This is a genomic window from Oceanospirillum sanctuarii, from assembly GCF_002150805.1.
In the GTDB taxonomy this organism is placed as follows: domain Bacteria; phylum Pseudomonadota; class Gammaproteobacteria; order Pseudomonadales; family Halomonadaceae; genus Oceanospirillum; species Oceanospirillum sanctuarii.
Genome location: NZ_MTBA01000009.1, coordinates 57,672 through 115,342 on the forward strand (window position 1 = coordinate 57,672; position 57,671 = coordinate 115,342).

Below are 57,671 nucleotides of genomic sequence, written 5' to 3' on the forward strand. Positions count from 1 at the left end.
TAAAGAGAGCTGTCTGCAGCTGGCGTTGGCGATCCGTCAGGAGGTTCAGGATCTGGAAGCCGCAGGCGTAAACGTAATTCAGATCGACGAAGCCGCCCTGCGTGAAGGCCTGCCGCTGCGTCGCAGCGAATGGCAGCACTATCTGGATTGGGCCGTGAACTGCTTCCGCATCAGTGCCAATGGTGTGTCCGATGAAACTCAGATCCATACCCACATGTGTTATTCCGAGTTTAACGACATTATCGAATCCATCGCCCGTATGGATGCGGACGTGATCACCATCGAAACCTCCCGTTCCGATATGGAGCTACTGGATGTGTTTGAAGCTTTCGAATACCCGAATGAGATCGGCCCCGGTGTGTACGATATTCACTCGCCGAATATCCCGGCCGAAGCCCAAATGGTGAAGCTGATGAGTAAAGCCGCTGAGCGTATTCCGGCAGAACGCCTGTGGGTGAATCCGGATTGCGGTTTGAAAACCCGCCAATGGCCGGAGGTGATTCCGGCGCTGGAGAATATGGTCGCCGCCGCCCGAACCCTGCGTAAACAGGCGGCTTCCGGCCAGCCAGCCCGATCGGTACAGCGGGAAGCGGAACCGGCATAACCTTTAGAGGCTTTGCCGAATCAATACCTGAAAATGCACAAAACCCCCGTTATCTGAGATAGCGGGGGTTTTGTTGTGATGCGTCTAATTTTCTGTCAGGGCGATCTGTCTGGTATCAGCGGTTTATCCAATACCAAGGGCGTCTTTTGTCGTGCGCCAGTGCCAGTATCTGGATTTGCTCATGCTTTATCCGGTAGATAACTGAAAGCGGAAATCGCTTCATTGGAATTCGTCGGATATCCGGCGGTAGTTCGGTTTGCCATGCTTCAGGAGATTGCAGCACCAGTTGCAGCAGATGCTCAAACTCATCAATGAGAGTTTTGCCTAATCCGGGGACTTTTGATTCGTAGTAAGAGATACATTCCAGAAACTCAGCCTCCGCTGCCGAGTGGAATGTATAGCTCATTTGACCAGTGCCCGAGCCTTTTTCAGAACATCACTGGCGGGGACGGGTTCAGATACACCCTCATCCAGCTCGTCAGCACGCCGCTTGGCCTCTGTCAGCCACTCGCTTTTCAATTCGCTATCCGATGGCGTATCAAGGCTTGCGATCAGGGCCTGAATCAGTTTTGCGCGCTTTTCTTCCGGCAAATGCAGTGCTTCAGACTCAATCTGTTGCAGGTTCATAGCACTTCTCTCGTATTAAGTGATGCTTAATTTTGGCAGGTAATGAATTGAATTGCCAAGCTCATAATTTATGGTGCTGTTTTTTTATACAGTGTCGTATTTTTGCTCATACAATCTGCTAAAATCCGTGAAATTTTTAACCAGCGGGATAAACAAGTTATGGCGATTGATCTGCCGGATGATTGGTTGGCGGTGTTGGGCGGTGAGTTCGAACAACCCTATATGCAGAATCTGAAAGCCTTTCTGGCACAGGAAAAGGCTCAGGGTAAGGTGATCTACCCGCATTCATCGGATTGGTTTAACGCCTTCAAATACACGCCGCTGGATCAGGTAAAAGTGGTGATTCTGGGGCAGGACCCGTACCACGGCCCGGATCAGGCTCATGGTTTGTGCTTCTCGGTGCGTCCCGGAGTTAAAACACCGCCATCGCTGGTGAATATTTATAAAGAGCTGCAAAGTGACCTTGGCGTACAGCCGGTGAACCACGGCTATCTCACCAGCTGGGCAAAACAAGGTGTGCTGATGCTTAATGCAGTGCTGACGGTGGAGCAAGCCAATGCCGCTTCCCACCAGAAAAAAGGCTGGGAGCAGTTTACCGATAAGGTGATTCATATTATCAACGAGCAGCTTGATGGTGTGGTGTTTCTGCTCTGGGGTAGCTACGCCCAGAAGAAGGCGGCGTTTGTTGATCAGAACAAACATCTGGTGCTGAAGTCGGTGCACCCGTCACCGCTTTCAGCGCATCGGGGCTTCTTTGGTAATCACCAGTTCAGTCAGGCTAATGATTTTCTGGCTTCCCGGGGTAAAAATCCGGTGAACTGGCAGCTGCCGGAACAACCGGAAGCCTGATCTTTTCAGAACAATCAGACCGGTTCTGAATAGCGAGTTTTTAGAAATACAAAAGGCGCGGATCTTTCGATTCGCGCCTTTTGTTTGTGGGCGGCTTTCTTAGGGCAAACCAGAGACAAGCCGATCAGATCTCCTGCTTCTCCAGTCCGTAAGGCAGGTCGATCAGCGTCAGTGGCTGATCATCTGCCGTTAGCAGAGGCTCTTCCAGCGTGTTGTCTTTCAGTACCGCCAGCAGTTCGGTTTTGCCTTCAGCGTTGATAGCGGTGAGCAGGATCTCACCGGCTTCCGTTTTATCGCCTTCCATCAGGCAGATCACCTGATCACCTACTTTGGCTTCACCATCACCGACTAAGCGCTGCAGGCGCTTTTTCACTCCGCCACGGTATTGGGCCCGGGCGATAATCTCCTGACCGGTGTAACAGCCTTTCTTAAAGCTGATGGCACCTGTGGCCTGATAGTTCAGCATCTGAGGGATAAACTGATCGCTGTGCCTTTGCTCCAGCAGAATCTGGGCGTTCTCGATCTGAGTCAGGTTCCAGGCGGCTTCTGCTACCGGTGTCAGCTCAGAATCAAAAAGTGTGCTCAGGGTTTCAAAGCTGCAGAGGCCAATACTGCGCTCAGTGATGCCCGGCAGATTGAAGGTCTCTACATCGGTCAGCTCAACGTCTTTGCGGTTAAAGCCGATGACAGCGATCTCATCAGACTTGTCCTCAAAGGTGCAGCGGTACAGAGGCGCAAACTTTGCCAGATTCTGCTGTGTGGTTTCCAGTGTGGAACGCGGCAGTAAAAGCAGCATGCCTTCGGCGTGGCGCACCGCATAGAAGGTCGCGTAGGGACGGCCCTTTGGCGAGGTCAGCAGGGAAAGGCGCAGTTCACCTTCCGGCAGATCCTCAATTTTCTGACTGGCCTGACCGTGCAGCAGTTTGGCTGCCATATCGCCTTTGATCAGAAGTGCGCCCATGCTGGCTAATGGGCTGAATACTGCAGAGGTGTTCAGTTGCGTTGCCTGTTCCTGCAGGGATGCATCGATGGCAGGAAGTTCGGTATAGCGATTGGTGCTCATGGTGGATTCCATAGCTGATTCCGTTGTATTTGGTGGCGACTGATCACGCTGGCGTTTAAGCAGCTTTTATCGGTGAACGGATAAAAGCAGGTAACTCGTGTCAGCCATCCGGCAGTAAATTGTCGTTATCAGGTGTGCCATATCTGGCTTAGGCTCAATCTTCAGGTTGATGCCGAAACTTGGGGTGTCGCTCGCTATTGGCGAGACTGAATCATGGTGCAGCTTTTTGCGAAGCTTTTTCTTTGTCACCTGTTATATCATAGCGCCGGACAATTAACTTATGGCCTTTGGCTATGAGGGAACTTTTTCTCTATGTTGGTTTTCAAAGGCCTGATTTCAAGGTCTTTTCGGTGTAATCTTCCTGGAATTACACACTTTTAATTAGCCTTTATTATCTTCCTGAGACGCTGGATGATCCAAATGAAGCCCCTGTTGAAACAATCCTTCAAACCTCTGCTGGTTCTACTGGCGGCAGCGGCCTTGTTGGTGCAGTGTTTTGGTGGCTTATCAGCGTCAACGGTCTCAGTGACTGACAAACAGGGACTGCACTTTAACGATGCGTTTCATGGCGAATTAGCGGTTGTTCATAGCCAAGCCTCTCTAGATCATTCTGCCTCTCTAGAAAGCTCAGCCGCTGCAGATAGCAACCTGTCTGTCAGAGGTATGCCTGCTCATGAAATGCCGGCAATGAGCTGCTGTGAAGATGAAAGCCAGCCGATCACTCTGGCTGAGCTGCAGCTCCTGCCTCTGATTTTTCTTCTGGGGCTGATAGCTGTTGTTATCAGCATCACCCGAACTCTTAAACCTCAAGCTCCTTTCTTATCTCCAAGGCGACTGCATAAACTGCACTGCTGCTGGCTGAATTAGCCTTTGATCTGCTGGTTATCTAATAACAACCCGTCTGTCGTAATATGTGCCTGCCATAATGGCTGGTGCATCTGATCAAAGACAATTTAAACCCGATTAACAGCTTAAGCTGTGTTTAATAGCCGCGAATAACAGCAGGAATGTCTTGTGTTGCATCTTATTAAGAAAATCACTCGTGTAAGTTTTATCCGTCTTTTCCTGATCCTGAGTTTAGGTCTTCTGGCCGCCTGTAGTGACAATGACGAAAGTAATGACAGCAAAATGGCCGATCACAGCGCTATGGGGTCTGACTCCATGGTAAAAGTAGAGCGCTGGTACACTCAGGAGATGGTGAATCAGGGCAAACCCCTGTATCAGGAAAACTGTGCTCAGTGTCATGGTGGTTTTGGTCAGGGAAATCCTGACTGGCGAAAACCTACTGAAGATGGTCGTTACCTGCCACCGCCGCTGAATGGCACAGGTCACGCCTGGCACCACCCGCTGGATCAGCTGCGCGGCGTGATCAAACATGGCCGTGGGCCGGATGTACCATCGGATATGCCTGCCTGGGGGCAGAAGTTGTCCGACGAAGAGATCGACAGCGTGATCGCCTGGTTTCAGTCCCGCTGGCCGGATGAGATCTATCAGGCCTGGAGTCGTCCGAAGCACTAAATTTGCCTCAGACAATAGTTAAGGAAAATATTTTTGGCAGTGCTTGACCCTGTAGCTTACTACAGGGTTTAGAATGCAGTTATTGAGATCAGGTCATCAACGGAACCTGTTAAGCTGAATTTTAAATCTAAACCCTTTTCGTTAAACCGATAAAGCGAACTCTTTTAAGAACTAAGGTAGCGAACATGAGCAAAGAAGTGGTTATTACTCTGGAAGGTCTTTCCTGCAATGGTTGTGTGAACTCTGTGACCACCGCCCTGATGATGGTAGATGGTGTTGAACAAGCGGATGTGACCCTGTACGAAGCCCATGTCACCGGCACCATGAAGGTTGAAGACCTGATTGATGCAGTGGAAGAAGCCGGTTTTGATGCGGAAGAAAAGAAAGCCTGATTCTGACAGGTTTTTCGCACGATTTTTGATGGTACAGATTCCGGGAGGCTTCAGCCCCCCGGGGAACTTCTGTGCATCGTATCTGATCCGGCTTAGGCCGGATCAGTCATTTTTACCGGCTGATATTGGCGCCGAGCGCGGATAACAGCCAAAGGGAGGTTTTATGTCTGAACAGGATAAAAACCAGCAGTCGCATGAATACCGTTTTGCCCTAAGGGGCATGCACTGCGCCAGTTGTGTGCAGCAGGTACAGAGTGCGCTGGATCAGCTGGAAGGTATTGAGAAGGCCGACGTTAATCTGCCGGATCGTTCCGCCAGTGTGGCGACTTCGGTAGCGCCCGACAAAGTGATTGCGGCGGTAGAAGGTGCTGGTTTTGGCGCAACTCTGCTGGATGACAATTACGGTGAAGATGAGCGTCAGGCGGAAGAGCGTGCCCATTACCAGCAGCAGCTGAAGAAAACCTGGGCTGCGCTGGCGCTGGGTATTCCCTTGATGGCTATGATGTTCTGGGACGGCATGCCGATGCTGAACAACGCCTCCGGGCAGATCTTCTGGCAGATTACCGGCCTTCTGACACTGGCGGTCATGGTTTATTCCGGCGGTCACTTCTATCAGGGCGCGTGGTCGGCGTTTAAAAATCACTACGCCAATATGGATACCCTGATCGCTTTGGGTACGGGGACTGCCTGGTTGTTCTCCATGCTGATCTCTTTCTGGCCGGATCTGGTGCCGGAGCAGGCGCGCCACGTCTACTTTGAGGCCGCCGTCTTTATTATCGGTCTGGTGAATCTGGGGCAGGCGTTGGAAAGCCGTGCCCGTGGACAGGCCTCTCAGGCGATCCGTAAGCTACTCAATCTGCAGCCGGAAACCGCCCGTCTGATCCGTAAGGAAGATGGCGAAGAGGTAGATATGCGCATCGAGTCGATTCAGAAGGGCGATATGATCCGAGTGCGACCCGGTGAAAAAATCCCGGTGGACGGCAAGGTGATGGAAGGTGAAACCCGGGTGGATGAGTCCATGCTCACCGGTGAGCCGATGCCTGTGAGTAAAAAGAAAAAAGATGAAGTTACTGCCGGTACTCTGAATCAGAGCGGCACCATACGTATCCGCACCTTACGTGTCGGCAGCGATACCGCGCTGGCAAAAATTATCGATCAGGTGCGTCAGGCACAGAATGCCAAACCGGCGCTGGGTCGTCTGGCGGATAAGATTGCTGCGGTGTTCGTGCCTTCTGTACTGATTATCGCGGTGCTGACTGCACTCGCCTGGTTTAACTTCGGCCCTGAACCGGTATCGGCTTACATGCTGGTGACCACCATGACAGTACTGGTGATCGCCTGTCCTTGTGCGCTGGGTCTGGCAACGCCGATGTCCATTATGGTGGGCGTAGGTAAAGCTGCGGAACACGGTATTCTGATTCGCCGCGGTGATGCCCTGCAGCAAGCGGCGGAAGTGGATGTGGTGGTGCTGGATAAAACCGGTACCGTGACTCAGGGTCATCCTGAAGTAACGGATCTGGTGCTGCTGGATGCAGGTAAAGAACAGGGTTTAACCGAGCAGGATCTGCTCCGATATGCCGTCAGTCTTGAGGTTGCTTCTGAACACCCGCTGGCGCAGGCGATTGTTAATCGGGCTAAAACCGAAGGTATTGCTGTTCAGGAAGCAAAAGAGATTCAGCCGGTGGCAGGGCAAGGCATTCAGGGACAGTTTACTGGCGAAGGTTCTGATGTAAGCCAGCGCCTGCTGTTGGGTAACAGCGCTCTGATGCAGAGCTTTAAGCTGGAATTGAATTCAGCTGAGGCACAGATGCAGGCTTTGGCGGAACAGGGTAAAACCCCTGTGCTGCTAGCTGTGGATGAAGCCGTGGTCGGTGTGTTGGCCATTGCCGATCCGGTGAAATCCGACTCTAAAGCCGCCATCGCGCGCCTGAAAAAGCAGGGCGTAAAAGTGATGATGCTCACCGGTGATAACCGTATTACCGCTCAGGCGGTGGCGAACGAAGTGGGCGTTGATCAGGTGATCGCCGAGGTGATGCCGGATCATAAGGCCGATGAGATCCGCAAGCTGCAGCAGCAGGGGCTCAAAGTCGCCATGGTGGGTGATGGCATCAACGATGCACCGGCGCTGGCTCAGGCTGATGTCGGTATGGCGATAGGTACAGGAACCGATATCGCCATTGAAAGTGCCGATCTGACTCTGATGCGCGGATCTCTGCAGGGTATCGCCGATGCCATGGAGATCTCCAAGCTGACGGTCAGCAATATCAAACAGAACCTGTTTGGTGCCTTTGTTTATAACAGCATTGGTATTCCGCTGGCGGCGGGTGTCTTGTTCCCGATCTTTGGCTGGTTGCTGAACCCGGCCTTTGCAGGAGCCGCTATGGCAATGTCCTCGGTAACGGTGGTGAGTAACGCTAACCGTCTTCGTCTGAAGAAGCTGTCGGCAGATGCATAAGCCTATTATCAGCTGGCTTCTCGCCAGCTGATAAACCTTGGAGGAGCAGATAATGAGTGTATTGGTAAATCTAGCGGGTGTAGTGCTGATCGGATTGGTGATCTGGTGGTTCTGGCTGAAGCGGCCCAATTTAGGTCAATAGCTTAAGCAACGATAAAAAAAACGGGAGCCGCTTGGCTCCCGTGTCCTATCTGTTATATCAGGCTACCTCAGTTAAAGGTTACCTGAATAAACGGACCAGCAGAGTTCTATGCTGTTCGTTAGCGCTATTTCAGGCGCTCGACACCGATCATTTTGAGGATCTGTTTCTCGTAGAACGGCTCGGGATTACCGGTCTTCATCTTACGGATGAAGTACTTCTCAAAGGCGACCTTCGCCAGATGCACCCATTTACCCTTCTTAAACCAGTTGACGTTGCGCGGTGGAATCTGTGGCAGTGCGACAAAGGCGGCACCGGTATCACCCATATCCGCCAGACAGATGGCGTTCCAGGTGGCGTGAGCTTCTGGTTCTTCGCCTTTCAGTACCGCATCCAGGTTTTCAACAATAGCGGTTACCATGGACTCAATCATATAGCCGGTTTTAGGCACACCTGTAGGCACTGGAGTAGCTTCGGTTGGTGCGATGGCGATACAGACACCTGCTGACCAGATGTTGTCGTATTTCGGGCTGCGCTGATGATCATCAACGATGACAAAGCCACGCGGATTGCAGAGATCCGGTACGTTAGCCACACAATCCACACCTTTAAACGCTGGTAGCATCATGGAGTGCTTGAACGGCAGCTCGTGCTGTTTGATCACCTCACCACTGTCGTTGTGCTCGTCCACATACATCATGCCCTCTTCCACTTTGGACACCTTGGCGTTGCAGATCCACTTGATGTGATGCATGCGCAGGTCGGATTCGAGCATGGATTTGGAGTCACCAACACCGCCTAAGCCCAGATGGCCGATATAGGGTTCGCTGGTGACAAAGGTCATGGGGACTTTGTCGCGGATTTTCCGGTTCTGCAGCTCTTTGTTCAGAATAAAGGCGTATTCGTAGGCGGGACCAAAGCAGCTGGCGCCTGCCATAGCACCAACGACAACAGGCCCCGGTTCTTCACAAAGTGCTTTAAAGTTTTCGAAGGAATCCAGTGCATGAGGCAGGGAGCAGACGGACTGGGTATGGCCGCCATGGGGACCCGCGCCTTCCACTTCATCAAAGGCCAGTTTAGGCCCGGTCATAATCAGAAGATGGTCGTAGCTAATGGTCTCACCATCAGCCAGCGTCAGGCTGTTGCTCTCAGGACTGATAGCATCCACCGCCTGCGGGATAAAGTTAATGTTGTGCTTTTGCAGATGGGGGGCGATTTTGAAGCTGATCTCTTCCGAGTCCCGCCAGCCGACAGCAACCCAGGGGTTGGAGGGGACAAACTGAAAGTAGTCCCGTTCGTTGATGACGGTGATTTCGTGGGATTTATCGAGCTTGTGACGTAACTCGTACGCCGCTGCCATGCCGCCGGTGCCGGCACCGAGCACTACTACATGAGCCATCGCAGGCCTCCTTGGGGGGAGTGGATTGTTATTGTGTTATAAGCCTGCGATCTATCTTAGTTACTTTTTGCTATATTAGCAAAGATAAAATTAGATAGCTTTGAATTTGTGTTTCAGAGCTTAGTCCTTCTGATATCGGTCGCCCCAAACCTCTTTCAGACGCTGATCCCGGCCACAGCTGTTGCGGTAGAAGGTGTAGCGGATCGGATTTTTCATGTAGTAATCCTGATGATAATCCTCGGCTGGATAAAAGGTGGTAGCGGGCTTAATCTCGGTCTGGATATGCTTCTTAAAGCCCTGCTGCACTTGCTCTTTGCTGGCTTTCGCTAAACGGGATTGCTCTTCGTTCATAGGGTAGATACCGGAGCGATACTGGGAGCCGGTATCACAGAACTGACGATTGATGGCAAAGGGGTCGATATTGAGCCAGAACACATCCAGCAGGGTCTGGTAGCTGACAATATCCGGGTCGTAGGTCACTTCTACAGCTTCAGTGTGACCGGTAACGCCTGCTGATACTTCACGGTATGTTGGATTTTTTTTGTGGCCATCGGTATAGCCGGATGTGGTGCTGATCACGCCATCCAGTTCGTCGAAAGGCGGTTCCATACACCAGAAACAGCCACCGGCAAAAATGGCTCTGGCTTCTTTAGCTTCACTCAGGGGGCTGAACAGAATGGACACCAGAAGAAGTACACTGGTTAGCAGCGATAAAAGAGAAATCTTTAGCGTTTGAGATAAGGGATGAAGGTTGTTCATTGAGATACTCCTTTCGTTTCCAAGAAATACGCAGGAGCTTCGCTGCCGGATTCATTTTGACCGGAAACCGGTCGGAATAGGTGAACAGACAGCTTGGTGGAGGTGCTGCTTCAGATCCGGAACTGATACCAGCGTTCAAGAGCCTGTTTCAGCAGTCGGGTGTCCAGAGGTTTGGCCAGAAAGTCCTGCATACCGGCCTGCAGGCAGCTTTGACGATCCACCTCCATAACATTGGCGGTCAGGGCAACCATCGGTGTTGTTTTGTTTGGAGTCTCTTCCTGGCGTAGCTTCTTGCAGCAGGTGATGCCATCCATCACCGGCATCTGGCAATCCATGATGATCAGACCGTACTGACGGCTACGGCACATATCCAGAGCGATCTGACCATTTTCAGCATGCTCTGTTTGGTAGCCGAGTTTTTTCAGAATGGCGATAACCAGTTTTGCATTCACCTGATTGTCTTCAACCACCAGAATCAGCTGCTTGCCATCCGGGGTTTCAGGTTGGGTCTGAACGCTTGGTTTTTGTGTTTTTTTCAGTTGCTCGGGATCGACTTTAACCGGAATCCGGAACCAGAAAACGGACCCTTTGCCCGGCTGGCTGCGAACACCAATTTCGCCATCCATCGCTTCAATAATTTCACGACAGAGAGACAGACCAAGGCCGCTGCCACCGTAATTGCGGGTGGTGGAACTGTCAGCCTGAGTAAAGGGATCGAACAGGTGTTTTTGTACATCTAATGGGATGCCGATACCGCTGTCTTCAATCTCAATCAGAATATTCTGACGGATAAAACCCGTGGCATCGGGTTCAGAAAATTGCTCATCCGCTTCATTACGGATTCTGAGTGCAAGGCCGCCTTTTTCGGTGAACTTAACTGCGTTGCCCAGTAGATTGATCATCACCTGTTGCAGACGGAGGGGGTCTGAGAGCACTTCTTTTGGCAGATCCGGCTCTACATCCAGATGAAAGCGCAGCTGTTTACGTGTCAGTGATGCATTGATCACCGAGCGGGCACTCTGAGCGCAGGCAACCAGATCCAGTGACTTCTGTTCAATCGGCATCTTTTTCTGCTGCAGTCGGGACAGATCAAGAATGTTGTTGATCAGATTCAGCAGAGCGTTACCGGATGCGGTGATATCGTCCAGAAGTGAGGCGGTAGAAGGTGCCCGTTGCAGATCTTCCTCAAGGCGAAGTAATTCAACTGAACCGAGAATACCGTTAAGGGGCGTTCGGATCTCATGGCTCATATTGGACAGGAAGTCGCTCTTACTACGGTTAGCGGCCTCGGCTTTTAATGCCAGTTGCTGATTGCGGCGCAGTTCAAGATAGTTGATCAGGGTAAAGATGACGGCGACAACGAGGATACTGATCAGCAGGAAAACCACCCAACGGTAATTTTCCTGAACCTTCAGTGCAAAGCGGCTTTCGGTTTCAGAAATGGCGGAGGCGATGGTTCGCGACGAATGCATAAAGCGGGGAATAAAGCCCTGCATACGCTCGATATAGCCATTGGCTTGCTCCGGTGTCAGAGTGTCTAACTGATCTTCAAGTTCAATCAGGATTGCCTGAAGACGATCCACTTCTGCCAGGATATCTCTGTCGAGTTGTTCGATCAGCTGACGGGTTGCGCCCTTGCTGACGACGTTGATCCTGCTCCAGAGGATCTCCATTCGGAAATTAACTTCATCCAGCTGTGCGGCATCATTCCGGGCAACGTAGCTGTTTAGTTCGTTGACCAGACGCAGCAGTTCCACCTCGATGCGGGTACTGTTCCAGTAGCGCTCATCTTTGGTGAGCATAGAGAACTCATCGATCTCCTGCTCCAGCCTTAAAAGAGAACTGGCAATAAAGAAGACCAATACGATCAGACTTAGTGCCAGTACTACCGGCTTGATCAGACCCGAACGCTTCGAAGACACCGCTTTGGATTCTCCCTGAAATGGATTCCGCAATTAATGCAATACGATGGTTTTAAGCTGCCAGATCGAATGAGCCTGAAACGGAGGAATATTGATTTCAGGTTGGTCGGAGAAAGGATAAAGCACCCAAAGAGGGCCTTTGTCTCTGATACGCATTTTCTTTCCATCCATGGCATATGCGATAAAGGCGTTATGTTTGATCAGGGTATCAACATCCACCTCAATAGAGTAATCGTTCAGGGCAATCATAGTCACTTTCTTGCCCGCTGTCTCTACGTTCAGTTTTGCCATCAGGTCCTTGAAAAGCACGGAAGAAAAGGTATGGCGTTTATCTGTCCAGATGGTTTCAGTGCTCACTTCATTGGCCGGCATAGCCTCAAGATCAGCCAGCGTCAGAGATACCGTCTGATCAGGTCCTTCAACGGTAAGAACAGGACGTTGCGCCCATGCTGAAAAAGTTGTCAGCAGTAGGGTAAGCATCAATAGTGCTTTCAGCAGGAAAGCATTATCTGATCTTAGGGCCGATACCTGTGCCTGAGTCGTAAACATAGTGAGCTCCCGTCTAAGAGTTTACATACCATAAAGTGCTTATAAAATATTTGTTTATAATAGCGACTTATGGGTCATCCCGTCATCTTTAATTAAAGCAGAAATTTGCCTGATGTCAGTGAATCCTGACTAAAAGCTGTTATCAGTTTGCTGGCAGAATGCAGAGACAAAAAAACCGGCCACTGCTGATGCAGAGGCCGGTTTGAGTATTCAGAAGAATACTGTGGGGATTATGCTGCGAAGTTAGCCGCTGCAAATTCCCAGTTCGCCAGAGCCCAGAAACCGTTCAGGTAGTTAGGGCGCACGTTGCGATAGTCGATGTAGTACGCGTGTTCCCACAGGTCTACAGTCAGCAGAGCAGTCTGACCCGCAGTCATTGGGCAGCCAGCGTTGCTGGTGTTAACGATTTCCAGAGAACCGTCAGCGTTCTTAACCAGCCAGGTCCAGCTGGAACCGAAGTTGTTTACCGCTTTGTCGTTGAATTCAGTCTGGAACGCTTCGAAAGAACCCCACTTAGCGTTGATCGCGTCAGCCAGAGCGCCAGTTGGCTGGCCGCCACCGTTTGGAGACAGGCTGTTCCAGTAGAAAGTGTGGTTCCAGATCTGTGCAGCGTTATTGAAAACAGGCCCCGCTGGAGCTGCTTTGATGATCTCTTCCAGAGTTTTACCTTCAAACTCAGTACCCGGAACCAGACCGTTCAGTTTGTCCACGTAAGTGTTGTGGTGTTTACCGTGGTGGAATTCCAGAGTTTCAGCAGAGATGTGTGGCTCAAGTGCTGATTTGTCATACGGCAGTGCAGGTAATTCAAATGCCATGGTTGTTTTCTCCATCAACTCACGTCAAAAAAGTATGAAGTTATCTAAAAGCGACACTTCGACCATTATTTATTCAGATTTGAATGACCTCTTGTTTACAGGCTCAAAAGGTCTATCTGTATTTGAAGTGCGTGAATAATAGCACTTCATTTGCAGGGTTTCTATTTCTGAGTAGAACAGTTGGATATTATTTATTGATCAAAAGTTCCGAAAAGTCAGGCTACATTAGCAAGTGGCGCATTTATTTCCGATACGCAATGTAATAGTCTTACCGGCAGCCTGCAAAAGAAAATGCACAGGTAAAACTGCATTTGGCGATTACGCTTTAATCTAAAGAAAACGGACCCGGATTCTAAACATGTCACCAGATAATATGAAAATTGTTCCCGAACGCGATGATCCAGCACCAATCCGATCCGGTAGTTCAGGCAGCTCGGGTGGCAACGGTCTGATCTGGTTTGCAGTTGTTCTGCTGATTGCCGGTATCGTTGCTGTTTACTTCCAGAACACTCAACTTGCTTCCAAGGTTGAGCAACAGCAGGCGAGCTTGAGTCAGGCGACACAGCGCATTCAGCTACTTGAAGATGAATTGACCGCAACCGGTCGTGATCTTTCCAAATCAGGGAATACTTTAGAGAAGCGCCTGGAAGCATCTGAACTTGAGATCCGTAAACTGTGGGATCTGAGTAATAAGCGTAATAAGGTGGATATTGCTAATAACGAGGCAACCCTTAAGAAGCTTGCTAAAGAGATTAAAGCGCTGGAAGACACTCAGAAAGAACTGCAGCTGGCGCTGACTGATGAGATGGCAACCCGTGAGAATATGGATAAAGCGCTTCAGACCGAACAGCAAGTGTTTAACCAGCGTCTGACGACGGCATCCACTGAATTGAACAAGCTTAACCAGAAGCAGACTCAACTGAGTGCAGATCTGGCTGAGGTTAAGAAGAAACTGGCTAATATCGACAGTAAAGCGATTCAGAACGTTGAAGAAAAACTCTCTGTTTACGATGAGCGTCTGGATGCTATTGACGCTTCCCGCCGTCAGCTAACCAGCAATGTGACTCGTCTGAATACGGATGTGAACAATTTGCAGCTGGAAGTAAATGCCCTGATTAAAGCCGGGCAGTCTCAGCCTTCAACAGCGGTTCCCGCACAGTAAACGAGATTTAATCAAAATAAAAAAGGACGGTTCGCCGTCCTTTTTTGCGTTTTGGATCCCGGTTTTTGTTTAAAACGTCTTAATTAGCCGTCTGGCTAATAAGTCCAGGCCTGCAAATGCTAAAACGCGACACCTGAGAATAAATAGAATAAGAAGGAGGTTTTATGTCAAACAGTCCCGCCCAAGACACAGAGATGCGCTTTCCGCCAGAACGCTATCTGGAAGGAATGAAGCGCTTTATTGCTGTTCTGCCCCAGTGTCAGGCGTTGAAGATGCAGGCTGAGTCTGCGGATCATCAGCATGTGCTTTTTTCTGTGCCTTTTGCTGATCATCTGATCGGCAATTCACGAAAACAGCTGATTCATGGTGGTGTGATTTCCACGTTGTTGGATACAGCTTGCGGCTCGGTTGCTGTGTGTGCTTTACCGCGCTTCGAAATGTGCCCCACGTTGGACCTTCGCATCGATCACCTGCGTCCGGCGGTTGCCGGTAAGACGCTTTTCTGCAAAGCCAGCATTGTCAAAGTGACACCTCAGATCATCTTTACCGAAGGGGTTGTCTATCAGGAGGAGGGCAAGCCTGTCTCCCGGGCCGTAGCCAACTTTATGCGTTTGGGAGCGGACAAAATACCAGTCGAGATGGATGAAGCCTTGTTTGCGGATACCGATTCATCACAGAAAAGTGCGGGAGAACTGTCATGAAGCCGTCTGATGATTTAGTACAGTTGATAACAGAAACCCAAAGCTCGGGTCGCTGGGAGACTTTGCTGGAGCAGATTCCTTATGCGGGCTTTATCGGCCTGACTGCGCAATCTATGGGAGACGAGATTCTGTTTCGCATGGAGCCTCTGGACAGCAATACCGGTAATCCTCTGCTACCAGCGCTTCACGGTGGCGTGATCGCAGGTTTTATGGAAACCGCAGCAACCCTTAATCTGATGATGCGTCTGGATGTGCATCAGGTGCCGAAGGTGGTGGATCTGACCGTAGATTACCTTCGCTCCGGTAAGCTCAAGCCCACGTATGCGACCTGTGTGCTTAACCGTCAGGGCCGTCGGGTGGCGAATGTTCAGGTCAGTGCCTGGCAGAAAAACCGGGAAACACCGATCGCTACTGCACGAGCACATTTTTTACTGGATGATGAAAGCTGATACTGATACTGATACCGATGCTCAGGACAGTGTCGACTGGTAATTGTTGTTCAGCCAGTAGGCTGCCAGAGGTAGAAAGTTAGGATGATAGTGATGAGCATCGGTCAGGGCATGCTGCTGATGTTCTTCGATAAAAGCTGAAGGATCAAAGTAATGGATATTATCTGCTGGCAGTACTTCTTCAGTTTGCCTTAATTGGGCGACAAAACTTTTAGTGATCGAGGAAAGCTCTTCTCGGCCAGGCAGCTTTTTCCCGTTAAAAGGAACGTTGAATGTGTTGATAAAGCAGATTTTTGCAACCCCAAGTGCTTTCAATCGCTGGGTAATCAGGAGCAAGTCAGCCTTAATCTCAGAAGGCGGCATGACTCTTAGTGTCAGATGCTGAATTAACTGATCAGCTAGCTCGTCCCCTGTGCGTATGAGCCGATCCGGTGTTTGGTTTCTGAGTTGCTTAACCCAGGTTGCTGCATCTTTACTGATGGCTGAAAAATATGCAGGCAGCCTGTCGATGACCAGGCTTTGTGGATGATCTGACGCCGGAGTGTTTAATTCGTAGGCTTTCATCGAAGAGAGCTCGATAAAAAAAGTGTCTACCTGATCAAAGGGAAGTTGATGAGGATTCAGTTTCTTCCAGGTTGGTAGTGTCAGTAAGCTCAAATTCATCAATTTCAGCTTTTCAGTGTTGTCTGGTATCGCAATCAATTTTTCGTAATAGTCGAGCACCTGCAGCATATCTTTAGTACTGTGTAGGTGTCCCCACCAGCGATTTTGCAGGCGAATAATATTACCGCTATGCAGCATCGTGAGAGGTGTTCGGATGCGACAGGTACCAAAGTAGTTGATCATCTGAATTCCTTTCCGTTTCGGTTTACTATTTTACTGAGCCTAAAAAACAAGTTAAAACAATCTGTTAATTTTATCTTGCCAAGTCTTGAAAAAATATCCCGGGCTCCCATATTGAAGCTCAGACCCTTTTTGCAGGCCGGATCGGCTTTCCCAACCGGCCTGCTGTGAACTAAGTGATGTTGTTCTTAACCGTTCAACTATGGAGATCTGACTCAATGTCCGCTGAAGCACAGAAAGAAACTCTTGGCTTTCAGACAGAAGTAAAACAGCTTCTGCACCTGATGATTCACTCTTTGTACTCCAACAAAGAGATTTTCCTGCGTGAACTGATTTCCAACGCGTCCGATGCCTGTGACAAGTTGCGTTATAAAGCGCTGGAAGATGATGGCCTGTACGAAGGTCAGTCCGAGCTACAGGTTAAAATCACCGCTGATCCGGAAAACAACACGGTAACCATCTCTGACTCCGGTATCGGTATGAACCGTCAGGATGTGATCGACCATCTGGGTACCATCGCTAAATCCGGTACGGCGGAGTTCCTGAGCCAGTTAACCGGTGATCAGAAAAAAGATTCTCAGCTGATCGGTCAGTTCGGTGTGGGCTTCTACTCGTCCTTTATCGTTGCTGAAGAAGTAGAAGTTGTGACCCGTAAAGCCGGCAGCTCTGTGGGCGAAGGTGTGCGCTGGGTATCCAAAGGTGACGGTGAATTCACCATCGAAACCGTTGAGAAGGCTGAGCGCGGTACTGCGATCACTCTGAAACTGAAAGCTGACGAGAAAGAGTTCTCTGAAGACTTCCGCCTGCGTAACCTGATCCGTAAGTACTCTGACCATATTGCGGTTCCTGTACTGATGGAGAAGCAGCACTTCGGTGAGGAAGAGAAGCCGGAAACCCCTGAGTTTGAAGCGGTTAACGAAGCTCAGGCGCTGTGGACCCGCTCCCGGACTGAAGTGAAAGACGAAGAGTATCAGGAGTTCTACAAGCACGTTTCCCACGACTTTGCTGACCCTCTGTCCTGGGCGCACAATAAGGTTGAAGGTAAGCTGGAATACACCAGTCTGCTGTATGTACCGGGCAAAGCGCCGTTTGATCTGTATCACCGTGAAGCATCCCGTGGTCTGAAATTGTACGTGCAGCGTGTGTTCATCATGGATGACGCTGAGCAGTTCCTGCCGCTGTACCTGCGCTTCATTAAAGGTGTGGTGGATTCAAACGATCTGTCCCTGAACGTATCCCGTGAGATTCTGCAGCAGGATCCGAACATCACCTCTATGAAGAGCGCACTGACCAAACGTGTGCTGGACATGCTGAGCAAGTTGGCTAAGAACGATGCTGAAAAGTACCAGAGCTTCTGGAACGAGTTCGGTAACGTACTGAAAGAAGGCCCGGGCGAAGATTTCTCCAACAAAGAGAAGATCGCCAAGCTTCTGCGTTTTGCTTCGACTAACGGTTCCGATGACACCCAGAATGTGTCTCTGACCGATTACATCGAGCGTATGAAAGAAGGTCAGGACAAGATCTACTACCTGACTGCTGAAAGCTACAACACTGCTAAGAACAGCCCGCACCTGGAGATCTTCCGTAAGAAGGGCATCGAAGTGCTGCTGATGACCGACCGTATCGACGAGTGGCTGATGAGCCACCTGAACGAGTTCGACGGCATGCAGTTCCAGGATGTGGCCAAAGGTGAGCTGGATCTGGGTGATACTGAGTCTGAAGAAGACAAGAAAGCTCAGGAAGAAGCCGCTGAGAAAGTGGAAGGTATGGTTGAGCGTACTAAAGAGCTGCTGAAAGAGCAGGTTGAAGATGTACGTGTGACTCACCGTCTGACTGAATCCCCAGCCTGTGTGGTACTTAACGATGGCGAGATGGGCGAGCAGATGCGTCAGATTATGGCTGCTGCGGGTCAGGAAATCCCTGAAGCCAAGCCGATTCTGGAGCTGAACCCGACTCACCCTCTGATTCTGAAACTGGATCAGGAGCAGGACGAAGACCGCTTCGGAGAGCTGGCCCGTATCATTCTGGATCAGGCGATGCTGGCCGAAGGTCGTCAGCTGAAAGATGCCGCATCTTATGTGCAGCGTCTGAACCGTCTGCTGCTGGAACTGGCGGGTTAAGCTTTAGTTCTCAGTAATCAGAAATGCAAAAAAGGCGACCTTCGGGTCGCCTTTTTTGTCTGGCATGCTTCACCTTATATCAGGCGTTTGATGATGCCCTGCAGCCCAAGACTGTGTGAGCCTTTAAAAAGAACTAAGTCTCCAGCCTGTATATTGTCGGTAAGATACCTTTCCAAATCGGAGTTATTGCTAAAAGCCTGTGCCTTTATATTTTCTGCGGTAAGCTCCGGGAGCAGTGTGCTTATATCGTCACCAATCAGGCAGGTCTGGTCGGCATTCGCCTGAAGAATAGCGGGCAAAAGTTGACGATGGTGTTCATGGCTTTTGTGACTGAGTTCTTTCATGTCGCCCAGAACCAGCCATTTTTTCCCCTTCGCTTTCTGGTGGCTGAAGCCATTAAGTGCAGCCTTCATGGATAGAGGGTTGGCGTTATAGGCGTCATCAATCAGTATCGCGTGGCCTCCATCTCGGGGCATTATGGATTCTTTCCCGCGTCCCTCTATGGGCTTAAACGTATTTGCCATTGCAGCAGCGGGTTGAGTGTCCAAGTCTAATGCGGATAGTACGCCAAGGCAGTAGAGCAGGTTGAGCGCCATGTGCAGGCTTTTTTGCTCTAAGGTCAGAGTGAAAGCTGGTTGGCTTTTGAATTTGGCGCTTAATTGTCCGGTTTCGGGTGAGAAGCTGATTAAGCGAAGATCACTGCCACTATGTTTCCCCACAGATATGATCTTCAGCTGTTGCTTTAGAGCTGCCGTTTCAACAATTGGCCATTCTTCCATATCACGATTTATAACGGCGATACCGCCTTCGGACATGCCGGAAAAAATAAGACTTTTCCGTTCAGCGATGGTTGCTGTGTCTTTGTGATATTCGAGGTGCGCCGGAGCGACATTGGTGAATAATGCGATATCCGGACGGGTCATCTGGGAATTTTGCTGCATACTGCCAATAGCAAGCTCCAGAACATTGTATTCCGCATCCCAGGCTTCAGATGCAAGATTCCATGCGATCCCCCGTGGCAGGTTGGCGTTATGCCGGGTCTGCCCTGTTTTGCCGTAGATGGATAGCAGGTGGCTCAACAAAGAAACACAGGTTGTTTTGCCACTGCTGCCTGTAATTGCGATCACTTTACCGAGCATCTGAGTTCGGCTGTACCGACCGATATCTAAAATTGAGCGATCAATGCTATCTACTTTCAGCAGGGGGATGTTACCGAACAGGCTATCTTCTGGAGTCTCCTGGCAGATGATGGCCTGGGGCTGGAAGGGCAGTCTCAGAATTTGTTCTGCGGATAAAAATCGCTTATCGCCTTCAGGTCGCAGAATAACGATCTGGCCCGCCTGAAAGGTTGGTGCATGAATCGATAAGCCAGTGGCTCTCCATTGAGGGTGGGGGGGCGTCAGCCATTGTCCACGGGTTGCCTGAATTAAACGGGCAGAACTCCAGTTTGGGCCTGATTGATAGCGGCGTTTATCGACAGTGCCTGCTTCCGGAGATGAGGTTGGACTGCCTGTTTTAGGCGCTGTCTTAGTCTGTTGTGCATCGCCTGCCTGAACCTTTTCCCCATGCGCTCCAGAGAAAGTATTAGTGTCATTTTTCTGTTGTTGAAGATAGTAGTGCAAATACGCCACATAACCGGACAGGTAGTGCTCCACATCATCGATGCGCACCCGGAAGGCGTGGTGGCGGATATAGCAACTGCCAACAACTTTCTGCGGATTTTTGAAGTACATGGCGTATTCCGGCCAGAAATAGCCATTCATCAGATACTGGGCGCGGTGGCGCAGAGCCTGATCAAATTTCTCCAGATCCAGCTGATCCAGCAGGTGTTTGTGCTCATCCAGTGTTTTCAGGCGGCCGATCATCTTGTGAGCCGCCATCATGAGTTCAAGCAGCGTAGGGAAGGTGGTGATGCGTTCCTGAACAAAATCCAGATGATCGGCGACATTCTGAATACCAAACTGGAAATAACGGGCTTCCGGTTTATACAGCGTCAGCTCATTTACACAGTAGCTCAGCCAGTGGTCGTGGGCTTCCCAGTAGTTATCAGCGATAAAGTGATCAAAGGCTTTTTCTACCACTGCCAGCCAGCGGGGATCTTTTGTGATGCCATAAAGACGCATCAGCCCGAAAGCAGCTTCACCTTCATAATAGATAGTGCGGAAGTCTTCTTTGGTAGAAAGGTCGGTACTGTTGAGTACATGCACAAAGCTGCCATTGTCTGGGCTTTGCATATAGCGGATACCCAGAGCCAGTTTTTCCATTAATGGCAGGTATTGATCATCCTGCATCAGCTCTGTGTATTTGCTGAAGGCCAGAATACAGACCGCGTTGCCGCCCAGTTTGACCTCGTCATTCAGGTCGGTCAGGAAGGCGGCTTCATCACCATCGGGCAGAGTGTAAGTCTTGATCAGTTCATCATTCAGATAGTTCAGAGAGCGCTTGATCGCGGACTTAAGCTTTTCATCCTGCGTGACTTCCCAGCCCTCCAGCATGGCATAGGTGCTACTGGCATGACGCAGGGTGTTATAGGTATTAATAGAGCGGTCAAAACAGGGGAACCAGCCGTAGTTGAAACGGCCGCTTTTTTTCACCTGACCGGCCAGGTAATCGCTGCTGGTTTCAATCATGCGGGTTACGTTATCTGTATCCAGCGGTTCGATAACCCGTCGACCTGCATTGCGGCTGACGCCGTAAAGCAGTTGAGGATCTTCATCAACGCCACAGAAGATTCCCTGATGACGCAGGCGGTAAACAGGAGTTGTATCGTCAAAGTTCAGGGGGACTTTTTTGCCATAGCGCTGTTCGGCGAAGCGGGTGAAGTTTTTCTCGTTCAGATCCGCATGAGAGGTCTTACCGCCCAGATACAAGGTGGCATTACTGTTCAGTTCCTGTTCGAGAAAACTGTATTCCAGTTGATCATCCAGCGCCAGGCCAAATCGGTAGTAGTTTCGCTTATGACGTCGGAGTTCTTCTCTGAAACTTGACCAGGTATATGCTTTTACCTCTTCAACCCAATCCACTTTGAGCCACACGGGTTTGAGCTTCTCCCGTGATATTTTCTGACGGGTTTTTTTAGCACCGTTTTCCCATGCTTCTTCAATGGTTTCACCTTCAGCGGTAATGACTGAGGCACGTTGCTTTGGGTCGCACACTGAGAAAAACAGTTTGAAGCCTTTGTAGGGCAAAGGCATTGCTGTAGCGCTGAGTTGAACGGGGGCTTTGAGTTTATGGAGAAGATCGGAGAGCGACATTAGATTGATCCGTCAAAAGTAACGTGGATTCGTTCCTGGATTCTGAACTGGAATGTTTCTGTATGTTACCGCAAAAAAAGAGGAAACGCTGGAAAGTAATTCAGAGATGACGAGATGGTTGATTGTGATAATAAATAGTGCACGAATAGTTATTTGAACTGGAATGGTGCGTATTAACTTGTTTTAGTAACTTCTGTTTACATTTATGCAGGATCTTTGATCTATATTGTTTCTATCTTATGGTTTAGACTTTAGGTGTAAGCTTATAACTTTCAGGGTGTAAGTAAAAAACATATTCAATGCAGTTCTGTTTTAACTGCTAGATTTTAATAATGATAAGAATATCCCTCCGGAGGATTCCCCATGACGCTGAAGAATAAAGTGCTCGCAGTGGTTTTGCTGCCTGTGCTTTTAATTACGTTGACACTGACGTTTATCAGCTACAAAGATTTGAAAAAGGAACTTGTTAAGTCAGTGAGTACGGATACTCAGCGTGTAGTGAACGACGCCAGTATTACTATTCAGGGCTGGATGAAGCACAAAGCAGACGTTGCCGAGTCTTTTGCGACTCAGTCGGCTGATCAGGACAACATCCTGCCTTTCCTGCAGCAAGCCCAGAAGTCGGGCAGTTATGATGTTTTCTATTTTGGCGCAGCCACGGGTCGAGCCACCTTCTCTGATGTTGGTATTCAGAAAATTCTGGATGAGAAGGGCTTTGATCCCACGGTTCGTCCCTGGTACAAGGCGGCTCAGAGTGCAGGTAAAACTGTTTTTACCGCGCCTTATAAAGATGCCAGTTCCGGTCAGCTGATTATCTCTGTAGCCACTCCGGCAACCATCAATGGCGAATTTCGCGGTGTCGTTGGTGCGGATCTGAGTCTGGGGGAAGTGCTGAATACGGTTGAGTCGATTGATGTCGGTGACCATGGTTTTGTAATGCTGGTGGATGAAACCGGTATTGTGATCGCGCACCCTAACGAATCTCTGCGTATGAAGCCGCTGACCGATGTCGGTGCCGAGCTGGACAAGGGGCTGGTTGAGCGCTTGGCAGGTAATGGCGAGATGGAGATACTGCCGATCAATGGCAGTGATCACATGATGCGCTTTGAGCGTGTGGGGGATTCCCGTTTCTATGTGGGTATTGCACTGGAAACCGGTAATGTCATGGCCCCGCTGTCCAGCCTTCTGATTGCGAATAGTCTGGTATCTCTGATTTTGATTGTATCCGCAGGTGTTATCAGTATGTGGATGGTAGGCCGGGTAATGAAACCTCTGAATGCTATCGGTACTGCACTGGAAGAGATTGCCGAAGGTGAGGGCGACCTGACCAAACGTCTGACCGTAGAAACCAAAGACGAGATTGGCTCCCTGGCGGGGCACTTCAATCACTTTGTCGACTCCATGCACAAGATCATTCAGGATATCTCTATTCTGTCCAAAGATCTTCGACATACTGCGGAAGAGAGTGCCAAAGTGGCTGAGCGCACCAGTGAAGATGTGCAGAGTCAGATGTCTGAAGTTTCTATGGTGGCTGCAGCTGTTGAAGAGATGGCAACCGCCACACAGGAGATTGCCAGCAACGCGGAAAATACCGCAGCGGCAGCTCAGGAATGTGCGGATAACAGTCGAGATGGTCAGTTGGTGGTATCCAACACCCGTGAAGCGATTCAGGGGCTATCGGGTCAGATTCAGGATGCTGCAGGTGTGATTGATCGCCTGAGTGAGCACTCACAGGAGATCAACTCTATTCTGTCGACTATTCAGGGGATTGCGGAGCAAACCAATCTGTTGGCACTGAATGCCGCTATTGAGGCAGCCCGTGCCGGTGAGCAGGGACGTGGTTTCGCCGTGGTTGCCGATGAGGTTCGGGTATTGTCCCAGCGTACTCATCAGTCGACCGAAGAGATTCAGCAGATGATTGATAGTCTGCAGAAAGCCTCCGACGAAGCAGTGAAACTGATGTCGTCGAGCCGTCAGCAAGCTGAAGACAGCGTTGAGGAAGCGAACAATGCTTACGATAAGCTGTTGAGCATCACCGATGCGATTACCGGTATCAGCGATATGTCGACTCAGACAGCCGCTGCGACGGAAGAGCAGACACAGGTGAATCACAGTATTTCTGAGAATACGCTGCGTATTCGTGATATCGCCAGCCAGCTTTCAGATGAGTCAGCGCAGTCCCGTGCCCGGGCCGGTGAGCTGAATGCTCTGGCGGAAAGCCTGCATGGTCAGGTGAAGCGCTTTAAGCTGTAAAGAACAGTGGCCTAACGATCAGGCAACGTGATCTGTTGCCTGAATCATAACCACATGAGCCGGTTTCCAGCCTAAGGGAACCGGTTTTTTTCTGCCTGAAAAAAAGTTTGGTTTCAGTTGTAGTCCGATTTTCTCATCGGTGGTTTTGATAGGTGATGAAGGATTGTGCGCGTCAATGTCGGAAAGCTTATTCCAGCTGCGTTCCACGGTAACATCCAGAGGTTCAGAGCGGTGACGCCACACATACCACAACGCGTAAAACACGGTGAAAACCACCAGTACTTTCAACCAGATTGAAAAAGGACGAAATATCAGCGGGTAACTGACCATGGTCAGCATCATGGTGGTGGAAAGCAGTTTGGCTTTATAGGGAATCACACGATCAGCTTCCCAAGCCTGAATCATAGGACCAAAGGTTTTTTGTTTCAGTAGCCAGCGATGGACTTTGACCGAGCCTTTAGAAAAGAAAAAAGCAGCGAGAATGACAAAAGGCGTTGTTGGTAACAGGGGAAGTACGATACCGATAGCACCAAGAAGAAGCGCTAAAAAGCCTGCGGCCATATAAAGCGGTTTTCTGAATCGACCCATAGGATCCTCCTGATGCCAGCAAAGGTGGTGTTTTTTAAAGTCTGTTTTAAAGATAGACCACACTTAAAAGCGAATAGAAAAGAGATTAACGGATAAGCATAGAAGCGGCCAGATTTCTTTAAGAATATCAAACAGTTTGCTTGCGCTGGGTCAGAAGCAGTGGATGGGATTAGCAGTTTAAAAGAGAAGGAAAGCTCCTCATCAGCCATCAGGAAAATGAGGAACTCAGGTCATCATGCTCAGTCTTTTACCAGACCTTTACCTTTTTCTACAGCCTCAGAAGCTCCCTCTTTGGTAGAGCAGGCAGCGCGTTCTGCAGCACATTTGGTCATACAACCCATTTTGCCGAGAGTGTCATCAAAGTAGCGTACTTTACAGCTGGCTTCACAGGCAGATTGCTTTAGTGAGCAGCTGGCCTGAGCCGTCATCGGTAAAAGACTTAGCGACATCAGAGCTGCAAAAAAAAGCGCTGGCGATTTCAGAGGCATTTTAAGAGACATAGACTTACCTGTTCTGAGAAAATAGCAGTTGGAGTTTCAATTTAACTCTCGCGTGTAATTGATTAATTATCTTAAGTTTTCGCCCCTAGGTTCAAGAGAAATACCTGAGCTTAAGGGTTTTATTCTGTATCTGATTTGGTTCCGATCCGTCCAGTGGAGATTTCTTTTGAGTAAACAGGCTGCCCCCAATTTTGAAACCACGGATTTTGAAACCACGGATTTTGAAACCACGGACTTCACGCTGATTGAGCAAAATGCGGATTACGTGATTATCGCTAAAGCCCCCGGGGTCGATGTCCATCGGGATGGCGATCAAGCAGGTATTACAGAGAAAGTATCTCAGGCTTTAGGGGTGGAGAAACTGTATCTGGTACATCGGCTGGACAAGGTGACCTCAGGTCTGATGGTGCTGGCAAAACGTGCTGATGTATGTGCTCAGCTTGCAGAACTCTTTAAAGCCCGTGAGGTAAGTAAATTCTATCTGGCAGTCTCGGCGAAAAAGCCGAAAAAAAAACAAGGCTGGATTATCGGTGATATGGAGCGCTCTCGACGGGGCAGTTGGAAGCTGACTTCCGGTAAACAAAATCCAGCGGTGACTCAGTTTTTCTCCAAACCCCTGCAGCCGGGGTTCAGAGCATTTCTGTTAAAGCCCCGCACCGGTAAAACCCATCAGTTGAGAGTGGCGTTGAAAAGTATAGGTGCCCCCATCTGTGGCGATTCTCTTTATGACGATGCTGAGGCGGCTTTGAAGGAAGCACGTACTTATCTGCATGCATACGGCCTGAGTTTCAACTGGCAAGGTGAGTTGAAGCAGTATCGGATTTGGCCTACACAGGGAGAGCATTACTGCTCAGAAGTATTTTTAGCGCTGAAGGCTGAATGGGGAGAACCGGAAGACCTGCCATGGCCAAAGTCCTGATCTGGCTTTGCACTTTTTGAGTGCTCATGGCTTAAACTGAGCAGAGGTAACAAGAATAAAAATAAAGTGAGTTTTGCGATGAAAGCCCTGCCTACGATCTCTGTTGACATAGCTGTGCCCGAGAAAAAGGTTGCCGATTCTGTTCGGCAACTTCCGCTTGTCATTCGGCAGCTGACACCGAAAGATGCCGATGTTTTTCACTACCTTCGGATTCGTTGTATTGAAAGCGATCCCACAAGCTTCAGTGTTCTGTTGGAGGAGGAAAAGTCGATGACGCCTTCTCAGATTAAGAACCTTTTGGACCGTTTTTTCCGTTCAGAAACGTCAGCTCTCTGGGGCGGCTTTTGTGGTGATTATCTGGTGGGCATGATAGGACTTGAATCCCTGTTAGGCCCTGTGCGCCGGCATCGGGGCATCATTACCGGGCTGTGTGTTTTGCCGGAGTACCGTGGGCAGCAGATCGGTCAGGCATTAATCGAGCATGTGATTAAGCAGGCAAAACTGAATCCGCAGCTGGAATCTCTGGTGCTTGAGGTAAGTGAGGTATCACTTGCTGCTATTAAACTCTATCAGCAGGCGGGGTTCAGGGATAATGGCCGGGAGCCTCGTGCCTTGGCTTTTGGTGATCAAAGGCTGGATCTGATTCGTATGAATTGTCCGCTCCGATAGCTGAAAACACCCGAAGCCTATGAATGAAAAAGGGCTCACTATCAAGTGAGCCCTTCTGTTTTCTAGTGGCTTTCAAATATGAACAAAGCCAGTATTTTAGGAGCTAGTATTTAAATCGGCCTACGAGGGATTTAAGTTCGTGAGCCAGTGTGGTCAGACGGTTACTGTTTTCTGCAGTCTGCTCAGAGGTATGAGCAGATTCATCAGACATCTCGTTGATCGCCATAATGTTCTGCTCAATCTCCATCGCCACAGCACTTTGTTCTTCACTGGCGCTGGCGATCTGATCGTTCATGGCTGTGATCTGGCTGACAGCGCTTGAGATCGCATTCAGAGCATCATTCGCGGCTTCTGCCTGCTCAACGGTTTGTTCCGCCTGAGTGCAGCTCTGTTTCATCAGGCTCACGGCATTATTGGTGCCATTTTGCAGCGCAGAGATTACCTGCTGAATCTCTTCTGTTGCTTCCTGAGTACGGCCTGCCAGACTACGAACTTCATCGGCAACTACCGCGAAGCCCCGGCCCTGTTCACCGGCACGGGCAGCCTCAATAGCCGCGTTCAGAGCCAGCAGGTTGGTCTGCTCAGCAATAGCCTGAATCACATTTACCATACCCGTGATATTTTCGGATTGCTCTTCCAGCTTGTGAATCGCATCCATAGCGCTGTTGATATTGTTAGACAAACCATCAATATCGTGGCGGGTGGCATCAACGACTTTATGGCCATCACGGGCAACCTGACTGGCAGTTTGCGCTGCCTGTGCCGCTTCTGCAGCATTTTTCGCCACATCAGCAACAGTTGCGGCCATCTCGTTAATCGCCGTTGCTGCCTGGTTGGTCTCCTGTGCCTGACGTTCCAGACGATGGCTGTTATCAACGGCAATCTGGTTCATCGCTTCAGAGGTGTCGTTAAGGCTCTGGCTGGTATCTGCCATCTGCTGAACCATCTCACGGATATGACCGGTAAAGCGGTTGAAAGCTCGGGACAGGTGGGTGATTTCGTCATTGCCGGACTCATCCAGACGTGCGGTCAGGTCACCATCGCCGTGGGCGATTTCATCCATGGCATCGTTCAGATGATCCATGCGCTGCTGGATCACATTGCGGTAGATCAGCCAGAGAGCCAGCAGCATCACAAGCAGCAGGGAAACCACAAGGCCTGTGATCTTGAAGCTGGTAGCACGGCCAGCAGCCAGCTGATCAGTAATGTCGGTGGTAACTTCCAGCACACCGCGAACATCACCCATCTTCCAGTCGTTTTTCGGTGTTTGCGGATGTGTGTTGTGACAAGACACACAAGCCGGAGCGGACATCTTGTCCGAGATTGCCACACGAACCAGTGTGCGGCCATTTTCTTCGAACTGCTCAACAACGGTGCTGTCCGGGCTCTGAACCAGCTGTTTCCAGGCGTTCTGCTCAAACTCATCCAGACGACGGTTTGCACGGTTTGGGAAAGGGTATTCACTGTAGAGTTTCAGAATCAGACCCTTGTCCTTCATCAGGTCACTCAGGTCGTGAATCATAGTCGCAGGCAGAGGAATCTTGTTGCCATGCTCCTTGTGGTCGCTATCGGGTTTCAGCGCACCGGATGCCAGAGCCTTACCCACTACATTCTGGGTGTAGTATTTGCGCAGGGTTTTGAACTGATCAACGGTGGACTGGGAGTTTTCAATGACTCCTTCAACCACCGTTTCGCTCATCTGTTTGGGAATAAAGAACACCAGAATCAGCATGATAATGGCGATCAGGGCAATAATAGGCACCGCCATCTTGCCAAAGAGGCCCAGGTTTCTCATAGGATAATCCTTAATAACAAAATTGCATTCCCTGCAGTGAATCTGTGCGAAACCGGCTGTGAATGCGTGAATATTCAGAACACGTTATGCATTATCGCCCAGTTTTGCCAGTCATAAAGTAATACTTTGTACAGGGTTTTAGTGACTGGGCCGGAACGGATGACAGTTGGGCTATCCCGTCAGCCCCGAAGCCCTTTGATAACGGGGGAGCAGGCTTTTGCACTGCTTGCCCCCATGCTGTAAAATCTCGCCCCTTTTCTGCCAACCGGCTTACCATCACTGCAAACAGTCTGAGGTACACATGGACTCCACCCGCTATTTGACGCCTGCTCAAATGAAGAATGACGTTTTATCCGGCCTGACGGTTGCTCTGGCTCTGGTGCCTGAAGCGGTTGCTTTTGCTTTTGTTGCCGGTGTTGAACCCTTAGTGGGTCTTTATGCAGCCTTTATGGTGGGGCTGGTGACGGCTTGTATTGGTGGTCGTCCTGGTATGATCTCAGGTGCTACCGGTGCACTAGCGGTGGTAATGGTGTCTCTGGTGGCAGAGCACGGGGTTGAGTATCTGTTTGCTGCGGTCGTACTGATGGGCTTCTTCCAGATCATGGCAGGGGTATTCCGGTTGGGTAAGTTTATCCGCATGGTGCCCCATCCTGTGATGCTGGGCTTTGTAAACGGTCTGGCCATTGTGATCTTCCTGGCGCAGCTGGGGCAGTTCAAATGGAAAGATGAATCCGGTGAAATGGTCTGGATGAGTGGCGAGCCTTTGATGATCATGGCGGGTCTGATCGCTCTGACCATGGCGATTATCTTCTTCCTGCCTAAGCTGACTAAAGCGATCCCATCTTCTCTGGCCGCGATTGTGACCGTGACCTTGCTGGTGATCTTTATGGATCTGGATGCCCGTACGGTACAGAACGTACTGGCGGATATGACTAATGACCCTCTGGCCTCTATCGCTGGTGGTTTCCCGGAATTCCATATTCCTATGGTGCCGATGACCCTGGAAACTCTGTGGATCATCTTGCCTTACTCTCTGATTCTGGCAGCAGTTGGTCTGATTGAATCCCTGCTGACTCTGAGTTTGATCGACGAAATGACCGAAACCCGTGGCCGTGGCAACAAAGAGTGCGTGGGGCAGGGGACCGCGAACATTCTGACCGGTTTCTTCGGTGGTATGGGCGGTTGTGCCATGATTGGTCAGAGTATGATCAATATTAACTCCGGTGGCCGTGGCCGTCTGTCTGGTATTACGGCGGCTATTTTCCTGCTGCTGTTTATTCTGTTTACCTCCTCTCTGATTGAGATGATCCCGGTAGCCGCTCTGATCGGTGTAATGTTTATGGTGGTGATTGGTACCTTCGAGTGGGCCAGTCTGCGCATGATGGGTAAGATTCCTAAGTCCGATGCTTTTGTTATCGTGCTTGTATCCGGTGTGACCGTAGTAACGGATCTGGCAATTGCGGTAATTGTCGGTGTGATCGTATCGGCGCTGATCTTTGCATGGGAGCATGCTAAGCACATTCAGGTGCGTATTCTTGAAGAAGATGACAACCACCGTGTTTATGAACTGACAGGTCCGCTGTTCTTTGCTTCGATCAATAACTTCCGTGAGCAGTTTGATCCGAAGAATGACCCGCAGGATGTGGTCCTGGACTTCCGTAACTCCCGTGTAAGTGATCACTCGGCACTGGAAGCGATCGATGCACTGGCAGAAAAATATATTGCGGCGGGTAAAACCCTGCACCTTCGCCACCTGAGTGGTGAGTGCCGTGATCTCCTGCAGAAAGCCGGTGATCTGGTTGAAGTGAACGTGATTGAAGATCCTAAATATCACGTTGCGACGGACAAGCTGGCGTAATGTCGACGGCTAAGAATATACAGCCGGAGCAGGTCTCCGGCTCACAAAACGGGCAGGAGGAGATCCTGCCCGTTTTGTATCAGGATGAACATCTGGTCGTGATCAACAAACCTTCCGGTTTGCTGGTGCATCGCAGCCCGATTGATCGTCATGAGACCCGCTTTGCTTTGCAGATGGTTCGTAACCAGATCGGCCAGAAAGTGTTTCCTGTACATCGTCTGGATAAGCCAACATCCGGTGCTCTGGTCTTTGCCCTGAGTTCTGAGGTGGCCCGCAAGCTGGGTGAACAGATGATGGCTCACGAGGTTGATAAAACCTATGTTGCCGTTGTTCGGGGTTATGCCCCTGAGGCTGGTGAAATTGATCACGCTCTGGTGGAAGAGCCGGATAAGCGCATTAAAGGTTCAAAAGAGAAGAGTGAGCCTCAGCCTGCATTCAGCCGTTACCGTTGTCTTGCAACCGCAGAGCTGGATGCCTGTATTGAGCGCTATCCCCAGAGCCGTTTTTCTCTGGTGGAGGTGAAACCGGAAACCGGTCGTCGTCACCAGATTCGCCGGCACCTGAAGCATATCAACCATCCGATTATTGGCGATGCCAAACACGGCCGAGGGCGTTATAACCGGTACTTCAAAGAGCACCTTGATAGTGATCGTTTACTCTTAGCCGCGACAATTATCTCGTTTGCCCATCCGGTTTCCGGTGAGCGGTTAACGGTTAAAGCGCCTCTTGAAGCCTCTATGCAGAGTATTATGTCCCGCCTTGGCTGGCAGGACTGGGTCGATCAGTTAAGTTAATTTTTAGCCTGTAAGCAGGTCTTGGGTCTCGTCCCATAGCCTGATGCTTGCGGTCTTGGATAGTCAGTATTTTCCAGCAGAGTTACGCAGATGAATGATGATTACGGTTTTCGTTTTGGTGGTATCTCCCGTCTTTATGGTGCAGTGGCGGCAGAAGCTTTTGCTAAGGCTCATGTTGCCGTTGTCGGTATTGGTGGCGTGGGTTCCTGGGGCGCTGAAGCACTGGCCCGAAGTGGTATCGGTAAAATTACCCTGATCGATCTGGATGATATCTGTACTTCCAACATAAACCGCCAGATTCACGCGATGGATGGTCAGGTGGGACGGCCAAAAGTTGAGTCTATGGCTGAGCGCATCAAGGCGATCAATCCGACCTGTGAGGTGAATGCGATCTCTGCTTTTGTCACGGAAAAGAATGTTGCGGAGCTGATGCTGAAAGAGTTTGATTATGTGCTGGATGCGATCGACTCGGTAAAGCATAAGTGCGCCATGATCGCTTATTGTCGTCGTAATAAAATCCCGCTGATTACTATCGGTGGTGCGGGCGGTCAGACAGACCCTCTGCAGATTCAGATTGCAGATCTGAGTAAAACCGAGCAGGATCCGCTGCTGGCCAAAACCCGCAATCAGTTGCGTCGTCAGTATGGTTTTCCGACCAATCTGAAACGACGTTTCTCGGTGGAGGCGGTTTACTCAACCGAGCAGCTGGTTTACCCATCCGACGATGGGGAAGTGTGTCATCAGAAACCGGATAATGGTGAGTCTACCCGATTGGATTGTCGTAGCGGTTTTGGTGCGGTCACTGTGGTAACAGGGACCTTTGCTTTTGTGGCGGTATCCCGCATTCTGAAAAAGCTGGCAGCTAAAGCTCAGCGTCAGGCGGAAGAAAAGACGAAACAAGCCCGCTGAATCTAATCCGGCAGGTTTGCTACTGAAAAGCCCCGAATCCTTCTCTTATGCAGAGTGATAGATTCGGGGCTTTTTGCTTTGGGCATTTGAATACCGGATTTGCTCAGGATTACTTAATTACATTGATAATCTGCTGAGCCAGCTCATTCAGTGCTTTACTTGCATCACTCAGGCCATCCTGTGCAGTATCCATCTCATTCAGACTCTTTTCAATCACTTGAGAGAAGTAGTCTTCCTGCTCCAGTGTCAGATCCAGTTCGTGGAAGCTGGCGCGAATCTCAAGAATGATATTGTTGATCTGAGAGGCCATCTTGGTTTCATGGCCGCTGATTTCTGAGCTTAGCTGGTCGATAATAGTCTGCACCTTACCCAGAATACCTTTCAGGGCTTTTTCCCGTTCGAGATCCAGATATTTAGCTTCAAGCCCTTCAATAATGACTGCGGTAACATCCCGCAGGCGACCGTAATTCACCTCATCATCCATCGGCATGTTTTTGATCAGGAAGGAGACATGGTTGTCATTCAGGATGGTGCGATTATCAAAGTCATACAGACGACCAACACCCCTTAACAGCTCAAAAATATTTAGCTCAATCGGGCTGCACTCACCGTTGATCTGGTCGTAGGAGTGGGTCTCTTTACCATGAAACTGCAGGCTGGTAATCAGGTTCAGACTGCCCATCATTTCAAAGAAGTGCTTGGCAACTTCATCCAGTGAGCTGGCCTGCATGCTGTTTTTGAAGAACTGGAGTACGTAGCCATATTGAGAGGCTTCTGCCATGGACTGGAAAGCCATGGTACGGGAGAAAGCTTCCTGATCTTTCAGGCTGCGTTTGGACAGTTGGTATTCAGCAACGGCATGTACTTTGGCGAACAGTTCCTTCATTTCAAAAGGCTTGGGAACGAAGTCATCGCCACCGGCATCGTAGGCTTTCAGGCGCTCTTCCAGGGAGTTGTGTCCGGAAACAAAGATGACCGAAAACTCCTGGTCAGACTCTTTCAACTCGCGGCAAAGTTCAATTCCACTCTTACCGGGCATATTAATATCTAACAGGATAATGTCCGGTTTGTGTTCTTTAAAAAGGGTTTCGGCGTCTTCACTGGTGGTGGCAGAGAAAAGCTGGTACTCGCCTTCCAGCATGTCAGTGACCATCTCACAGTGCATCTCGTCATCATCTACGATCAGAAGAGTTAGCTCATTCATTCTTATTGATCCTTAGTCATCAGCCGGTGGGGACAGCTCTTGTTATTATGATTTTTACCAACATAACTAAATAATTTGAGTGGGGCCTGATTCTTTACATTGGTCAATTACGACAGTGAGTCTGCTTAAGGTATAGCGTTCTCAGACTCTGGTTTCATTGACGTAGGCCGCAGCCCATTTGATAAAGTCTTCCGGAGGCAGGGCTTTGCTGTACAGATAACCCTGTCCGATATCACAACCCATCATCTGAAGGGCATCTCTGATTTCTTCCGTTTCAATACCCTCCGCGATACAGCGTACGTTCAGCTGTCGGGCGAGGGATATGGATGACTCGACAATAGCTTTTGAAATAGGGCTGCTCAGCATGTGGAAGACAAAACTTTTATCAATTTTGATCTCGTTAAAGGGTAGCTGGTTGAGCTGAGACAGAGAGGAATAACCGGTGCCGAAGTCATCAATAGACAGGTAAAAACCCTTCAGGCGCAGACGGGTGAGGGTATCCAGAACCGCCTGATTATTATCGTTAAGGCCGATGCGTTCGGTGATTTCGAATGTGATCAGCTCAGCAGGAATCGGATGGTCTTTTAACAGCCGAAGCATCAGGCCGGGCAGATCCAGTTCACCCAGATAGGCGGCAGACAAATTGATTGAGGTTTGCATCGGAGGTAAACCGGATGCCTGCCAATAGATCATCTGTCTCATGGTTTGCTCAATCACGCTTTCTGTCAGCGGCAGAATCTGCTGATTACTTTCAATTTCCGGCAGGAAATCATCAGGCATCACCAGCCCATTCGGATGATGCCAGCGAACCAGAGCCTCTACGCCGTGAAGTTCACCGGTTTTCAGGTCGATTTGAGGCTGGTAATAAGCCACAAATTCACCATTCTGAATCCCTTTGGCGATATCCTCAGGAGCAAACTTTTGAGCACTGGGCTTGGCTCCGCTTTTTGATGCTGCAGGCTTGGTCTGTATGAGCGGCAGTTCCAAAAGATCTTTCAGCATCTGGATACTGAAGGGCTTATTCAATTGTCCCAGCACGGGTACATTCAGTCGATCTGCCAGTTTGTGCGCGCCATCGAGTACAGAGCGCTCGAAACCTGTCATCAGAATCAGTTGTGGCTTAACCGCCAGTGAACCCAGGTGATTGATAATTTCAATGCCGTCAACATCGGGCATCGAAAGGTCCAGAGCGAGAACATCCGGTAGCGGATTGAGCTTCAGATCATCCAGTTCGTTCAGCACACTGCACTGTTCCGTGGAAAAGCCGAGCATATCGGCTACGTCGCTGACCAGCTCACAAATGTCCTGTTCGTCATCAATAACCAGCAGATGTTTTTTCAACGGTGTTGAAATATTGTTCATAGAAACTCCATGGCTCCGATCAAACACATTCGGTGCCCTGTCTAGGTATTCAATTCCATTGCCAGTGGCTCAGAATATGAAGAATATCCTGACGGCCAAAGGGTTTTTTCAACAGTTCGCAGGAAACGCTGCGAGCTTCAGCAAGGCTGATATTTTCCGAATATCCTGATGCCAGTATCACCCGTGTTTCCGGGGAGTGCTCTTTTACCCATCGGGCGAGGTTGACGCCGTTTTCTTCTCCGGGCATCACGATGTCGGACAGCACCAGAGAGAAGCTTTTGGCCTCGTTCTGGATAACCTGACGCGCATGGGCTGCATTTTCAGCCTGCTTTACGTCAAAACCGATCGCATCGAGTATTTCACTGAGGGATGAGCGGATATCCTCTTCATCATCCACAACCAGAGCAGTGTGGCCGGCTGAAATTTCGATATCCGGTACAAAATTATTGGGGGCACTGCCCACGGTAGATTTTGTTTCGGTTTGTGGTAGCCACAGGTAGAAGGTGGTGCCGACTCCTTCACGGGTTTCCAGTTCAAGGAAACCGCCACTACGTTTGGCAAAACCGTAAACCATACTCAGGCCAAGGCCTGTCCCTTTACCTTTCTCTTTGGTGGTGAAAAAAGGATCAAAGATTTTTTCCTGCAGTTCTTTCGGAATACCCGAGCCGGTATCTCTGACATAGATACAGGTGTAATTTCCCGGTTGGCGATCTCTGACGATCAGAGGGCTATCCATATCGAGGCAAATATTGGATGCCCCAATGGTCAGTGTGCCGTGCCCATCCATCGCATCTCTGGCATTAATAGCCAGATTGATCATCACATCCTCAAAATCCCCCCGGTCAATCAGCACCGGCCAAAGGTCGGGAGCTATCTCCATCACCACCTGAATGTTCTTGGTCAGCGATTTGGTCATCAGCTCAATCAGGTCGCCCAGAATATCGCCGATGTGGCAGACCTCACTGTTGATCTGTTGCTGGCGGGAGAACTGCATCAGCTTGTGGGTCAGGCTGGTGGTTCGGGTTGCCGCTTTGGTGATGGCGTTGATGTGTTTAGTGGCTTTCTCATTATCGGCCAGTTTCATCTCCAGCAGTTCGGCATGACCCTTAATGATGTTTGTGATGTTATTGAAGTCGTGGGCGATACCGCCAACAAGCTGGCCGACGGCTTCCATTTTCTGGGTACGGCGCAGGCTGGTCTCAATCCGTTTTTTCTCGGTGATATCGTGTACCACCATCAGAATCGAAGGTCTTGAAGAGAGATTAATCGAGTGAGAGTGAATCTCGACATCAACCACTTCGCCGGAATGCTTCTGCATCCGGCTCTCCAGCACATGATAGTTACCGTTGTCATTATTGATGGAAACCAGAGCATGGATATCCATCACCTGCTGAATCGGGATCAGGTCGTAGATGCCCTTGCTGAGCATCTCGCTGAGTGAGTAACCAAACACTTCCGTCGCTGTGTGATTCACCGCAATAAACTGAAAGCTTTCCCGGTCAAAGGCCATCATCGCCAGAGGGCTATCGAAGAAAAGCAGTCGGAACTGCTGTTCCTGTTGAATCAGATCGCTCTGGATCTTCTGACGGTGTTCGTTGAGAACCAGAATGTGCAAATAGTTGGCGACTTCACGAACGAAGTTGTACTGGTCTTCATGCCACAGCGTGCGTTCGGAGTCCTCGACCATCAGAAAACCGATCAGATTACTGTTCTTGATAAAAGCCGCGCATATAAGAGTGGCAGTCTGATTACGCTGAATATATTCCTGCGACAGAAAGCTGTTATTTGGATTAGGGCCATTAAGGTTAGCCAGTGACAAAACCCGAACCTGTTCCAGTTGACGAACAAAAGTGGCATTACTGTTCAGGATCAGAGGTGTGCTTTCGCAATAGTCGGCCTGAGACTGATCGATCTGCACGACATTACGAAATACCGGTGAACCTTCTTCCGACAGCCAGATGCCTGCCCTTGGCGTTTTTAGTGTGCTGGATGCTAACTGGCAGATGTCTCTTACCAGACGCTCAAAGGGAGCTTCTTCCTGTGTTGCAATCCGGGCGACCTCGAGGGTGGCTCGCTGCTGTTTCTGAATCCGAAAGGCGCGTTCATGACGCTCGGTTTTGGTTTCCATCTCAGCACGAATATCCTGCACCTGAATGGAAAACAAGAGTTCGGAATGTTGGATAAACGGAGTACAGGCGACGCGGACATTGATCAGCTTGCCGGTTTTGCTGAAGGCTTTCAGTTCCTGAAACTGATCCGGGTCTTTTTGGTGCAGATTAAGCTGGAGCTTAGGGATCAGGCGCGTCAGAGGTTGTCCGGTCAGTTTCTCTGTGGGAAATGCCAGCAGGCTTTCAGCCGCAGCATTGTGGTGAATAATGATGCCTTCGGCAGTGGTGATAAAACGGGGATCTTTACTGTGAATGAACTGGTAATCGTATTCGTTTTGGTTGCCGGGAGGTTGTTCTGGTGGTTGTTTGCTGATCAGCTCCCGCTCTTCTTCCGGCTTTTGCTCGTCCAGTGCCAACAGGTTGACACAAAGAGATATCAGAGGCTCAAGGCCGATAATTTCCTCAGAAGAGTAGTTGTCGGGACGACCAAACAAAACCAGAATGCCTTTTTTATCCCCCAGAGTATTGTTCAGTGGGATCAGTAATACCCGCTGAAAAAGCCGCCAGGCCATAGTGTTACTTAACTCTGCTTTGACCGCGGTGGAGCTGTTAGCTATCAGAGGAACTGTGCGTCGCATCTGTGGGAGCAAGCAGGAAAGAATATCCGATGCGTGTTTCTGCAGGTGCTCTTTATCTGAGGGCTTTTCCGGATCATGTGCGGCAAAGTCGGAAATCAGAGTTCCGGAGTGGTTATGCAGTAGAAAGGCAAATCGACTTTCGGATTGCCGGATCATCGCCTCCAGAGCTCCGATCAGAACCCCGGACAAAGGCATGTTTTGCTCCAGCTGCGTTAATAGCAGCAGAGAGGTGTGCAACGCTTTCTGAGATGCTTCTGCGGAACCAGACATGGCATTCCCTTGTGTCGTGTTCGATAGGATTCTGACTACAACCACTCACTTTTTAAGAACTAGGTTATTAGCCAATGAAAATCAAACACTAAGATGAGTTTTTGTTGTTGTTTTGCAGCAGGTCATCTTTTCTCATGCTGCTTGTGCTGACTATGCATTGTGCATACCATCAGGGCAATTTTTCACCATGATTGTTTCTGCTTAAAGAACAGACCCTTCTGGAGTCCTTTTATATGCACTACCCGGAAACCAAACTTCCAAAAGTGGGCACCACTATTTTCAGTGTTATGTCGCAGCTGGCTGCTGAACATAAAGCGGTCAACCTTTCTCAGGGATTTCCCGATTTCGATGGCCCAGAGATGATCCGGGAGCGTGTTACTCACTATATGCAATCCGGTGCAAATCAATATGCGCCTTTTGTTGGAGTTCCTCCATTGCGTCAGGCGATTGCAGATAAAGTTGCTCGTCTTTATGGTGCACAGGTTAATGCAGATACCGATGTGACGGTGACTTCTGGTGCGTCTGAGGCGATCTATGCCGCGATCAGTGCCACGGTTCGGCAGGGGGATGAAGTGATTGTGTTTGATCCCTGCTATGACTGCTATGAGCCCGCCATCGAGCTTAATGGCGGGATCTGTCGCCATGTCGCTCTGGACCTGCCGGAATTCAGAATCAATTGGCAGGCGCTTGAAGATGCGATTACGCCCCGAACCCGGATGATTATTGTCAACGCGCCTCATAATCCGAGCGGTGTAAGTCTGACCCGTGAAGAGCTGGATAAGCTGGCGACTCTGATTCGGGATACTCACATCCTGCTGTTAGGGGATGAGGTCTATGAGCACATCGTTTTTGACGGTCAGCCTCACAATAGCCTGCTAACCCATGAAGAGTTGGCAAAGCGTAGCTTTGTTATCTCTTCCTTTGGTAAGACCTATCACATCACTGGGTGGAAGATCGGTTATTGTGTGGCCCCGAAAGAGCTTTCTGCGGAGTTGCGCAAGGTGCATCAGTACATTGCCTTTTGTACGCCGACGCCTATGCAGCTGGCGATTGCAGACTACATGAATGCCCATCCTGAATATGAAAATGAACTACCGGCTTTCTATCAGGAGAAACGCGATATTTTCTGCCGGGAGATTCAGAACAGTCGGTTTGATTTCAGCCCAAGCCAGGGGACTTACTTCCAGTTAGCGGATTACAGCCAGATCAGTGATCTGGACGACGTCAGCTTTGCCCGTTGGCTGACCACTGAAGCGGGGGTTGCGGCTATTCCGGTTTCTGTATTCTGCGAAAAGCCGTCTGCTGAAATGAAACTGGTACGTTTCTGTTTTGCCAAAAATGAAGACACTTTGAAACAGGCAGGAGAGTTGTTATGTCGTCTCTAGTGGAAAATGATCAGAGCGCACTTAATACATTGCGGGTCACTCTGGTTCAGTCAGATCTTTTCTGGCATGAGCCCGAGCAGAACCGAGCGATGTTTACGGATAAGCTAGCGTCTTTGGCGGGCAATACAGATCTGGTGATTCTGCCTGAAATGTTCACCACAGGTTTCTCCATGGAGCCTGAAGCCATTGCCGAACCCGCAGACCAGCAAACCCTGCAATGGATGCAGCAACAGGCGGCTTCGATTTCAGCTGTAGTGTGTGGCAGCGTCGCGGTTAAGGATGATGCTGGTTGTTATAACCGCTTTTACTGGGTTCAGCCGGATGGTCTCTGGCACTCTTATGATAAGCATCACCTGTTCCGCATGGCCGGAGAGCATGAACATTATCAGGCAGGTCAGACCCGTGATGTCATCGAGTACAGAGGCTGGCGCATTTTTCCTCAGATCTGTTATGACCTTCGCTTCCCAGTGTGGAGCAGGAATCACAATGACTATGATCTGGCGATCTATGTGGCCAACTGGCCGGAAGTTCGTGAGCATCCTTGGCAGGTTTTGCTGCAGGCCCGTGCGATTGAGAACCTTTGCTATGTAGCTGGTGTGAATCGGGTTGGAACGGATGGTAACGGGCTGGCTTACAGTGGCCGTTCAGCACTGATCGACTTTAAAGGTCATAGTCTTGAAGATCACAAGGCTGGAGAGGCTTTTGTTTCCACATACAGTATCGATCTGAACAGCTTGCAGGACTTTCGTAAAGCGTTTCCAGCTTTTGAAGATGCTGACGCTTTTGGTTTTGAGTAAAGCGCAGAGTTAAGCAACCCCCCAGAGTTACAGCAAACTCCTTTTGGTTGGTTAACCATCTACTTCCTCACTGTAGCTCTGATAAAACCTCCTGAAGTAAAAATCTTCAGGAGGTTTTTATTTTCTGCAAGATAATCGCCGCTGCTCTTCACTGGTGCAGCTCCGGTTTTGCCTAGGGCATGTACTCTGCAATGGCTTCATCCGTTGCTATTTCTCCATTTCCTATCGATGCCTTTTCTTTCATTAGCGACAGCCTGAGCGGTGAAAAAGACTTACTTTTCAGTGCGGTTATCAAAATCTGAACTAACCTGAAAATCAGAACCGGTCAGTCGTCAGGTAACAAAAAAGTGTTACCTGAGCTTGGTTTTGCAGAGCTTTGTGCACTCAAAAGTAACTTTTTGTGCTGTATTTGAGTGCAATCTCAGCAAAACCTTATCCATTTTCCGGTTTTTTCTCTGTTTAAAGTTTTATCTACCTGAAGGTAAAGGTTGGTGTTGACGAAACCCAGCCTGATCAGGCTGAACGCGATTCGAAAAGGAATTTTTGAACCGGTGTTCAGGAAACTGAAAAACTAAAACAGTCGTTTAAATGCAAATTGGAATAGCCGTTGCATATAGACTAAAGGTGAGTATGTAGCCATAAGCTACTACGAATCCCCAAGACACTAGAGGATTAATAACAATGAAGAAAATGGGTCTGATTGCTGCTACAGCAGCTATGACAGTAGGTCTTTCTGTAAATGCATCTGCCGCTGATACTCTGGCAGCTGTTAAAGAACGGGGTTTTGTTCAGTGTGGTGTAACCACGGGTGTACCGGGTTACTCCAACCCTGATGACAAAGGCAACTGGAAGGGAATGGATGTTGATGTTTGTCGTGGTATCGCTGCGGCAACCTTAGGGGATGCCAGTAAAGTTAAATATATTCCTCTGAATGCGAAAGAGCGTTTTACTGCGTTACAGTCCGGTGAGATCGACGTACTTTCCCGTGTAACTACCTGGACGCTGACCCGCGATAGCTCCCTGGGTCTGAATTTTGCGGGTGTCACTTATTATGATGGTCAGGGTTTCCTGATCAATAAAAACCTAGGCGTGAAGAGTGCTCTTGAGCTGGATGGCGCATCTATGTGTATTCAGTCAGGTACCACCACAGAGCTGAACGCTGCGGATTATTTCCGTGAAAACAAGATGCAGTTTGAACCGGTGGTTTTCGATACTGCGGATCAGACGGTAAAAGGTTTTGAAGCAGGTCGTTGTGACGTTCTGACTTCTGACCAGTCTCAGCTCTATGCGCTACGCATCAAGCTTTCCAACCCTAACTCGGCAATGATTCTGCCGGAGATTATTTCTAAAGAGCCTCTGGGACCGGTTGTTCGTCAGGGTGATGATGCCTGGTTTAATGTTGTTAAGTGGTCGCTGTTCGCCATGATCAACGCTGAGGAACTGGGTCTTACCTCAAAAAATATTGATGGCAAGAAGAACTCTAAGAATCCGAATATTGCCCGATTCGTAGGTGCTGAAGGTATTAAGGGTACAGGCTTGGGCCTGGCTGATAACTGGGCTTACAACATCGTTAAGCAAGTAGGTAACTACGGCGAAGCGTTTGATCGTAATCTTGGTATGAACTCTCCGCTAAAAATTGAGCGTGGTCTGAACGCGCTTTGGAACAAAGGTGGTCTGCAGTACGCACCGCCAATTCGCTAAGTCTGATGACAGGAGGTTGAGGATGCTCAACCTCCCGTTTGCGTTTTTGTTCTGAAAGTAGGAGATCCGCCTATGTCATCTGATGCCAACAAGTCGCCGTCAGCTTCACAGAAGACGCGCTTCTGGCATGACCCTGCAAAACGAGCCATTTTGTTCCAGAGCTTACTGGTTATCGCAGTGCTGGGTTTTGTCGGGATGATTGTTCAAAACACCCTGCATAATCTCGAGAGTCGGGGTATCACCACAGGTTTTGCATTTCTTTCACAGGAAGCCGGTTTCGGAATCATTCAGTCCCTGATCGATTACTCCGAATCCAGCAGTTACGGACGAACTTTTTTTGTAGGCTTACTGAACACCCTTTTGGTTTCTGTTCTGGGGATTATAGCCGCAACCCTTCTGGGCTTTATCATGGGTATTGCCCGACTTTCCAATAACTGGTTGATCTCAAAAGTTGCGTCCGCCTATGTCGAGATCTTTCGTAATATTCCGCTGCTGATTCAGATCTTCTTCTGGTACTTCGCAGTACTTCGGGCTTTGCCTTCTCCCCGTCAAAGCCTTGAACCTATCGAGAATATTTTCATAAACGTCCGTGGCCTTTATATGCCTGAGCCTATCTACGGTGATGGTTTTGGTTGGGTTGTTGCTGCTTTCTTTATTGCTGTTGTTGCTGTGTTTTTTATCTCCCGCTGGAGTAAAAAACGTCAGGATGAAACCGGTCAGCGTTTCCCGATGCTGTGGACTGCTGCAGGTCTGATTATCGGTTTGCCTTTGCTTGTCTATTGGGTCATGGGCAGCCCGCTTACCTGGGAAGCACCTGTTCTGAAGGGGTTCAACTTCCGTGGCGGTATGACGATTATCCCTGAGCTTGCAGCACTCTGGGTGGCCCTGACGATCTATACCGCAGCCTTTATTGCTGAAATTGTCCGCTCAGGTATTGAGGCTGTTTCTCACGGCCAGACTGAGGCAGCCAGTGCTTTGGGCCTGAATCGAGGCAAGGTGCTGCGACTGGTTGTAGTGCCTCAGGCCGTACGCGTCATTATTCCCCCTTTAACCAGTCAGTATCTCAATTTGATCAAGAACTCCTCTCTGGCGACCGCTATTGGTTATCCGGATCTTGTTTCGGTATTTGCCGGAACAACTCTGAACCAGACGGGGCAGGCAATTGAGGTGATCTTTATGACCATGTTGGTTTACCTGACGCTGAGTTTGCTGGTTTCTGCCTTTATGAACTGGTTTAACACTCGTATGGCGCTGGTTGAGCGTTAAGAAGGGAGTATTCATTGTGAGTGATTCTGCAAAAGTCACAGATACGTTACTGCCGGATCTGCCGCCACCTGCGAACAGTACCGGTGTTATTGGCTGGATGCGCATGCATCTTTTCTCGAGTCCGGTAAATGCATTGTTAACGCTGTTTACCCTCTACATTCTTTATATTCTGCTGGTGCCGTCTATCAGCTGGGCCCTTATAAATGCGGACTGGGTCGGTGATAACCGGGATGCCTGTACGTCAGGCGGTGCCTGTTGGGTATTCATCTATAACCGATTCGATCAGTTTATGTACGGTTTCTATCCTGAGATGGAACGTTGGCGCATTGATCTGACCTTCGGAATGCTGGCGGTACTGGTGATCTGGCTGATGGTGCCAAATCTGCCGAAGAAGGGACTGGTATCGGTTCTGACTCTGGTGGTGTATCCGATCATCGCTTACTTCCTGCTTTATGGGGGAAGTTTCGGTCTTGAAGTTGTGGAAACCCATAAATGGGGCGGGATGTCGCTGACATTGATTTTGGCAATCGTCGGCATCGTTGCAGCCTTGCCATTTGGTGTTTTGCTGGCGCTGGGACGTCGCTCAGAGATGCCGATCGTTAAGAGCTTTTGTGTGGTCTACATCGAGTTCTGGCGTGGTGTGCCTCTGATCACAGTACTCTTTATGGCTTCGGTGATGCTGCCTCTGTTCTTACCGGGAGAAGTCGATTTCGACAAATTGCTTCGGGCGATGATCGGTATCGTTATGTTCCAGTCAGCCTACATGGCTGAAGTGGTGCGCGGTGGTCTGCAGGCGATTCCAAAAGGGCAATATGAGGCCGCTCAGGCTCTGGGTCTTAACTACTGGAAAATGATGGGACTGATCGTTTTGCCTCAGGCTCTGAAGCTGATGATTCCGGGGATTGTGAACACCTTTATTGCTCTGTTTAAAGACACCAGTCTGGTGCTCATCATTGGCCTCTTTGACATTCTGGCCATTGTTCAGGCGGGTCTTTCCGATCCGAACTGGCTGGGTTTCTCGGTAGAAGGTTACACCTTTGTGGCACTGATGTTCTGGGTGTTCTGTTACGGCATGTCGAAATACAGCCAACATCTGGAGAAGCGTTTCCATACCGGACACGGTGCCCGTTAATGGTTTGTTGAGTGACCGACACCTACAGCAACTGATAAGAATAAAGTCTGGGTAATCTTTGAAATATGTTATCCGACATGAAAATTTGGAGTAGTTATGAGCATGACTCATCAGGTAGAAGACAAACTCATGGTCGAGATGCGTGGCGTTAATAAATGGTACGGTCAGTTTCACGTGCTCAAAGACGTTAATCTCGAAGTTAAAAAAGGCGAGCGTATCGTTATCTGTGGTCCCTCCGGTTCAGGTAAGTCCACCACAATTCGTTGTATCAATCGTCTTGAAGAGCATCAGAAAGGCGACATCATAGTTGATGGCACAACCCTCAATAATGATCTGAAAAATATCGAAACCATCCGTCGTGAAGTAGGTATGGTGTTTCAGCACTTTAACCTGTTTCCTCACCTGACGGTTCTGGAAAACTGCGCTTTGGCTCCGATCTGGGTGCGTAAAACTCCCCGGGAAGAAGCGGAAGAGATCGCGATGAAGTACCTTCGCCGTGTAAAGATTGAAGAGCAGGCTTTGAAATACCCGGGTCAGCTTTCCGGTGGTCAGCAGCAGCGCGTGGCGATCGCCCGCAGTCTGTGCATGAACCCGCAGGTGATGTTATTTGATGAGCCAACGTCAGCACTGGATCCCGAGATGATTAAAGAGGTACTGGATGTGATGGTAGAGTTGGCAGAGGAAGGTATGACCATGCTCTGCGTAACTCACGAGATGGGTTTTGCTAAGACAGTCGCTGACCGTGTGATCTTTATGGATAAAGGTCAGATCATTGAGGAGAATGAACCACACGAGTTCTTTAATAACCCTCAGTCAGAAAGGACCAAGGCTTTCCTGAGCCAGATTCTGAACCACTAATTAACACGTTAAAGTTCCTGTAACGCCAACCTACATGTAACGAAAAGCCCCGACTGATCACTCAGTCGGGGCTTTTTCTTAACTTGGTTTTTAATGTTGAGGCTTATCTGTCAGAAGAAAGCGTATTTGATGCCCAGTCCCAGCAGCATGCTTGACAGGATTGGCTGCAGTACACGATTAGGCAGACGGGTGCTCAGTCGGGTGCCCAAGTGAATTGCCGGCAGAGAACCCACTAAAAGTGCAGCCAGAAGCTGATAGTCCACATTACCCAGGAACATGTGTCCTACACCTGCAATCAGGGTCAGAGGCACAGCATGAGCCAGATCTGTACCTATAATACGAATAGCGCTCAGAGCCGGGAACAGAATCAGTAGGATAGCGGCACCGAAAGCACCGGCACCAACCGATGACAAGGTGACACAGAAACCTAGCAGCATACCCATCAGAACTGTGAAACGGTATTTGTGCAGTTCCAGAAAGCGACGAACCGGGCCTTCTTTCGTGTCGTGCATCTTGTTAATACGACTCTTAAGAAGCAGTACACCAGCTGTCAGCATCAGCATGACACCCAGGCTGTGGGTCAGCAGACTGGCATAGCTTTCAGGAGATGGGAAATAGTTCGCCAGAAGCCATACCGTAACGGCTGAAACCGGCAGGCTGCCCAAGGCCAGAGCGCCCATGATTTTCCAGTCGACGGTTTTTTGTTTGTGGTGTGCGATTACCCCGCCCGCTTTAGTAATAGAGGCATACAGCAGGTCAGTACCAATAGCGATGTGAGGCGGGAAGCCAAATAGCAATAGCAGAGGGGTCATCAGAGATCCGCCGCCAACGCCGGTTAGACCAACAGCAAGACCCACGGCAGCGCCGGATAAAATATAAAGTAGTAGATCCATATAGGCTCAGCTTATGCACTCAAAAAATTGCTCGGTTACCAGAGCGGAAGTAATCAGTATCAGGCCGTAAATTCGTCAACAGGCTGTCAGTACTGGGTTTTCTAATCGCATTAGGGTGACACTGCGGCTTAATCTATCGTGTCTGCTATATTCTTAAAAGTAATGTTTGCTTATATTTTTATGGCATAATATTCTTAAAAATCGATAACCCGAGATGATCGCGACCTTTAGTAAACAGTTCTGGCGCGCGATCTCATTAATGAGGAAGGTGGAATGAAATTACAGCAGCTGCGATATATCTGGGAAGTTGCCCACCATGATCTTAATGTGTCGGCCACCGCACAAAGTTTGTATACCTCCCAGCCGGGTATCAGTAAGCAGATACGTTTGCTGGAGGATGAATTAGGTATCGAGATTTTTGCCCGTAGTGGTAAGCATCTGACACGGGTTACTCCGGCAGGTCAGGAAGTTATTGATCTGGCGGGCCAGATCCTGAGAACCGTTGATAACATCAAGCAAGTGGCTCAGGAATTCAGCGATGATAAGAAAGGCAGTCTGAGTCTCGCGACGACGCACACACAGGCTCGTTATGCCCTGCCGGGTGTGATCAAAGACTTTATCTCCAAATACCCTGATGTTTCCCTGCACATGAAGCAGGGAACGCCGATTCAGATCTCTGAGATGGTTTCTGAAGGGGCTGCAGACTTCGCTATCGCTACCGAGGCCATGGAGCTGTTCAGTGACCTGATTATGTTGCCCTGCTATCGCTGGAACCGATGTGTTCTGGTACCTAAGGACCACCCTCTGACCAAGGTTAAGCAGCCGTTGTCTCTGGAAGATGTTGCTGAGCACCCCATCGTAACTTACGTATTTGGTTTTACCGGACGTTCTAAGTTAGATGATGCTTTCAATGAGAAAGGGCTGAAGCCTAAGGTTGTCTTCACTGCGGCAGACTCTGATGTCATCAAAACCTATGTGCGCATGGGAATGGGGGTCGGTATTGTGGCGCGTATGGCCTTTGATGAAGAAGTTGATAAGGATATGGTGGCGCTGGATGCCAGTCATCTGTTTGAGTCCAGCACGACTAAGATCGGTATCCGTCGCGGCACCTTTATGCGCGGCTACATGTATGACTTTGTCACCCGCTTTGCGCCACACCTTGATCGTGATCTGATCGATGAGGCGCTGGCCTGCAGTTCAAAAGCAGATCTGGAAGCTCTGTTTGATCATATCGAGCTGCCGGTTCACTGATACAACGACAACACAGTACTCAAAAGTGCTGTGTTAGCCAAAAACAAAAAGGGCATCCGGTTGGATGCCCTTTTTGCTTATCAGGAGAAGCCGTTTATTTCTGCAGCTCTTATTTCTCTAGGTTACCTGCATGCAGACCGCACTCTTTGTGAGTGGCTTCTTCCCACCACCAGCGACCTTCACGTTCATGCTGGTTTGGCAGAACAGGACGGGTGCAAGGTTCACAACCGATACTGGTAAAGCCGCGCTCGTGCAAAGGGTTGTAGGGTACATCAAACATACGGATATATTCCCAAACCTGCTGAGAGCTCCAGTTGGCCAGTGGGTTGAATTTCACCAGAGGACTGTCTTCAGTGCCGAAGGCTTTATCCATCTCAGCAACCGGGACATTGTTACGGGTGCCCGGACTCTGATCTTTACGCTGACCGGTAATCCAGGCATCCAGTGTGCTCAGTTTACGGCGCAGAGGTGCAACCTTACGCACACCACAGCATTCCTGGTGGCCATCTTCAAAGAAGCTGAACAGGCCTTTCTCTTTAACAAAGGCTTCCAGCGCCTGATGCTCAGGAGAAACGATATCGATCTGAATGCCGTAGTGTTTACGAACGGTCTCAATGAACTGGTAGGTCTCAGGGTGCAGACGGCCGGTATCCAGAGAGAAAACCTGCAGTTGGCTTTTGTCTTTAATCACTTTGCTGGCGATTTCGACCAGAACCACATCTTCAGCACCGCTGAAGGAGATGGCGATATTGCCGAACTCCTCCAGAGCTTTTTCGATAATCTTTTTAGGTGACTCAGTATCAAATTCCAGTGCGAACTGGTTAGCGTTAAACGTGCTCATGCCTTGTCCTGTTATGGTGTGGCAACTGGCTTGTGGCCAGTGCTCATCAAGCTGTCTGATTCTACGATCATGATTTTGGCTATAAAATATCAGTTACTTAGAAGAAAAATAAATAAAAAGTGCTTCTATGAATATGCCCTAAAGGTTCAGCAATGCGGTTTTTCCATGGGGCAGGTCAAAGACTCTGGCTGGGTTTATGCCTTGGTCGCGTCTGACTTAACCTGCTTTCTGTGTTAATCTTTTTGCCGTTTGTCCTCCGGCTGATACCCGCTTAAGCAGCCTGCTACGAGGCGAATTTAATAAGAAATGACCCTATTACCTATATAGAAGGATTATTCCGTGGAACTGGCATGTCTTGACCTTGAAGGTGTTCTGATCCCAGAAATCTGGATCGCTTTTGCTGAAAAAACCGGTATCGAAGAGCTGAAAGCAACCACACGGGATATCCCGGATTATGACGTGCTGATGAAGCAGCGTCTGCGTATTTTGGATGAAAACGGTCTGAAACTGCCGGACATTCAGGCCGTAATCGCAGAACTTGAGCCTCTGGAAGGCGCTAAAGAGTTTGTCGATTGGCTGCGTGAGCGTTTCCAGCTGGTGATCCTGTCGGATACCTTCTATGAGTTTGCTGCGCCTCTGATGAAGCAGCTGGGCTTCCCGACACTGCTCTGTCACAAGCTGGAAGTTGATGAAGAAGGTCGCATTACCGACTACACCCTGCGTCAGCGTGATCCTAAGCGTCAGTCGGTTCGTGCCTTCCAGCTTCTGAACTACCGTGTTATCGCTGCTGGTGATTCCTACAACGACACCACCATGCTGGCGCAGGCGGAGCAGGGCATTCTGTTCCACGCACCGGACAACGTGATTGCTGAGTTCCCTCAGTTCCCTGCGGTTCACACCTATGAAGATCTGAAGGATGAGTTCCTGAAGGCGAGTAACCGCAATCTGAGCAAATAATCTGCGCTGTATTATTAGTAAGTAAGTTGCTCTGAGGATATGCCAATCGGGTCACCGGTTTGGCAATACAAAAAAGGCTTTCCGTCATCGCGGAAAGCCTTTTTGCGTTCAGGGAGGCAGGCATTCAGAGGAAGTTTTGAAAGTGCTTACTTGTCAGCTTTAAACAGCGCCTGCGTTTTGAAATCCGGCTGAAGGGATTGCAGAATCTTACCCACCTTATGCAGCGTCTCCTGATACTCACTCTCTGCAACCGAATCGTAGACAATTCCACCACCGCCCCAGCAATCCAGACGGCTTTCACATTCTTTGGTATCTGTATTGGCTGAAACAGACTCCAGCAGTGTGCGGATGGTGATGCTGCTGTCCATCTTACCGTTGAAGCTGATATAAGCCACCGAGCCGCAGTAGATCGCACGGCGTTGAGGTTCCAGCTCATCGATAATCTCCATCGCGCGAATCTTGGGGGCGCCGGTAATAGACCCACCGGGAAAACTTGCTGCCAGCAGATCTACCGCGTCTTTATCCGCGGGCAGTTCGCCTTCGACCGTACTGACCAGATGATGCACGTTAGCGTAGCTTTCCAGAGCAAAAAGCGCAGGTACTTTGACCGAGCGAGGCTCGCAGACCCGGCTCAGGTCGTTACGCAGCAGATCCACAATCATCAGATTCTCGGCTCTGTCCTTGATGCTGTTCTGCAGGCTCTCGGCAATGTGCCGGTCTTCCCGGGCATCACCGGAGCGGGGGGCTGTGCCTTTGATCGGCTTGGTTTCAACATGTCCGGCATTCAGCTGCATAAAGCGCTCCGGTGAAACGCTAAGAATCTTAAATTGATCAAAGTCCAGATAGGCGCTGAAAGGAGCCGGGGTCGCCGCCCGCATCTTGCGGTATGCCTGCCAGCTGTCTCCCTTGGCTGTTGCCTGAAAACGCTGGGCAAAGTTGATCTGGTAGCAATCGCCGGAACGTATATAAGCCATGATCTTTTCAAACCGACTTTTATACTCAGGCCAACTGAGATTCGCGGTAAACGGCGAAGTTAGCGCGAAGCCAGTTTTGTATTGCTCTACCTGGTTTTGAGCGGGGTGATTCAGCAATTCTTCAAGTTCATCAATCTGGCCAGCAGGGGCGACCAGTTCTGCCATCTTTAACTCGTGATCAACCACCACAGCCCAGAGATAGATCCCGCCTATAAGGGAAGGGAAGTTGGAGTCATCCTGTGCCGTTTCCGGCAGTTGCTCCAGTTCCCGTCCCAGATCGTAACTCAGCCCACCAATAAAGCCGCCTATAAAAGGCAGGTGATAAAGGCTTTTATCTGTGGCGGTTACCTGATGGCTGGTGCTGTGTTGCTCCAGAAGCTGATGCAGCTGTTCAAGGCTGTTGCTTGACGTCGAAATTTTCTCGAGAGGGGCGGCGCTTACGATGTCGTAGCGACCTGATGGGCTATCTGGTTTATTGCTGTCCAGTAACACAGGAGTACCCAGATGTCGGATGCGCTCAAAATAATCGACACCGGGTAAATAAGGTAGAGAACGTGTACAGAGCTGAGTCATAAAATTAACAATAGATGAAGGAATCGCGGCTGTCGGATAATAAAAGGCAGTTGCCGATAAAACGCGCTATTCTAACGGCTTTTCTTCAGGCAGCCTATTTTTGCATGCTTAATCGAGCACTCTGTCTGTTGTTTATTTTTAAGGTACGTCATGTCAGAACATTATCAGTGTGAAACGGCAACTCTGGATCGTCCGGATTACCGCATCTTCTATCGCATCTACCGCAACCTACATAATCCCGATGGACGAAAGATACTCATGCTGCACGGAGCCGGCGTTGATGGAGGCTTTACCTGGGAACCCATGTTGAGGCACTTGAGTCACTGGGGAACCTTGTTAGTGCCGGATCTGAGAGGAATGGGACAGTCAGTGCCCTTGCCTGCAGGTCGTGATGAAACAGCGTTTTCGGTAGAAGAGGTCGTTGGCGATGTTTCAGCGCTTTTAGACTATCTGGGTTGGTTTGAATCAGATCTGGCGGGTTACTCTTTCGGCGGCCTGGTAGCAATGTTGTTGAAGCAGCAGCGACCGGCAGCCTTTAAAAAGACTTATCTGCTGGAGCCCGCTTTGCTGGAGCGCCCTGATCTGGCTGAGATGCGTGAGGTGCGTGGCAACTACTCTGTTGCAGCCCGTATGATGCGGGAAGAAGAACCGGTTGAGCTAGGTATTACACACTTTCTGGATCTGATTTCGCCTAAACGCTCCAAGTCGGTTCGGGTTGAGCATGCCACAGTGCATCGCCTTAAGAATCGTGTGCTGGGTTTATCTTATGCCCTTGATGCGGTCACCGATGCGGTACAGCGACTCGATCGGGTTTCTATTTTGTCCGCTCAGGAGAATGTCGACAGTTTTGTGGGTGGTAAAAGTCTGGATTCCATGAAGGCCTGTCATCAGGAGATTGCTGAGAGCCGCACGGACTGGATTTATCATGAGATCGGTGGTACCGACCACTCCCTGCCTTTCCAGAAACCTTCCAAAATTGCGGAAATTATCCAGAGAACACTATCGTAAGTCTGTCTTTGTGATCTGTTTCTATGGAGTGCAAACTGCTGACAACTACCCAGAGGTGTTGATGTGATTGCAGACACTTCTCTCATTTAAAGTTTCATCAGCAACTTTATCGTAGACAATTAATTGGGCGTGACCGTTGGGTTGCGCCCTTTTTGTTTTTATAGGTTATTGTTTTTAAAGGATAAAGTTTGTCTTAGCGTTGGTGGTAATTGTAGATTGTAGACAAATGCGACTTTTGTTGGTGTTGACGCTCATCAAGCAATTGTCTACATTCCTCTCAACGTTAAATTGTCGACAATTAAATAACAGAAGAACACTTGGCCATGTCAGACGTTCAGTATGCATACGAAGAGGGTGAGACCCGCACCCTGGCTGATCGGGTGTTTGAGCAGATTCAAACAGCGATTGTTAAAGGCGATATTCCGCCGGGTAGCAAGATTACAGAGCCGGGCTTGGCTAAAGAGTACGGCATCAGCCGTGGACCGCTGCGCGAAGCGATCCGCCGGTTGGAAGGGCGTCGCCTGATTAAGCGTATCCCCCATGTGGGTGCGCGGGTGGTTTCGCTCTCTTTTGAAGAATTGCTCGATATCTATGATGTGCGTGAAGCGATGGAAGGCATGGCGTGTCGCCTTGCTGCCCGCAACATGACCACAGAAGAGATTGAAAGCCTAAGAGCACTCCTGGCTCGCCACGAAGAAACCTCAGAACTACAAGAAGGCGTGGCGTATTACCAGAAAGAAGGTGATCTGGACTTCCACTTCCGAATTGTGCTGGGAAGTAAGAATGAGAAGCTGACCGAACTCTTGTGCGGTGAGTTGTATCACTTAGTCCGGATGTACCGCTATCAGTTCAGCGCTTCCAGTTCCCGACCTAAGCGTGCTTTTGAAGAGCACCACAGGATTGTGGACGCGATCGAACAACGCGATGAAGAGTTGGCTGAAATGCTGATGCGACGCCATATCAGTGCGTCGCGTAAAAATGTAGAACAACGTCTGCGTGAATCTCAGGCAGAACAACCCTAAGAAGAAAGGAAAAAGCCATGACTAAGTTGACTGCGGGTGCCCGTTTCCGTAAAGCGCTGGCTGAAGCGAATCCACTTCAGATTGTAGGTACTACTAACGCGTACCACGCCATGATGGCTGAGCGTGTTGGCCACAAAGCGATCTACCTGTCCGGTGGTGGTGTTGCTAACCACTCTTACGGTCTGCCTGATCTGGGTATGACATCTATGAATGATGTACTGGCTGATGTTAACCGCATCACCAGCGCAGTTGACACGCCTCTGATGGTTGATATCGACACCGGTTGGGGTGGCGCTTTCAATATCTCCCGCACCGTTAAAGAGATGATCAAAGCAGGTGCTGCTGCTGTTCATATCGAAGACCAGGTTGCTCAGAAGCGTTGTGGTCACCGTCCGAACAAAGAGATCGTGTCTCTGGAAGAGATGGTTGATCGTGTTAAAGCAGCGGTAGACGCAAAAACTGACGATGACTTCTTCGTAATGGCGCGTACTGATGCGTTCCAGATGGAAGGTCTGAATGCAGCTGTTGAGCGTGCACAGGCATGTCTGGAGGCGGGTGCTGACGGTATCTTCGCTGAAGCGGTTCACACGCTGGAAGATTACAAAGCCTTCTCTGACGGCATTAATGGTTCTCACCTGCTGGCGAACATCACTGAATTCGGTGCGACACCACTGTTTAATACTAAAGAACTGGCTGAAAACGGCGCGACAATGGTGTTGTATCCATTGTCAGCCTTCCGTGCTGCCAACAAAGCCGCGCTGAATGTTTACGAAGCGCTGCTGCGTGATGGTGACCAGAAAGCTGTGGTAGATACCATGCAGACCCGTATGGAACTGTATGATTTCCTGAACTACCACGATTTCGAGCAGAAGCTGGATGCACTGTTTGCCGAAGGCAAAAACAAGTAATTCAGATTTCTGAATGTGTTGGCTGCCATCTGGCGGCCTTCACAGGTAACGACTTCCAACGACTTAGAATAAAAAAATCGGACTCTCTGAGCGATTGCAAAGGAGCATAGAATGGTAGACAAGAAATTAGGTGGCGCTGGCCTGCGTGGTCAGTCGGCAGGTGAAACCGCACTGTGTACAGTAGGTAAAACAGGTGCGGGTCTGACCTATCGTGGTTACGACATGAAAGAGCTGGCAGAAAAAGCTCAGTTCGAAGAAGTTTCCTATCTGCTGGCATACGGCAAACTGCCGAATCAGTCAGAGCTGGATGCTTATAAAGCTAAGCTGAAAACTCTGCGCGCACTGCCGGAGCCACTGAAAGTTGTTCTGGAGCAGATCCCGGCTGACGCCCATCCTATGGATGTTATGCGTACCGGTATCTCTATGCTGGGTAACCTGGAAACAGAGAATGACTTCTCTGAGCAGACCGATCATATCGATCGTATGATGGCTGTTTTCCCAAGCATCATTAACTACTGGTATAACTTTAGCCACAACGGCAAGCGTATCAATGTAGAAACCGATGCGGATTCTATCGCAGAACAGTTCCTGTGGACGCTGCACGATAAGAAGCCAGAGCCATTACACGTTAAAGTAATGCATGCTTCTCTGATTCTGTATGCAGAGCACGAATTTAATGCGTCTACCTTCACTGCGCGTGTTTGTGCATCTACGCTGTCTGATATTCACAGCTGTGTGACTGCGGCTATCGGCTCTCTGCGTGGCCCTCTGCATGGTGGTGCTAACGAAGCGGCCATGGACATGATTGAACAGTGGAAGTCTGCTGACGAAGCTGAAGAAGCGATCATGGGTATGCTGGCGCGTAAAGACAAGATTATGGGCTTTGGTCACGCGATCTACCGTGAGTCTGATCCGCGTAATGCCATCATCAAAGAGTGGTCTAAGAAACTGTCTGAGCAAGTGGGTGACACGCATCTGTACGCTGTTTCTGAGCGAGTTGAAGCGGTTATGTGGCGCGAGAAGAAGCTGTTCTGTAACGCTGACTTCTTCCATGCATCGGCTTACCACTTCATGGATATTCCAACCAAGCTGTTTACTCCTATCTTCGTATGCTCCCGTGCATCCGGCTGGACAGCTCACGTAATGGAACAGCGTGCTAACAACCGTATTATTCGTCCTAGCGCGGATTACACCGGCCCTGAGTCTGCCCAGTGGGTAGATATCCAGGACCGTGCTTAATCGGTTGTGAATCAGAATTTGGCGGGGCTGGACGATACTTGCCTCTAATGCCCTTGCCCCTGCCTTTTTTGTTTCGGCTATCGGGTTCGCTCGATAGCCACAGTTCAGATTGAGAAGGCTGGTGACGCCTTGTCTCCTCCTTTGTAAGTCCCTCTACGACCTTATTTCGAGTGGATTCCTGACATGAATACTCAATACCGTAAATCCCTTGCCGGCACCTCGCTGGACTATTTTGATGCTCGTGAAGCGGTAGATGCGATTAAGCCAGGCGCTTACGCAACCCTGCCTTACACTTCACGTATTCTGGCGGAGCAGCTGGTGCGTCGCTGCGAGCCTGAAGCACTGACTGATTCCCTGACGCAGCTGATCGAACGTAAGCGTGATCTGGATTTTCCTTGGTATCCGGCACGTGTGGTTTGTCATGACATTCTGGGTCAGACTGCGCTGGTTGATCTGGCAGGTCTGCGTGATGCGATCGCAGAAAAAGGTGGTGACCCATCTAAAGTGAACCCAGTTGTACCGACTCAGCTGATCGTTGACCACTCTCTGGCGGTAGAAGCGCCGGGTTTTGATCCGGATGCGTTCGAGAAAAACCGTGCCATTGAAGATCGTCGTAACGAAGACCGTTTCCACTTTATCGAGTGGACCAAAACCGCTTTCGAAAACGTTGATGTGATTCCTGCCGGTAACGGCATCATGCACCAGATCAACCTGGAGAAGATGTCTCCGGTTGTTCAGGCACGTGATGGTGTTGCTTATCCTGATACCTGTGTCGGTACCGATTCTCACACTCCACACGTAGATGCACTGGGTGTTATCTCTGTGGGTGTTGGTGGTCTGGAAGCTGAAACCGTCATGCTGGGTCACCCATCCATGATGCGACTGCCGGATATCGTTGGTGTGAAACTGACTGGTAAACGTCAGCCGGGCATCACCGCGACTGATATCGTATTGGCGCTGACTGAGTTCCTGCGTGCCGAACGTGTCGTGGGTGCTTATGTTGAGTTCTTCGGTGAAGGTGCTGACAGCCTGTCTATCGGTGACCGTGCCACTATCTCCAACATGACCCCTGAGTTTGGTGCAACGGCTGCGATGTTCTACATCGACGAGCAGACCATTGATTACCTGAAACTGACCGGTCGTGAGCCTGAGCAGGTTGCTCTGGTAGAGCAGTACGCTAAAGAAACCGGTTTGTGGGCAACCGCTCTGCAGACTGCTGAATACGAGCGTGTACTGGAGTTTGATCTGTCCACTGTTGTTCGTAACATGGCAGGTCCTTCTAACCCGCACCGTCGTCTGCCGACAACTGCTCTGGCTGAGCGTGGCATTGCTGATGAAGCTAAGCTGGCTGAAGCCAAGCAGCAAGAGGCTGATGGCCTGATGCCGGATGGCGCAGTTATCATCGCAGCGATTACATCCTGTACTAATACCTCAAACCCTCGCAACGTAGTGGCTGCAGGTCTTGTTGCTAAGAAAGCCAACGAGCTGGGGCTGGTACGTAAGCCTTGGGTTAAGTCCTCCTTTGCTCCGGGTTCTAAAGTTGCCAAGCTGTATCTGGAAGAATCCGGTCTGCTGTCTGAACTGGAAAAAATGGGCTTTGGTATCGTGGCTTATGCTTGTACGACCTGTAACGGTATGTCCGGTGCTCTGGATCCAGTGATTCAGCAGGAAATCATCGACCGTGATCTGTATGCAACAGCTGTACTGTCCGGTAACCGTAACTTTGATGGTCGTATTCACCCATACGCTAAGCAGGCGTTCCTGGCGTCTCCACCTCTGGTTGTGGCCTATGCGATTGCTGGTACTGTGCGTTTTGATATCGAAAAAGACGTACTGGCTGTGGTTGATGGCAAAGAGATCACTCTGAAAGATCTGTGGCCGTCCGATGAAGAGATCGATGCGATCGTAGCGTCTGCGGTTAAGCCTGAGCAGTTCAAACAGATCTACATTCCTATGTTCGATCTGGGTGACAAAGAGCAGGCTGAAAGCCCGCTGTATGACTGGCGTGAAATGTCTACCTACATCCGTCGTCCACCATACTGGGAAGGTGCGCTGGCAGGCGAGCGTACTCTGACTGATATGCGTCCGCTGGCGATTCTGCCGGATAACATCACTACGGATCACCTGTCGCCATCCAACGCGATTATGATGGACAGTGCTGCCGGTGAATACCTGCACAAAATGGGTCTGCCGGAAGAGGACTTCAACTCTTACGCAACGCACCGTGGTGACCACCTGACAGCACAACGTGCCACACTGGCTAACCCGAAACTGCTGAACGAAATGTGTCGTGATGCCAACGGTGAAGTGATTCAGGGTTCTCTGGCGCGTGTTGAGCCGGAAGGTCAACAGATGCGTATGTGGGAAGCGATTGAAACCTACATGAACCGCAAGCAGAACCTGATTGTGGTAGCCGGAGCAGATTACGGTCAGGGTTCATCCCGTGACTGGGCGGCGAAAGGTGTTCGTCTGGCAGGTGTTGAAGTGATCGTAGCCGAAGGCTTCGAGCGTATTCACCGTACCAACCTGATTGGTATGGGTGTTCTGCCGGTGCAGTTCCATGAAGGCACAACCCGCCTGACTCTGGAGCTGGACGGTACTGAAACCTACTCCATCAAAGGTGATCTGGCACCTCGCGGTGAGATGACTCTTGAAATCAAGCGTCAGAACGGCGATGTAGTGGAAGTACCGGTAACTTCCCGTCTGGATACCGCTGCAGAAGTAGCCGTGTACAAGGCTGGTGGTGTACTGCAGAAGTTCGCTAAGGACTTCCTGGAGTCAGAAACAGCTTAAGCTGTTGGCTCTGGTAAACGCCCACTTCGGTGGGCGTTTATCGTTTATCGGCAATAAAAGATTCAGGTGGCGGCTGTGTTGGCGGTCACTTAACAGTACTCAGGGTGAAAACCCTTATCAGGTAAAAGGTGGGGCAAAAGATGTCGAGTGTTCCTCAGATTAAAATTCCGGCAACCTATATCCGTGGTGGCACCAGTAAAGGTGTTTTCTTCCGTCGTCAGGATCTGCCTGCGGCAGCTCAGGAGCCGGGTGAAGAGCGTGACAAAATTCTGCAGCGAGTAATCGGTAGCCCGGATCCGTACGGTCAGCAGATTGACGGCATGGGTGGTGCGACTTCCAGTACCTCGAAAACCGTTATTCTGGATAAAAGCACTCAGCCGGATCACGATGTAGATTATCTGTTTGGTCAGGTTGCTATCGACAAGGCTTTTGTCGACTGGTCCGGTAACTGCGGTAACCTGACGGCTGCGGTGGGCGCTTTTGCTATTGCAGGTGGTTTAGTTGATGCTGACCGTATTCCTGAAAATGGTATCTGCACAGTTCGTATCTGGCAGAAGAATATTCAGAAAACCATTATAGCTCACGT

The 57,671-nt window shown here is 49.8% G+C and carries 49 protein-coding genes (2 of these 49 cut by a window edge); 30 read left to right on the forward strand and 19 right to left on the reverse strand.

The genetic code is table 11. The features are described 5' to 3' along the window. Positions 1–604, forward strand: partial view of a 5-methyltetrahydropteroyltriglutamate--homocysteine S-methyltransferase gene (gene metE / locus BV405_RS14530; protein WP_086481617.1) — the 3' portion only. It extends 1,751 nt beyond the left edge of the window; the window shows 604 of its 2,355 coding nt (coding positions 1,752–2,355); the start codon falls outside the window, past its left edge; the stop codon is at positions 602–604. Between the two features lie 115 nt (positions 605–719). On the opposite strand, the gene BV405_RS14535 is transcribed toward metE, so the two are convergent. After that, entirely contained in the window at positions 720–1,010 is a 291-nt protein-coding gene (locus BV405_RS14535) for a type II toxin-antitoxin system RelE/ParE family toxin (RefSeq protein ID WP_086481618.1), read from the reverse strand. Further along, positions 1,007–1,231, reverse strand: coding sequence for an addiction module protein (locus tag BV405_RS14540; RefSeq protein ID WP_086481619.1), 225 nt, complete (start codon positions 1,229–1,231; stop codon positions 1,007–1,009). The genes BV405_RS14535 and BV405_RS14540 overlap by 4 nt, the downstream gene beginning before the upstream one ends. Before the next feature lie 159 nt (positions 1,232–1,390). Between BV405_RS14540 and ung the strand changes: the two genes are divergently transcribed. Beyond that, positions 1,391–2,080, forward strand: a complete 690-nt coding sequence (gene ung, locus BV405_RS14545) for a uracil-DNA glycosylase (RefSeq protein ID WP_086481620.1) — start codon at positions 1,391–1,393, stop codon at positions 2,078–2,080. Positions 2,081–2,204: 124 nt separating this feature from the next. Here ung and ygfZ read toward each other — a convergent pair whose 3' ends face one another. Continuing rightward, entirely contained in the window at positions 2,205–3,155 is a 951-nt protein-coding gene (gene ygfZ / locus BV405_RS14550) for a CAF17-like 4Fe-4S cluster assembly/insertion protein YgfZ (RefSeq protein WP_086481621.1), read from the reverse strand. A 408-nt stretch (positions 3,156–3,563) separates the two neighbouring features. On the opposite strand from ygfZ, the gene BV405_RS14555 reads away from it, so the two are divergent. The 4 genes from BV405_RS14555 (at position 3,564) to BV405_RS14570 (ending at position 7,508) form a co-directional block, all read left to right on the forward strand. Continuing rightward, positions 3,564–4,010 (forward strand): hypothetical protein, encoded by a 447-nt coding sequence (locus BV405_RS14555; protein ID WP_086481622.1) that lies wholly within the window; start codon positions 3,564–3,566, stop codon positions 4,008–4,010. 147 nt (positions 4,011–4,157) lie between these two features. Then, complete coding sequence (locus BV405_RS14560; protein ID WP_245832344.1) at positions 4,158–4,661, forward strand: c-type cytochrome; 504 nt, start codon at positions 4,158–4,160, stop codon at positions 4,659–4,661. Positions 4,662–4,846: 185 nt separating this feature from the next. Continuing rightward, a complete protein-coding gene (locus tag BV405_RS14565; protein WP_086481623.1) occupies positions 4,847–5,053 on the forward strand; it encodes a cation transporter in 207 nt (68 codons plus the stop codon). A gap of 163 nt (positions 5,054–5,216) precedes the next feature. Beyond that, on the forward strand, positions 5,217–7,508 hold the full coding sequence (locus BV405_RS14570; RefSeq protein ID WP_245832345.1) for a heavy metal translocating P-type ATPase: 2,292 nt from the start codon (positions 5,217–5,219) through the stop codon (positions 7,506–7,508). Between the two features lie 266 nt (positions 7,509–7,774). Here the strand turns inward: BV405_RS14570 and BV405_RS14575 are convergent, their stop codons facing one another. The 5 genes from BV405_RS14575 to BV405_RS14595 form a co-directional block, all read right to left on the reverse strand. Next, positions 7,775–9,046 (reverse strand): NAD(P)/FAD-dependent oxidoreductase, encoded by a 1,272-nt coding sequence (locus BV405_RS14575; protein WP_086481624.1) that lies wholly within the window; start codon positions 9,044–9,046, stop codon positions 7,775–7,777. Between the two features lie 120 nt (positions 9,047–9,166). After that, a complete protein-coding gene (gene msrA / locus BV405_RS14580) occupies positions 9,167–9,805 on the reverse strand; it encodes a peptide-methionine (S)-S-oxide reductase MsrA (protein WP_086481625.1) in 639 nt (212 codons plus the stop codon). Positions 9,806–9,915: 110 nt separating this feature from the next. Continuing rightward, positions 9,916–11,727: an ATP-binding protein gene (locus tag BV405_RS14585; protein ID WP_086481626.1), complete on the reverse strand. Its 1,812-nt coding sequence runs from the start codon at positions 11,725–11,727 to the stop codon at positions 9,916–9,918. 33 nt (positions 11,728–11,760) lie between these two features. Continuing rightward, a complete protein-coding gene (locus BV405_RS14590; RefSeq protein ID WP_086481627.1) occupies positions 11,761–12,276 on the reverse strand; it encodes a putative pterin-binding protein in 516 nt (171 codons plus the stop codon). Between the two features lie 230 nt (positions 12,277–12,506). Then, a complete protein-coding gene (locus tag BV405_RS14595) occupies positions 12,507–13,091 on the reverse strand; it encodes a superoxide dismutase (RefSeq protein WP_086481628.1) in 585 nt (194 codons plus the stop codon). Positions 13,092–13,449: 358 nt separating this feature from the next. On the opposite strand from BV405_RS14595, the gene BV405_RS14600 reads away from it, so the two are divergent. From BV405_RS14600 to BV405_RS14610, 3 genes are all read left to right on the forward strand, one after another. Further along, a complete protein-coding gene (locus BV405_RS14600; RefSeq protein ID WP_086481629.1) occupies positions 13,450–14,253 on the forward strand; it encodes a hypothetical protein in 804 nt (267 codons plus the stop codon). A gap of 164 nt (positions 14,254–14,417) precedes the next feature. Next, on the forward strand, positions 14,418–14,954 hold the full coding sequence (locus BV405_RS14605; protein WP_217895671.1) for a PaaI family thioesterase: 537 nt from the start codon (positions 14,418–14,420) through the stop codon (positions 14,952–14,954). Continuing rightward, the gene (locus tag BV405_RS14610; protein ID WP_086481630.1) at positions 14,951–15,403 is read left to right on the forward strand and encodes a PaaI family thioesterase; all 453 of its coding nucleotides are present in this window, start codon (positions 14,951–14,953) and stop codon (positions 15,401–15,403) included. Before BV405_RS14605 ends, BV405_RS14610 begins: the two co-directional genes overlap by 4 nt. A gap of 21 nt (positions 15,404–15,424) precedes the next feature. Here BV405_RS14610 and BV405_RS14615 read toward each other — a convergent pair whose 3' ends face one another. Beyond that, on the reverse strand, positions 15,425–16,249 hold the full coding sequence (locus BV405_RS14615) for a hypothetical protein (protein ID WP_086481631.1): 825 nt from the start codon (positions 16,247–16,249) through the stop codon (positions 15,425–15,427). Between the two features lie 215 nt (positions 16,250–16,464). On the opposite strand from BV405_RS14615, the gene htpG reads away from it, so the two are divergent. Beyond that, positions 16,465–18,366, forward strand: coding sequence for a molecular chaperone HtpG (htpG, locus tag BV405_RS14620; RefSeq protein ID WP_086481632.1), 1,902 nt, complete (start codon positions 16,465–16,467; stop codon positions 18,364–18,366). 74 nt (positions 18,367–18,440) lie between these two features. Here the strand turns inward: htpG and BV405_RS14625 are convergent, their stop codons facing one another. Beyond that, positions 18,441–21,620 (reverse strand): Mur ligase family protein, encoded by a 3,180-nt coding sequence (locus BV405_RS14625; protein ID WP_086481633.1) that lies wholly within the window; start codon positions 21,618–21,620, stop codon positions 18,441–18,443. A gap of 363 nt (positions 21,621–21,983) precedes the next feature. On the opposite strand from BV405_RS14625, the gene BV405_RS14630 reads away from it, so the two are divergent. Next, on the forward strand, positions 21,984–23,873 hold the full coding sequence (locus BV405_RS14630) for a methyl-accepting chemotaxis protein (RefSeq protein ID WP_086481634.1): 1,890 nt from the start codon (positions 21,984–21,986) through the stop codon (positions 23,871–23,873). A gap of 18 nt (positions 23,874–23,891) precedes the next feature. On the opposite strand, the gene BV405_RS14635 is transcribed toward BV405_RS14630, so the two are convergent. Together BV405_RS14635 and BV405_RS14640 are read right to left on the reverse strand one after the other, a co-directional pair. After that, positions 23,892–24,461: a YbaN family protein gene (locus BV405_RS14635; protein ID WP_086481635.1), complete on the reverse strand. Its 570-nt coding sequence runs from the start codon at positions 24,459–24,461 to the stop codon at positions 23,892–23,894. A gap of 239 nt (positions 24,462–24,700) precedes the next feature. Next, positions 24,701–24,961, reverse strand: a complete 261-nt coding sequence (locus tag BV405_RS14640; protein WP_086481636.1) for a hypothetical protein — start codon at positions 24,959–24,961, stop codon at positions 24,701–24,703. A gap of 166 nt (positions 24,962–25,127) precedes the next feature. Between BV405_RS14640 and BV405_RS14645 the strand changes: the two genes are divergently transcribed. Together BV405_RS14645 and BV405_RS14650 are read left to right on the forward strand one after the other, a co-directional pair. Beyond that, positions 25,128–25,880: a TIGR01621 family pseudouridine synthase gene (locus BV405_RS14645; protein WP_176330177.1), complete on the forward strand. Its 753-nt coding sequence runs from the start codon at positions 25,128–25,130 to the stop codon at positions 25,878–25,880. Positions 25,881–25,958: 78 nt separating this feature from the next. Beyond that, positions 25,959–26,549, forward strand: coding sequence for a GNAT family N-acetyltransferase (locus BV405_RS14650; RefSeq protein ID WP_086481637.1), 591 nt, complete (start codon positions 25,959–25,961; stop codon positions 26,547–26,549). 103 nt (positions 26,550–26,652) lie between these two features. Here the strand turns inward: BV405_RS14650 and BV405_RS14655 are convergent, their stop codons facing one another. Beyond that, positions 26,653–28,344 carry a methyl-accepting chemotaxis protein gene (locus BV405_RS14655; RefSeq protein ID WP_086481638.1) on the reverse strand — a complete coding sequence of 564 codons (1,692 nt, stop codon included), beginning with the start codon at positions 28,342–28,344 and terminating at the stop codon, positions 26,653–26,655. Positions 28,345–28,645: 301 nt separating this feature from the next. Between BV405_RS14655 and BV405_RS14660 the strand changes: the two genes are divergently transcribed. From BV405_RS14660 to tcdA, 3 genes are all read left to right on the forward strand, one after another. Next, complete coding sequence (locus tag BV405_RS14660) at positions 28,646–30,202, forward strand: SulP family inorganic anion transporter (protein WP_086481639.1); 1,557 nt, start codon at positions 28,646–28,648, stop codon at positions 30,200–30,202. Next, positions 30,202–30,996, forward strand: coding sequence for a tRNA pseudouridine(65) synthase TruC (locus tag BV405_RS14665; protein ID WP_086481640.1), 795 nt, complete (start codon positions 30,202–30,204; stop codon positions 30,994–30,996). Before BV405_RS14660 ends, BV405_RS14665 begins: the two co-directional genes overlap by 1 nt. Positions 30,997–31,086: 90 nt before the next feature. Continuing rightward, positions 31,087–31,905 carry a tRNA cyclic N6-threonylcarbamoyladenosine(37) synthase TcdA gene (gene tcdA, locus BV405_RS14670; protein ID WP_086481641.1) on the forward strand — a complete coding sequence of 273 codons (819 nt, stop codon included), beginning with the start codon at positions 31,087–31,089 and terminating at the stop codon, positions 31,903–31,905. A gap of 109 nt (positions 31,906–32,014) precedes the next feature. Here the strand turns inward: tcdA and BV405_RS14675 are convergent, their stop codons facing one another. The 3 genes from BV405_RS14675 to BV405_RS14685 all read right to left on the reverse strand — a co-directional run bounded on the left by BV405_RS14675 (position 32,015) and on the right by BV405_RS14685 (position 37,487). Continuing rightward, positions 32,015–33,109 carry a response regulator transcription factor gene (locus BV405_RS14675; RefSeq protein ID WP_086481642.1) on the reverse strand — a complete coding sequence of 365 codons (1,095 nt, stop codon included), beginning with the start codon at positions 33,107–33,109 and terminating at the stop codon, positions 32,015–32,017. Positions 33,110–33,250: 141 nt separating this feature from the next. Then, positions 33,251–34,471, reverse strand: a complete 1,221-nt coding sequence (locus tag BV405_RS14680; RefSeq protein ID WP_086481643.1) for a GGDEF/EAL domain-containing response regulator — start codon at positions 34,469–34,471, stop codon at positions 33,251–33,253. Between the two features lie 49 nt (positions 34,472–34,520). Then, positions 34,521–37,487 (reverse strand): PAS domain S-box protein, encoded by a 2,967-nt coding sequence (locus BV405_RS14685; protein ID WP_086481644.1) that lies wholly within the window; start codon positions 37,485–37,487, stop codon positions 34,521–34,523. Positions 37,488–37,720: 233 nt separating this feature from the next. On the opposite strand from BV405_RS14685, the gene BV405_RS14690 reads away from it, so the two are divergent. The 6 genes from BV405_RS14690 to BV405_RS14715 all read left to right on the forward strand — a co-directional run bounded on the left by BV405_RS14690 (position 37,721) and on the right by BV405_RS14715 (position 44,626). Next, entirely contained in the window at positions 37,721–38,872 is a 1,152-nt protein-coding gene (locus BV405_RS14690; protein ID WP_086481666.1) for a pyridoxal phosphate-dependent aminotransferase, read from the forward strand. Continuing rightward, on the forward strand, positions 38,860–39,669 hold the full coding sequence (locus BV405_RS14695; RefSeq protein ID WP_086481645.1) for an amidohydrolase: 810 nt from the start codon (positions 38,860–38,862) through the stop codon (positions 39,667–39,669). Before BV405_RS14690 ends, BV405_RS14695 begins: the two co-directional genes overlap by 13 nt. A 681-nt stretch (positions 39,670–40,350) precedes the next feature. Next, the gene (locus BV405_RS14700) at positions 40,351–41,370 is read left to right on the forward strand and encodes an amino acid ABC transporter substrate-binding protein (protein ID WP_086481646.1); all 1,020 of its coding nucleotides are present in this window, start codon (positions 40,351–40,353) and stop codon (positions 41,368–41,370) included. A gap of 72 nt (positions 41,371–41,442) precedes the next feature. Continuing rightward, entirely contained in the window at positions 41,443–42,636 is a 1,194-nt protein-coding gene (locus BV405_RS14705) for an amino acid ABC transporter permease (protein ID WP_086481647.1), read from the forward strand. 16 nt (positions 42,637–42,652) lie between these two features. Further along, positions 42,653–43,768, forward strand: a complete 1,116-nt coding sequence (locus BV405_RS14710) for an amino acid ABC transporter permease (protein ID WP_245832346.1) — start codon at positions 42,653–42,655, stop codon at positions 43,766–43,768. 129 nt (positions 43,769–43,897) lie between these two features. After that, positions 43,898–44,626: an amino acid ABC transporter ATP-binding protein gene (locus tag BV405_RS14715; protein WP_217895674.1), complete on the forward strand. Its 729-nt coding sequence runs from the start codon at positions 43,898–43,900 to the stop codon at positions 44,624–44,626. 110 nt (positions 44,627–44,736) lie between these two features. On the opposite strand, the gene BV405_RS14720 is transcribed toward BV405_RS14715, so the two are convergent. Beyond that, a complete protein-coding gene (locus tag BV405_RS14720; RefSeq protein WP_086481648.1) occupies positions 44,737–45,519 on the reverse strand; it encodes a sulfite exporter TauE/SafE family protein in 783 nt (260 codons plus the stop codon). 273 nt (positions 45,520–45,792) lie between these two features. Here BV405_RS14720 and cysB point away from each other — a divergent pair, with 273 nt between their 5' ends. Beyond that, entirely contained in the window at positions 45,793–46,770 is a 978-nt protein-coding gene (gene cysB / locus BV405_RS14725; RefSeq protein ID WP_086481649.1) for an HTH-type transcriptional regulator CysB, read from the forward strand. Positions 46,771–46,879: 109 nt separating this feature from the next. Here the strand turns inward: cysB and BV405_RS14730 are convergent, their stop codons facing one another. Further along, positions 46,880–47,611: a phosphoadenylyl-sulfate reductase gene (locus BV405_RS14730; protein ID WP_086481650.1), complete on the reverse strand. Its 732-nt coding sequence runs from the start codon at positions 47,609–47,611 to the stop codon at positions 46,880–46,882. Positions 47,612–47,950: 339 nt separating this feature from the next. On the opposite strand from BV405_RS14730, the gene thrH reads away from it, so the two are divergent. Then, on the forward strand, positions 47,951–48,568 hold the full coding sequence (gene thrH / locus BV405_RS14735; protein ID WP_086481651.1) for a bifunctional phosphoserine phosphatase/homoserine phosphotransferase ThrH: 618 nt from the start codon (positions 47,951–47,953) through the stop codon (positions 48,566–48,568). Between the two features lie 146 nt (positions 48,569–48,714). Here the strand turns inward: thrH and pabB are convergent, their stop codons facing one another. After that, positions 48,715–50,115, reverse strand: coding sequence for an aminodeoxychorismate synthase component I (gene pabB / locus BV405_RS14740; protein ID WP_086481652.1), 1,401 nt, complete (start codon positions 50,113–50,115; stop codon positions 48,715–48,717). Positions 50,116–50,265: 150 nt separating this feature from the next. Here pabB and BV405_RS14745 point away from each other — a divergent pair, with 150 nt between their 5' ends. The 6 genes from BV405_RS14745 to prpF form a co-directional block, all read left to right on the forward strand. Then, positions 50,266–51,123, forward strand: coding sequence for an alpha/beta hydrolase (locus tag BV405_RS14745; RefSeq protein WP_086481653.1), 858 nt, complete (start codon positions 50,266–50,268; stop codon positions 51,121–51,123). A gap of 323 nt (positions 51,124–51,446) precedes the next feature. Continuing rightward, on the forward strand, positions 51,447–52,145 hold the full coding sequence (locus tag BV405_RS14750) for a GntR family transcriptional regulator (RefSeq protein WP_086481654.1): 699 nt from the start codon (positions 51,447–51,449) through the stop codon (positions 52,143–52,145). Between the two features lie 17 nt (positions 52,146–52,162). Next, on the forward strand, positions 52,163–53,053 hold the full coding sequence (gene prpB, locus BV405_RS14755; RefSeq protein WP_086481655.1) for a methylisocitrate lyase: 891 nt from the start codon (positions 52,163–52,165) through the stop codon (positions 53,051–53,053). A gap of 111 nt (positions 53,054–53,164) precedes the next feature. Next, positions 53,165–54,292, forward strand: a complete 1,128-nt coding sequence (gene prpC, locus BV405_RS14760) for a bifunctional 2-methylcitrate synthase/citrate synthase (protein ID WP_086481656.1) — start codon at positions 53,165–53,167, stop codon at positions 54,290–54,292. 183 nt (positions 54,293–54,475) lie between these two features. Further along, on the forward strand, positions 54,476–57,085 hold the full coding sequence (gene acnD, locus BV405_RS14765) for a Fe/S-dependent 2-methylisocitrate dehydratase AcnD (RefSeq protein WP_086481657.1): 2,610 nt from the start codon (positions 54,476–54,478) through the stop codon (positions 57,083–57,085). 140 nt (positions 57,086–57,225) lie between these two features. Next, a protein-coding gene (prpF, locus tag BV405_RS14770; RefSeq protein WP_086481658.1) for a 2-methylaconitate cis-trans isomerase PrpF crosses the window boundary here: on the forward strand, positions 57,226–57,671 show its 5' end (the start). 736 nt of this gene lie beyond the right edge of the window; the window shows 446 of its 1,182 coding nt (coding positions 1–446); it begins with the start codon at positions 57,226–57,228; the stop codon falls past the right edge of the window.

What these genes read in the sequence shown, in the direction of transcription:
- BV405_RS14640 (WP_086481636.1), bottom strand. Translation starts at nt 24,961, where the DNA reads ATGTCTCTTAAAATGCCTCTGAAATCGCCAGCGCTTTTTTTTGCAGCT.
- BV405_RS14675 (WP_086481642.1), bottom strand. Translation starts at nt 33,109, where the DNA reads ATGAATGAGCTAACTCTTCTGATCGTAGATGATGACGAGATGCACTGT.
- BV405_RS14590 (WP_086481627.1), bottom strand. Translation starts at nt 12,276, where the DNA reads ATGTTTACGACTCAGGCACAGGTATCGGCCCTAAGATCAGATAATGCT.
- BV405_RS14615 (WP_086481631.1), bottom strand. Translation starts at nt 16,249, where the DNA reads ATGATCAACTACTTTGGTACCTGTCGCATCCGAACACCTCTCACGATG.
- BV405_RS14730 (WP_086481650.1), bottom strand. Translation starts at nt 47,611, where the DNA reads ATGAGCACGTTTAACGCTAACCAGTTCGCACTGGAATTTGATACTGAG.
- BV405_RS14695 (WP_086481645.1), top strand. Translation starts at nt 38,860, where the DNA reads ATGTCGTCTCTAGTGGAAAATGATCAGAGCGCACTTAATACATTGCGG.
- tcdA (WP_086481641.1), top strand. Translation starts at nt 31,087, where the DNA reads ATGAATGATGATTACGGTTTTCGTTTTGGTGGTATCTCCCGTCTTTAT.
- BV405_RS14745 (WP_086481653.1), top strand. Translation starts at nt 50,266, where the DNA reads ATGTCAGAACATTATCAGTGTGAAACGGCAACTCTGGATCGTCCGGAT.
- BV405_RS14595 (WP_086481628.1), bottom strand. Translation starts at nt 13,091, where the DNA reads ATGGCATTTGAATTACCTGCACTGCCGTATGACAAATCAGCACTTGAG.
- BV405_RS14750 (WP_086481654.1), top strand. Translation starts at nt 51,447, where the DNA reads ATGTCAGACGTTCAGTATGCATACGAAGAGGGTGAGACCCGCACCCTG.
- pabB (WP_086481652.1), bottom strand. Translation starts at nt 50,115, where the DNA reads ATGACTCAGCTCTGTACACGTTCTCTACCTTATTTACCCGGTGTCGAT.
- ung (WP_086481620.1), top strand. Translation starts at nt 1,391, where the DNA reads ATGGCGATTGATCTGCCGGATGATTGGTTGGCGGTGTTGGGCGGTGAG.
- BV405_RS14555 (WP_086481622.1), top strand. Translation starts at nt 3,564, where the DNA reads ATGAAGCCCCTGTTGAAACAATCCTTCAAACCTCTGCTGGTTCTACTG.
- msrA (WP_086481625.1), bottom strand. Translation starts at nt 9,805, where the DNA reads ATGAACAACCTTCATCCCTTATCTCAAACGCTAAAGATTTCTCTTTTA.
- BV405_RS14720 (WP_086481648.1), bottom strand. Translation starts at nt 45,519, where the DNA reads ATGGATCTACTACTTTATATTTTATCCGGCGCTGCCGTGGGTCTTGCT.
- ygfZ (WP_086481621.1), bottom strand. Translation starts at nt 3,155, where the DNA reads ATGGAATCCACCATGAGCACCAATCGCTATACCGAACTTCCTGCCATC.
- BV405_RS14700 (WP_086481646.1), top strand. Translation starts at nt 40,351, where the DNA reads ATGAAGAAAATGGGTCTGATTGCTGCTACAGCAGCTATGACAGTAGGT.
- cysB (WP_086481649.1), top strand. Translation starts at nt 45,793, where the DNA reads ATGAAATTACAGCAGCTGCGATATATCTGGGAAGTTGCCCACCATGAT.
- BV405_RS14660 (WP_086481639.1), top strand. Translation starts at nt 28,646, where the DNA reads ATGGACTCCACCCGCTATTTGACGCCTGCTCAAATGAAGAATGACGTT.
- BV405_RS14600 (WP_086481629.1), top strand. Translation starts at nt 13,450, where the DNA reads ATGTCACCAGATAATATGAAAATTGTTCCCGAACGCGATGATCCAGCA.
- BV405_RS14680 (WP_086481643.1), bottom strand. Translation starts at nt 34,471, where the DNA reads ATGAACAATATTTCAACACCGTTGAAAAAACATCTGCTGGTTATTGAT.
- BV405_RS14630 (WP_086481634.1), top strand. Translation starts at nt 21,984, where the DNA reads ATGACGCTGAAGAATAAAGTGCTCGCAGTGGTTTTGCTGCCTGTGCTT.
- BV405_RS14625 (WP_086481633.1), bottom strand. Translation starts at nt 21,620, where the DNA reads ATGTCGCTCTCCGATCTTCTCCATAAACTCAAAGCCCCCGTTCAACTC.
- prpB (WP_086481655.1), top strand. Translation starts at nt 52,163, where the DNA reads ATGACTAAGTTGACTGCGGGTGCCCGTTTCCGTAAAGCGCTGGCTGAA.
- acnD (WP_086481657.1), top strand. Translation starts at nt 54,476, where the DNA reads ATGAATACTCAATACCGTAAATCCCTTGCCGGCACCTCGCTGGACTAT.
- BV405_RS14705 (WP_086481647.1), top strand. Translation starts at nt 41,443, where the DNA reads ATGTCATCTGATGCCAACAAGTCGCCGTCAGCTTCACAGAAGACGCGC.
- BV405_RS14535 (WP_086481618.1), bottom strand. Translation starts at nt 1,010, where the DNA reads ATGAGCTATACATTCCACTCGGCAGCGGAGGCTGAGTTTCTGGAATGT.
- BV405_RS14570 (WP_245832345.1), top strand. Translation starts at nt 5,217, where the DNA reads ATGTCTGAACAGGATAAAAACCAGCAGTCGCATGAATACCGTTTTGCC.
- BV405_RS14610 (WP_086481630.1), top strand. Translation starts at nt 14,951, where the DNA reads ATGAAGCCGTCTGATGATTTAGTACAGTTGATAACAGAAACCCAAAGC.
- BV405_RS14605 (WP_217895671.1), top strand. Translation starts at nt 14,418, where the DNA reads ATGTCAAACAGTCCCGCCCAAGACACAGAGATGCGCTTTCCGCCAGAA.
- BV405_RS14635 (WP_086481635.1), bottom strand. Translation starts at nt 24,461, where the DNA reads ATGGGTCGATTCAGAAAACCGCTTTATATGGCCGCAGGCTTTTTAGCG.
- prpC (WP_086481656.1), top strand. Translation starts at nt 53,165, where the DNA reads ATGGTAGACAAGAAATTAGGTGGCGCTGGCCTGCGTGGTCAGTCGGCA.
- BV405_RS14575 (WP_086481624.1), bottom strand. Translation starts at nt 9,046, where the DNA reads ATGGCTCATGTAGTAGTGCTCGGTGCCGGCACCGGCGGCATGGCAGCG.
- htpG (WP_086481632.1), top strand. Translation starts at nt 16,465, where the DNA reads ATGTCCGCTGAAGCACAGAAAGAAACTCTTGGCTTTCAGACAGAAGTA.
- BV405_RS14540 (WP_086481619.1), bottom strand. Translation starts at nt 1,231, where the DNA reads ATGAACCTGCAACAGATTGAGTCTGAAGCACTGCATTTGCCGGAAGAA.
- BV405_RS14715 (WP_217895674.1), top strand. Translation starts at nt 43,898, where the DNA reads ATGGTCGAGATGCGTGGCGTTAATAAATGGTACGGTCAGTTTCACGTG.
- BV405_RS14565 (WP_086481623.1), top strand. Translation starts at nt 4,847, where the DNA reads ATGAGCAAAGAAGTGGTTATTACTCTGGAAGGTCTTTCCTGCAATGGT.
- BV405_RS14655 (WP_086481638.1), bottom strand. Translation starts at nt 28,344, where the DNA reads ATGAGAAACCTGGGCCTCTTTGGCAAGATGGCGGTGCCTATTATTGCC.
- BV405_RS14650 (WP_086481637.1), top strand. Translation starts at nt 25,959, where the DNA reads ATGAAAGCCCTGCCTACGATCTCTGTTGACATAGCTGTGCCCGAGAAA.
- BV405_RS14665 (WP_086481640.1), top strand. Translation starts at nt 30,202, where the DNA reads ATGTCGACGGCTAAGAATATACAGCCGGAGCAGGTCTCCGGCTCACAA.
- BV405_RS14690 (WP_086481666.1), top strand. Translation starts at nt 37,721, where the DNA reads ATGCACTACCCGGAAACCAAACTTCCAAAAGTGGGCACCACTATTTTC.
- BV405_RS14685 (WP_086481644.1), bottom strand. Translation starts at nt 37,487, where the DNA reads ATGTCTGGTTCCGCAGAAGCATCTCAGAAAGCGTTGCACACCTCTCTG.